Annotated in this window: 52 protein-coding genes (1 of these 52 running past the window's edge); 24 read left to right on the top strand and 28 right to left on the bottom strand. The window is 70.4% G+C overall.

Going from position 1 to position 57,671, the window contains the following annotated elements:
• Positions 1 to 269, top strand: the end of a protein-coding gene (locus AB0J24_RS24745; RefSeq protein WP_358685425.1) for a sulfite exporter TauE/SafE family protein. 523 nt of this gene lie to the left of the window's left edge; only the last 269 of its 792 coding nucleotides appear in the window; the start codon falls outside the window, past its left edge; the stop codon is at positions 267 to 269.
• Positions 270 to 813: 544 nt separating this feature from the next.
• Here the strand turns inward: AB0J24_RS24745 and AB0J24_RS24740 are convergent.
• From AB0J24_RS24740 to AB0J24_RS24725, 4 genes are all read right to left on the bottom strand, one after another.
• Complete coding sequence (locus AB0J24_RS24740) at positions 814 to 1,437, bottom strand: DUF4038 domain-containing protein (RefSeq protein ID WP_358685423.1); 624 nt, start codon at positions 1,435 to 1,437, stop codon at positions 814 to 816.
• A gap of 482 nt (positions 1,438 to 1,919) precedes the next feature.
• A complete protein-coding gene (locus AB0J24_RS24735) occupies positions 1,920 to 2,999 on the bottom strand; it encodes a zeta toxin family protein (protein WP_358685421.1) in 1,080 nt (359 codons plus the stop codon).
• A gap of 9 nt (positions 3,000 to 3,008) precedes the next feature.
• A complete protein-coding gene (locus AB0J24_RS24730) occupies positions 3,009 to 3,335 on the bottom strand; it encodes a hypothetical protein (protein WP_358685419.1) in 327 nt (108 codons plus the stop codon).
• Between the two features lie 190 nt (positions 3,336 to 3,525).
• Positions 3,526 to 4,158 (bottom strand): hypothetical protein, encoded by a 633-nt coding sequence (locus AB0J24_RS24725; protein ID WP_358685417.1) that lies wholly within the window; start codon positions 4,156 to 4,158, stop codon positions 3,526 to 3,528.
• A 902-nt stretch (positions 4,159 to 5,060) separates the two neighbouring features.
• Here AB0J24_RS24725 and AB0J24_RS24720 point away from each other — a divergent pair.
• From AB0J24_RS24720 to AB0J24_RS24700, 5 genes are all read left to right on the top strand, one after another.
• Positions 5,061 to 5,789 carry a hypothetical protein gene (locus tag AB0J24_RS24720; RefSeq protein ID WP_358685414.1) on the top strand — a complete coding sequence of 243 codons (729 nt, stop codon included), beginning with the start codon at positions 5,061 to 5,063 and terminating at the stop codon, positions 5,787 to 5,789.
• A 480-nt stretch (positions 5,790 to 6,269) separates the two neighbouring features.
• Positions 6,270 to 7,211 (top strand): MinD/ParA family protein, encoded by a 942-nt coding sequence (locus AB0J24_RS24715; RefSeq protein ID WP_358685411.1) that lies wholly within the window; start codon positions 6,270 to 6,272, stop codon positions 7,209 to 7,211.
• On the top strand, positions 7,205 to 8,383 hold the full coding sequence (locus tag AB0J24_RS24710; RefSeq protein ID WP_358685408.1) for a glycoside hydrolase family 16 protein: 1,179 nt from the start codon (positions 7,205 to 7,207) through the stop codon (positions 8,381 to 8,383). The genes AB0J24_RS24715 and AB0J24_RS24710 overlap by 7 nt, the downstream gene beginning before the upstream one ends.
• Positions 8,384 to 8,457: 74 nt before the next feature.
• Positions 8,458 to 10,818, top strand: a complete 2,361-nt coding sequence (locus AB0J24_RS24705) for a transglycosylase family protein (protein WP_358685406.1) — start codon at positions 8,458 to 8,460, stop codon at positions 10,816 to 10,818.
• Between the two features lie 45 nt (positions 10,819 to 10,863).
• Positions 10,864 to 11,748 (top strand): trypsin-like peptidase domain-containing protein, encoded by an 885-nt coding sequence (locus AB0J24_RS24700; protein ID WP_358685438.1) that lies wholly within the window; start codon positions 10,864 to 10,866, stop codon positions 11,746 to 11,748.
• A 21-nt stretch (positions 11,749 to 11,769) separates the two neighbouring features.
• Here the strand turns inward: AB0J24_RS24700 and AB0J24_RS24695 are convergent, their stop codons facing one another.
• Positions 11,770 to 12,378: a hypothetical protein gene (locus tag AB0J24_RS24695; RefSeq protein ID WP_358685403.1), complete on the bottom strand. Its 609-nt coding sequence runs from the start codon at positions 12,376 to 12,378 to the stop codon at positions 11,770 to 11,772.
• Between the two features lie 102 nt (positions 12,379 to 12,480).
• Here AB0J24_RS24695 and AB0J24_RS24690 point away from each other — a divergent pair, with 102 nt between their 5' ends.
• The 12 genes from AB0J24_RS24690 (at position 12,481) to AB0J24_RS24635 (ending at position 29,725) form a co-directional block, all read left to right on the top strand.
• Positions 12,481 to 12,948 (top strand): hypothetical protein, encoded by a 468-nt coding sequence (locus AB0J24_RS24690; protein ID WP_358685400.1) that lies wholly within the window; start codon positions 12,481 to 12,483, stop codon positions 12,946 to 12,948.
• 33 nt (positions 12,949 to 12,981) lie between these two features.
• Entirely contained in the window at positions 12,982 to 13,290 is a 309-nt protein-coding gene (locus AB0J24_RS24685) for a hypothetical protein (RefSeq protein WP_358685397.1), read from the top strand.
• Positions 13,291 to 13,322: 32 nt separating this feature from the next.
• Positions 13,323 to 14,723: a hypothetical protein gene (locus AB0J24_RS24680; protein ID WP_358685395.1), complete on the top strand. Its 1,401-nt coding sequence runs from the start codon at positions 13,323 to 13,325 to the stop codon at positions 14,721 to 14,723.
• On the top strand, positions 14,720 to 16,186 hold the full coding sequence (locus AB0J24_RS24675; protein ID WP_358685392.1) for an SCO6880 family protein: 1,467 nt from the start codon (positions 14,720 to 14,722) through the stop codon (positions 16,184 to 16,186). Before AB0J24_RS24680 ends, AB0J24_RS24675 begins: the two co-directional genes overlap by 4 nt.
• 36 nt (positions 16,187 to 16,222) lie before the next feature.
• Positions 16,223 to 17,701 carry a hypothetical protein gene (locus AB0J24_RS24670; protein ID WP_358685389.1) on the top strand — a complete coding sequence of 493 codons (1,479 nt, stop codon included), beginning with the start codon at positions 16,223 to 16,225 and terminating at the stop codon, positions 17,699 to 17,701.
• Positions 17,698 to 19,587 carry a TraM recognition domain-containing protein gene (locus tag AB0J24_RS24665; RefSeq protein ID WP_358685386.1) on the top strand — a complete coding sequence of 630 codons (1,890 nt, stop codon included), beginning with the start codon at positions 17,698 to 17,700 and terminating at the stop codon, positions 19,585 to 19,587. Before AB0J24_RS24670 ends, AB0J24_RS24665 begins: the two co-directional genes overlap by 4 nt.
• Before the next feature lie 2 nt (positions 19,588 to 19,589).
• A complete protein-coding gene (locus AB0J24_RS24660) occupies positions 19,590 to 20,243 on the top strand; it encodes a DUF4913 domain-containing protein (protein ID WP_358685383.1) in 654 nt (217 codons plus the stop codon).
• A 210-nt stretch (positions 20,244 to 20,453) separates the two neighbouring features.
• A complete protein-coding gene (locus AB0J24_RS24655; protein WP_358685381.1) occupies positions 20,454 to 20,747 on the top strand; it encodes a hypothetical protein in 294 nt (97 codons plus the stop codon).
• A 68-nt stretch (positions 20,748 to 20,815) separates the two neighbouring features.
• Entirely contained in the window at positions 20,816 to 26,518 is a 5,703-nt protein-coding gene (locus tag AB0J24_RS24650; protein ID WP_358685379.1) for an SNF2-related protein, read from the top strand.
• A gap of 83 nt (positions 26,519 to 26,601) precedes the next feature.
• Positions 26,602 to 26,985, top strand: coding sequence for an Lsr2 family protein (locus AB0J24_RS24645; protein WP_358685377.1), 384 nt, complete (start codon positions 26,602 to 26,604; stop codon positions 26,983 to 26,985).
• A 38-nt stretch (positions 26,986 to 27,023) separates the two neighbouring features.
• Positions 27,024 to 28,070 (top strand): C40 family peptidase, encoded by a 1,047-nt coding sequence (locus tag AB0J24_RS24640; RefSeq protein WP_358685375.1) that lies wholly within the window; start codon positions 27,024 to 27,026, stop codon positions 28,068 to 28,070.
• A gap of 1,010 nt (positions 28,071 to 29,080) precedes the next feature.
• Positions 29,081 to 29,725, top strand: coding sequence for a hypothetical protein (locus AB0J24_RS24635; RefSeq protein WP_358685373.1), 645 nt, complete (start codon positions 29,081 to 29,083; stop codon positions 29,723 to 29,725).
• 336 nt (positions 29,726 to 30,061) lie between these two features.
• Here the strand turns inward: AB0J24_RS24635 and AB0J24_RS24630 are convergent, their stop codons facing one another.
• The 4 genes from AB0J24_RS24630 to AB0J24_RS24615 all read right to left on the bottom strand — a co-directional run bounded on the left by AB0J24_RS24630 (position 30,062) and on the right by AB0J24_RS24615 (position 35,162).
• Positions 30,062 to 30,835: a hypothetical protein gene (locus AB0J24_RS24630; RefSeq protein ID WP_358685371.1), complete on the bottom strand. Its 774-nt coding sequence runs from the start codon at positions 30,833 to 30,835 to the stop codon at positions 30,062 to 30,064.
• 279 nt (positions 30,836 to 31,114) lie between these two features.
• Positions 31,115 to 33,196, bottom strand: coding sequence for a hypothetical protein (locus AB0J24_RS24625; RefSeq protein ID WP_358685369.1), 2,082 nt, complete (start codon positions 33,194 to 33,196; stop codon positions 31,115 to 31,117).
• Positions 33,193 to 34,755, bottom strand: coding sequence for a hypothetical protein (locus AB0J24_RS24620; protein WP_358685367.1), 1,563 nt, complete (start codon positions 34,753 to 34,755; stop codon positions 33,193 to 33,195). The genes AB0J24_RS24625 and AB0J24_RS24620 overlap by 4 nt, the downstream gene beginning before the upstream one ends.
• Entirely contained in the window at positions 34,752 to 35,162 is a 411-nt protein-coding gene (locus AB0J24_RS24615; protein ID WP_358685365.1) for a hypothetical protein, read from the bottom strand. The genes AB0J24_RS24620 and AB0J24_RS24615 overlap by 4 nt, the downstream gene beginning before the upstream one ends.
• Positions 35,163 to 35,542: 380 nt before the next feature.
• Here AB0J24_RS24615 and AB0J24_RS24610 point away from each other — a divergent pair, with 380 nt between their 5' ends.
• Complete coding sequence (locus AB0J24_RS24610; protein ID WP_358685363.1) at positions 35,543 to 35,959, top strand: hypothetical protein; 417 nt, start codon at positions 35,543 to 35,545, stop codon at positions 35,957 to 35,959.
• A 188-nt stretch (positions 35,960 to 36,147) separates the two neighbouring features.
• On the opposite strand, the gene AB0J24_RS24605 is transcribed toward AB0J24_RS24610, so the two are convergent.
• From AB0J24_RS24605 to AB0J24_RS24590, 4 genes are all read right to left on the bottom strand, one after another.
• The gene (locus tag AB0J24_RS24605) at positions 36,148 to 36,792 is read right to left on the bottom strand and encodes a hypothetical protein (protein ID WP_358685361.1); all 645 of its coding nucleotides are present in this window, start codon (positions 36,790 to 36,792) and stop codon (positions 36,148 to 36,150) included.
• Between the two features lie 118 nt (positions 36,793 to 36,910).
• Complete coding sequence (locus AB0J24_RS24600; protein ID WP_358685359.1) at positions 36,911 to 37,924, bottom strand: bifunctional DNA primase/polymerase; 1,014 nt, start codon at positions 37,922 to 37,924, stop codon at positions 36,911 to 36,913.
• Positions 37,925 to 38,365: 441 nt separating this feature from the next.
• Entirely contained in the window at positions 38,366 to 38,665 is a 300-nt protein-coding gene (locus tag AB0J24_RS24595) for a hypothetical protein (RefSeq protein WP_358685356.1), read from the bottom strand.
• Positions 38,666 to 38,865: 200 nt separating this feature from the next.
• A complete protein-coding gene (locus AB0J24_RS24590) occupies positions 38,866 to 40,692 on the bottom strand; it encodes a DNA cytosine methyltransferase (RefSeq protein ID WP_358685353.1) in 1,827 nt (608 codons plus the stop codon).
• A gap of 363 nt (positions 40,693 to 41,055) precedes the next feature.
• Here AB0J24_RS24590 and AB0J24_RS24585 point away from each other — a divergent pair, with 363 nt between their 5' ends.
• Together AB0J24_RS24585 and AB0J24_RS24580 are read left to right on the top strand one after the other, a co-directional pair.
• Positions 41,056 to 41,709 (top strand): hypothetical protein, encoded by a 654-nt coding sequence (locus AB0J24_RS24585; protein ID WP_358685350.1) that lies wholly within the window; start codon positions 41,056 to 41,058, stop codon positions 41,707 to 41,709.
• Between the two features lie 30 nt (positions 41,710 to 41,739).
• A complete protein-coding gene (locus AB0J24_RS24580) occupies positions 41,740 to 42,054 on the top strand; it encodes a hypothetical protein (protein WP_358685348.1) in 315 nt (104 codons plus the stop codon).
• A 60-nt stretch (positions 42,055 to 42,114) separates the two neighbouring features.
• On the opposite strand, the gene AB0J24_RS24575 is transcribed toward AB0J24_RS24580, so the two are convergent.
• The 15 genes from AB0J24_RS24575 to AB0J24_RS24505 all read right to left on the bottom strand — a co-directional run bounded on the left by AB0J24_RS24575 (position 42,115) and on the right by AB0J24_RS24505 (position 53,222).
• Positions 42,115 to 42,642: a hypothetical protein gene (locus AB0J24_RS24575; RefSeq protein WP_358685345.1), complete on the bottom strand. Its 528-nt coding sequence runs from the start codon at positions 42,640 to 42,642 to the stop codon at positions 42,115 to 42,117.
• Between the two features lie 269 nt (positions 42,643 to 42,911).
• Positions 42,912 to 43,298: a hypothetical protein gene (locus AB0J24_RS24570; RefSeq protein ID WP_358685343.1), complete on the bottom strand. Its 387-nt coding sequence runs from the start codon at positions 43,296 to 43,298 to the stop codon at positions 42,912 to 42,914.
• Positions 43,299 to 43,869: 571 nt separating this feature from the next.
• Positions 43,870 to 44,232 carry an SsgA family sporulation/cell division regulator gene (locus AB0J24_RS24565; protein ID WP_358685340.1) on the bottom strand — a complete coding sequence of 121 codons (363 nt, stop codon included), beginning with the start codon at positions 44,230 to 44,232 and terminating at the stop codon, positions 43,870 to 43,872.
• 122 nt (positions 44,233 to 44,354) lie between these two features.
• Positions 44,355 to 44,636, bottom strand: a complete 282-nt coding sequence (locus AB0J24_RS24560; protein ID WP_358685435.1) for a WhiB family transcriptional regulator — start codon at positions 44,634 to 44,636, stop codon at positions 44,355 to 44,357.
• A gap of 272 nt (positions 44,637 to 44,908) precedes the next feature.
• Positions 44,909 to 47,110, bottom strand: coding sequence for an ATP-binding protein (locus AB0J24_RS24555; RefSeq protein ID WP_358685337.1), 2,202 nt, complete (start codon positions 47,108 to 47,110; stop codon positions 44,909 to 44,911).
• A gap of 111 nt (positions 47,111 to 47,221) precedes the next feature.
• Complete coding sequence (locus AB0J24_RS24550; RefSeq protein ID WP_358685335.1) at positions 47,222 to 47,800, bottom strand: hypothetical protein; 579 nt, start codon at positions 47,798 to 47,800, stop codon at positions 47,222 to 47,224.
• Between the two features lie 462 nt (positions 47,801 to 48,262).
• Positions 48,263 to 48,709, bottom strand: coding sequence for a hypothetical protein (locus tag AB0J24_RS24545; protein WP_358685333.1), 447 nt, complete (start codon positions 48,707 to 48,709; stop codon positions 48,263 to 48,265).
• Positions 48,706 to 49,251, bottom strand: a complete 546-nt coding sequence (locus AB0J24_RS24540; RefSeq protein ID WP_358685330.1) for a hypothetical protein — start codon at positions 49,249 to 49,251, stop codon at positions 48,706 to 48,708. Before AB0J24_RS24540 ends, AB0J24_RS24545 begins: the two co-directional genes overlap by 4 nt.
• Positions 49,248 to 49,553, bottom strand: coding sequence for a hypothetical protein (locus AB0J24_RS24535; RefSeq protein WP_358685328.1), 306 nt, complete (start codon positions 49,551 to 49,553; stop codon positions 49,248 to 49,250). The genes AB0J24_RS24540 and AB0J24_RS24535 overlap by 4 nt, the downstream gene beginning before the upstream one ends.
• Complete coding sequence (locus AB0J24_RS24530) at positions 49,553 to 49,762, bottom strand: hypothetical protein (RefSeq protein WP_358685326.1); 210 nt, start codon at positions 49,760 to 49,762, stop codon at positions 49,553 to 49,555. The genes AB0J24_RS24535 and AB0J24_RS24530 overlap by 1 nt, the downstream gene beginning before the upstream one ends.
• Before the next feature lie 136 nt (positions 49,763 to 49,898).
• Positions 49,899 to 50,912 (bottom strand): hypothetical protein, encoded by a 1,014-nt coding sequence (locus AB0J24_RS24525; protein ID WP_358685323.1) that lies wholly within the window; start codon positions 50,910 to 50,912, stop codon positions 49,899 to 49,901.
• Complete coding sequence (locus AB0J24_RS24520) at positions 50,909 to 51,154, bottom strand: WhiB family transcriptional regulator (RefSeq protein ID WP_358685433.1); 246 nt, start codon at positions 51,152 to 51,154, stop codon at positions 50,909 to 50,911. Before AB0J24_RS24520 ends, AB0J24_RS24525 begins: the two co-directional genes overlap by 4 nt.
• Positions 51,155 to 51,420: 266 nt before the next feature.
• Positions 51,421 to 52,302: a DUF5753 domain-containing protein gene (locus AB0J24_RS24515; protein WP_358685320.1), complete on the bottom strand. Its 882-nt coding sequence runs from the start codon at positions 52,300 to 52,302 to the stop codon at positions 51,421 to 51,423.
• Positions 52,303 to 52,308: 6 nt separating this feature from the next.
• Positions 52,309 to 52,869: a DUF6879 family protein gene (locus AB0J24_RS24510; protein WP_358685317.1), complete on the bottom strand. Its 561-nt coding sequence runs from the start codon at positions 52,867 to 52,869 to the stop codon at positions 52,309 to 52,311.
• Positions 52,866 to 53,222, bottom strand: a complete 357-nt coding sequence (locus AB0J24_RS24505; protein ID WP_358685314.1) for a hypothetical protein — start codon at positions 53,220 to 53,222, stop codon at positions 52,866 to 52,868. Before AB0J24_RS24505 ends, AB0J24_RS24510 begins: the two co-directional genes overlap by 4 nt.
• Positions 53,223 to 55,070: 1,848 nt before the next feature.
• On the opposite strand from AB0J24_RS24505, the gene AB0J24_RS24500 reads away from it, so the two are divergent.
• The 3 genes from AB0J24_RS24500 to AB0J24_RS24490 are packed head-to-tail and all read left to right on the top strand — an operon-like array spanning position 55,071 to position 57,374.
• A complete protein-coding gene (locus AB0J24_RS24500; RefSeq protein ID WP_358685311.1) occupies positions 55,071 to 55,367 on the top strand; it encodes a hypothetical protein in 297 nt (98 codons plus the stop codon).
• Positions 55,368 to 55,380: 13 nt separating this feature from the next.
• Positions 55,381 to 56,319, top strand: a complete 939-nt coding sequence (locus AB0J24_RS24495; RefSeq protein ID WP_358685308.1) for a ParA family protein — start codon at positions 55,381 to 55,383, stop codon at positions 56,317 to 56,319.
• 2 nt (positions 56,320 to 56,321) lie between these two features.
• A complete protein-coding gene (locus tag AB0J24_RS24490; protein WP_358685305.1) occupies positions 56,322 to 57,374 on the top strand; it encodes a ParB/RepB/Spo0J family partition protein in 1,053 nt (350 codons plus the stop codon).
• The last annotated feature ends 297 nt before the right edge of the window (positions 57,375 to 57,671 follow it).

Raw genomic sequence — 57,671 nt, 5'->3', positions numbered from 1 at the left:
TGGCGGTCGTGGCCCCGGCCGCGCTGACCGCGACGTTCCTGACCTCGGTGGCCGGAGTACTCACCTACGCCGTGCTCTCGCTGATCACGGCCAGCCCGGTCAGCCCGGAGTGGGCGATCGGGCTGCTCTGTGGGGCCGGAGGACTGATCGGTGGCTATGTCGGAGCACAGCTCCAGCCCTCGATCCCGGAACGAGCGCTACGGACCCTGCTCGGCATCCTCGCGCTCGGGCTAGCGACGACGTACATGGTTCAGGCACTCATGGCATGATCACGCCACCTCCGACGCCAGACTCGGGATCACGCGGTCACGAGCCCCTGTCTCGCCCCAGACCCGACCAAGGTGGGGATCACGGTCGGTTCGATCGCCGTTCTGCAACGGGTCCGGGCATAGACCGCGCTGATCCTCGTTGCCTCGACTGGGACATCGACGATCTCCAAGCCGCTGGCCAGAAGCCAGCTCACCAGGCCGGGTTGGCCGATCTACCTCGCATTCGCCGCCGGCTTCACCGCGGCCGCCATACCTGCACCCCTGTTCTGGTCGTTCACGCCGCGCGCCGCACCGCGCATCCTCAACCTCCGGCTGATCGTGCGGAGTTCGCGCCCCCGGTGACACCGGCAACATCGGCCAGGGCGCAGGAAGGCCTCCCACCGGCCAGACGCTGGGCGATCCCCACCGTGCGGGGAGTGTCGGGCGGCGAGCGCACCTGCACTCGACGACGGCTCCTGGGTCATTGTCCGACCAAGGGGGTGCGGCGCGGTCCTCCCGGGTCATAGACATGTCCACAGCGGAAAAGGGCAGGTCAAAGGCGCCCTCAGACCCTCACGATCGAGGTAAACTCCGCGCCGGCGAACCAGGTCGCCGAGGTCTGGTCGCCGCGCGGGTGGTAGGTCGTGAGCTGGGTGCCGCCGGTCGAGTCGAGCCCCTCGGCCAGCTCGGTCCACAGCTGTTCTTCCCCGTCGGCGGGGTGGTCACCGCCGAGGGTCCAGGTGATGTTGTCGTAGGCACCGAAGCGGTCCCCGAGGAACTCCCCGTAGTCGCGGGCGGTGTCGGCGGTGATCACCGACCCGGTCTGCTTGTCACCCCACACGGGGTGGATCGCCAGATACATGCCCCGCTCGGCGGCCGCCTCGACGGCGAACTGCACCCGCTCCCAGAAGGCGTCGTTGTCGGCGGCGGCGGTGACGGTGTCGGCGGGGGACTCGGCGCCGGCCTGGGGGAACATCGCCACCGTCTGCACCACGGTGAAGCCCTGCTCGGCGCGGACGTCGAGGTAGTCGACGATCTCGTCCTCACCGAGTTTGCCCAGCATCGCCCACGCGGTGTCACCCAGCCAGAAGAACGGCTCCCCACCGGCGGTGAAGTACCGGCCACTGTCGTCGACCTGCAGGTAGGGCGGTATCTCGAGGTTCTGTTGCTGGGCGGCGGTGTTGACCACGGCGGGTTGTGCTGACCCGAGAAGGACAGCGACGGCGCAGAGCGCTGCCGCGGCCCGTAGCGGCGTGTGCAGCTGTGACCTCTGGGGTGTCCGGGGGACGGAGCCGTGAGGTCGTCGCCGGGTTCGTGCGCCTCTCGCGGCCATCCCGCTCATGAGCTGCAGACCCTACCGGTTCGTATCATTTCCACACATGTCTCTGATACACACTGCTGCTTGGGAGGGGCTCGGCCCGGTGGGTCGTCGACGGTGTCTCGGCTGGCCGAGCGGGCGTGGCTCCCCTCGGGGGTGCTGTCGCGGGGCATCTCGCGTGGTGCGGCGGTGAGCACCGTGTATGACGTCGTGCCACCTGGTTCTGATCATGGTGGCGGCGGTGGTCGGGGTCGCGTAGGTTCGCGTCCGCGGTCGGGGACCCGTCGAGCACCGCTCCGGCACCCCGACCGTCCAGGCCTGGCTCGCCGATCCGCACGGCGCCCGGAGGAGGTTCAGCGTGTCGGCCCGTGCCCGTGCCCGCGCCGCTGGCGGGGGTGCGTGTCGGGCGACGGTGGCGCGCTCGGCGCGGCTCCCGGTCGGGAGGTGTGCTCGGGTGCGGGTGCGCGGTGGATCCTGCGTACGGCGAGGGCGGGGTGTTCCCTCCCGCGGTGGTCCTGCCTGGCCATCTCGGGTGTCTGGTAGGCGGCGCGCCGCTGCGCTGACGGTGTGAGGACCTCGGCGGCGAGGTCGTCGACCTGCTGCAGGCGCGGTCGTAGCTCGTCGGGGACAGTCGCGCGAAGCTGGGTCTGCACGGACTCGTAGTTGGCGATCTCGGCGGCGTCGAGGGGTCGGTCGCGCTCGATCTCGATGGCGCGGGCGAATCGTGGGGGGTGGCGCCACCTGCCGTGCTCGTCGAGCTCGTTGATGTAGGCGGGGCCGTGCTCGTCGATGGTGCGGCGGTAGACCGCGACGAGGTCGGCGGCTCGTCGCTGGTCGATCAGGTGCGCGGTGTCGAGAATTCCGCGGTAGGAGCGGTCGGCGGATTCGGCGACGGTGAGCCTGCCGGATCCGCGTTCTGCGACCTGTTCCTGGTAGCGGTGCAGTACGCCCTGCAGGCTCTGGCTCTCATGGACTCCGAGGGCCATGACGGCGATGCGGTAGCCGGCGTCGCGGTAGGCGGCCAGGGTGTCGAGGGATTCTCTCGGGTCCTGTGCGGTCTCGTGGAAGACGGCGTTGAGCCGGTGGCGTCGCACGTAGTCCTGGGCCTGGGCCATCCAGGCGCGGCCGTCGGCGCGGGTCGCGGCGGCCATCTTCTGGTCGTCGGTGGCCATCAGCTCGTGGTAGTCGGGGTGGAAGGGCTTGTAGAGGTCGCTGTCGATCTCGACGACCCCGCCCTGGGAGGCTAGCTCGGTGCGGATGCGCCCGGCGTGGGCGGACTTCCCGGCACCGGGTTGTGCCATGAGCACGATCAGCAGGGGCTGGTCCTGCGGCTCGAAGCGCGCCAGTCGAAGCGGGACGATCTCGTCGCGGAAGATGCGTTCGTTCTCCTCGACCGGCAGTCGGTAGCCGGCCAGGTCGTCGTCAGCGCTCACCGAGGTCCGTCAGCGCTCACTGAGCTCAGCGCGCAACTGCTGCAGCCGCGGCCGGTAGGAGGCCCGTAGGGCCTCGATCCCCGCAGCGTCGTCGGGGTCGAGTGTTCGCTGGGCCTGGTCGCAGGCCGCGATCTGCTCGCGGATGTGCCGGATCTGCTCCGGGGCGGGCCGGGGGCGTCGACGTTCCCGGTTGAGCAGTGCCACGTAGCACCCGATCACGTCGTTGACCAGTTCCTGGGTGGCCTCGTAGGCCACGGCCGTGGTGCTGTCCCATGTGCGCGGCGGAAGCTTCTTGATAATCGTCTCCGCGTCGGCCGTTCGAATGGCCCTTGCCATATCGCCCTCCCCTCTCACCTGGTCGGTCGTTGAATCCCAACTGTATCCGTAACGCACCCTCACCCGGCCCTTATCCGGAAGGATGTCGCCCGTGGCAGGCGAACCGGGTCGCGGCCGTGATACCGCTCGCCCCCACGGTCAGCGGCGTCGATGGGGGTTCAGCGGGTGCCGGGATGCTGCTCGTCTGTGCTCAGCTCGGGTCGTTGTCGCGGGCCAGGGTGGTCATCAGCTGGCGCACCGCCTGCTGCTGGAGCGCAGTGAGGCGGCCGTAGAGCTGCTGGAGCTCGGCGCTGCCGGGGTCGCGGAGCATGATGACCGCGTTCTGGTACTGGCCGTCGATCTCGGGTGGGTCCTCGTCGTAGAAGAAGCTGAGCCCGACGCCGAAGAACTTCCCGATCCACTGCAGGTAGACCGACTTCGGCCGCTCGCCGCGCTCCCCGCTGATCAGCTTCAGCAGGTAGACGTTGGTGATCTGACCACCGTTGGCGTTGATCCACCGAGCGACGTAGCTGGCCGTGTAGGGGCGGCCGTCGGCCTGGACGACGACGGTGAACAGGTAGTACACCCGCTGCGGGATCGTGCCGCGCCGGTAGCTGGACAACCGCTGCTCGATCAGACGGGCCTGCAGCCCGCCGTCGAGTTCCGGCGGCACCGGGTCCAGAAAATAGGTGGAAGGGACCCGAAAGAACTCGGCGATCTTCACCACGTCGTCGGAGTCGGCCCGCACATCGGCGCCGGCCCCTTTTCGGAGCTCGTTGATGCGCTCTCCGGTCGTGGAACCGCCACCGGCAGCGGAATTGATCCACCGCACGACTTCGGTCACCGGATATTCGCTGCCGTCCGCGCGCCGCACAACCGAGAACAGGCGATTGATCCGGTCGGCGATTTCCTGCCCGGACATCGAGGGAACCGCGGCGCCGTCGTGCTCGCCGGGGACGAGGTCCCGACCTGACCGAGGGGCCGGGGCCGTACTCCCGGACACCGCGTCAGCGCTGGTCGCGCCGTCTTCGTCGGTCATGTTCTCGTCGTTCCTCGCCGCTCGCCGACCCCTCACGCGATGACCCCTGCCAGGAGTGCCCACACCCGCAGGAGCATGTCCGGTGCACCCTACCCACCGGTTGCCGCGCGAACCGCGTTCAGTGCGGCCAGGCGATTCGACCGCTCCAGCGCCGTCGTACAGCGGTGAGTAAACCCATCCAAGACTGTATAAATCGGGATTCTCGATGTAGTACAGTCTGCGGTTGTCAGCGGCACTGCTGGGCGGACCTCCGACCGGGCGCTGACCAGGAGCGACTGGTCGGTGTGTCTGCAGTCGACGTGCGGAGAGGGAGATCGACGTTGCAGCTCGGCCGGCGTACCCGGGCGACTCCCCCGCCTCGACCACCGTGGTTCGACGCAGCCTCACCCGCGGCGCGGGACCGGGGGCCTCGCCGACCGGACAACCCTCCCGAGCCCCCTCCTCCACCGGCGCCGGGGCCGGGGCTGGGGCCGGCGGCCGACCCCGTCGACGACCTTCCTGCTGATCTGGATGCGACGGCGGCGCACTACTTCTTCGACGACGGCGCCGAGCCTCACGCGGCCGCGGGTCCCTCCACGCCGGTCGGCACCGATGTACCCGAGACAGCCGAGCAGCGCCGGTGGGCACCACCGTCGCCGTCTTCGCCACCGAGCCGGAACGGCCACGCTTCCCGTTCCTCGGGTTCTGTGGCGGAGGGCACCTCGGTCATGTCCGCTCCGATCTCGACGGAGTTGCCGCACCATCCCCTCCCCAGCGGCCGGTGGGTCTCGGCTGACGGGGGCGGTCAGGATCTGTACCTGCCGTCCTCTCGCGCCGCCGACGACGACCAGCGGGCCCGCACCACCGTCGACCGCCCGGTCGAGGCGCTGCGTCCGGTCGCCCCGGAGGAGGCGCGTCAGCTGGCCGAGTGCTTCGCCCTGGACTACCTGTCCTGCGACGAGGACGACCCCGACCTGCGCAGGTTGGCGTTGGAGCCCTACCTCGCGCGCCGCTGCGATGCGCTGCTCGGCTGGCCTGCCGACACCCAGGACAGGGGGCGCTGGCGGGCTGTGCACGCACGTGCCGGCGAGGTGCTGCCCTACAGCCACGGTCTCACCGTCGACGTGAAGGTGCTCGTGGAGGTCTTCGAACGCACCGCGTACCTCGAGGGCTCCGCGGACCGGCCCGGGCGCGACGCCGGTGAGGGCGCTGGTGACGGTGCTGGTGACAGCGGCGCCGCCACGACTCCCGGCGTCGACGGAACCGATGATCGGCCACCGCGGTCGCGGCCGGCGCTTCCCCTGGGTGCGCGCTGGTCGGCGGTTCCTTCCGCGCACGCGCCGGGCTGGACCCAGGTGATGACCATCTGGCAACGCCTCGGGGTCCCGGTGCGCCGACACGACCACGGCCACCTGGTCGTCGAGCTGTTCGCCCTTCCGGCGTCGGAAGGCGGATGACCCATCTCAGGTTCGTGAGATATCCGGCCCACACCCTGCGCACACACCTGGAACGTCATGAACAACAACGCACCTGCTCAGGAGTCGATGCCCCCGACGCCGTCGCTGCGTCTCGGCTGGGACGCACCGCCGCCGTCACCGGAGGAGGCCCCATCGTCGTCGCCCGATCCGGCCCACAGTGAGTCGCCCTCACCGACCGCGATCGACCGGCGCCGCGCCAGGCTGCGCTCGACTCCGGCGCCGTGGATGTCCCCAGACACCTCACCGGAGGCAGACGACGGGCCGTGGCCCGCAGCTGCCGGCCCCGAGCCCTCGACCGGCTCACCGGTGCCCCCGTCGCACCATGCTGAGAACGACCAGGGCGAGTACCCGGACGCGGGTGGGACGCCGCGGGGATCCCGCCCGGAGCCATCGGCGACTGGCCCTGTCAGTGCTCCCGGCCCGTCCGCCGAGGTCAGCTCGGAGCCGTTCGTCAACGCTGTGCGCGCCAAGGGCACCGCGCCCAAGCTGGGCTGGCGTGCGGCTTTCTACCGGTTGACCGGGGTCAACCCCGGGGTCTCGACCGTCGAGCAGCGCCTGCTGCGCCAGCAGAGCTCGATCCGCACGCGCATGGACGGTGCGCACTCGGTGATGGTGAGTTCGATGAAGGGCGGCGTCGGCAAGACGACGGTCTCGGCGCTGCTCGGGCTCCTGCTCGCCGAGGAACGCGGCGAGCGGGTCGTTGCAGTGGATGCCAACCCCGATGCCGGAACGCTGGCCGACCGGCTGGTGGGCGAGAAGATCGCCGCGCAGATCACGGTGCGCAAACTCCTCAACCACCTCGACGAGGTCCACACCTTCAGCGACCTGTCGCACTACGTGCACCTGGTGAACCGCCTGCAGGTCGTGGCTTCCGAGCAGGAGCCCGAGGCCTCCGAAGCGTTCTCCCAGAGCGACTACGAGGCAGTGATCGACCTGCTCAGCCGCTTCTGCCAGGTGTTGGTCACCGACTCCGGCACGGGGATCACGCACTCGGCGATGCAGGGCGGGCTCGCGCGGGCCGATTCCCTGGTGATCGTGGGTTCGCTGACCCAGGACGCGGCGTCGCGAGCGGCGCGAACGTTGAATTGGCTGGCCGCCCGGCGGTGGGCCAGCCTGGCCGAGCGGGCGGTGGTGGTCTTCTCCCAGGACCGGGAGAGTTCCTCGATCGATGAGCGCCCGATCCTCGAGCACTTCCAGAGCCGCTGCCGGGCGGTTCTGACCTTGCCCTCCGATCCGCACCTCAAGGCGGGCGGCCCGATCGACCTGGACGCTCTGCGCCCGGCGACCCGCGACGCGGCGCGCGAGATCGCGGCGACCGTGGCCGAGGGCTTCTACCCCTGCCCGACCTCGCTCGGCCGGCCTCGCACTGCCGAGGGCCGCCGAGCTGATCGGTCGTGGTGACCGGTAGGGCCTGGTGGGTTCGCGCCGGCTCGGCCCTGGGGTTGTCGGCGGCACTCACCAGCACGGTGCTCTCACCCGCGCAACCGGCCTCGGACGAGGTCGACTGCGGGTTCCGGATCACCGCCGTACACATCCTGGCCGAACTGACCGGTGACGACTCCGCTCGTGCTGATGCGCTGCGTGACCTGCTGGTGGAGGCGGGGGCGAACGAACCGGGGTTCGTCCCGGCGTCGTGCTATTCCCCCGAATCCGGCGACACCGATCCGGGCCGGGCCGAGCCGGGATCCGACCGGCCCGGGAGCGGTCCCGACTCGCCTTCCGGGTCCGGCGACGACCGCGACAGCCGCTCCGATGACCGGGCCGACGAGAGTCCCGCCGAACCTGCCGACGACACCGGGTCCGGGTCGACGGCCTCGGGCAGTGGCCCCGCGGGTGGTCTCCCGACCGCAGCAGAGGCGTTCGGCTGGGGGGAGCCGGACTTCGTCGACGAGTTCGACGGCAACCAGCTCGAGGGCTGGAACGCCTATGACGGACCCGGGCACGCGGGCAACGGGATCCGTTCCCCCGACGCGGTCACCGTCGCCGACGGCGTCCTGACCATCGACGGGTCCGCAGAGGGCACCACCGCGGGGCTGGCGTGGGGCCACTCGCAGCAGTACGGGCGGTGGGAGGTCGCGATGCGCGCCCCGGTCGGGGACCCCGCCTACAACGCGTTGGCGTTGCTGTGGCCGACGGCGGAGAACTTCCCGGTGGGCGGTGAGATCGACTTCGCCGAGATCATGGACCCCTCCCGGGAGAAGGTGGAGCTGTTCCTGCACTACGGCGCCGACAACTCCCAGGTCCACGGTGAGGTCGAGGTCGACGCGACCGAGTGGCAGGTCTATGCGGTGGAGTGGACCCCGCAGGGGGTCACCGCGTTCGTCAACGGCGAGGAGTGGTGGAAGACCACCGACACCTCGATCCTGCCGCCCGGCCCGATGCATCTGTGTCTGCAGCTGGACTGGTTCCCCGACAACGGCGGCGGTGGGACCGGGCAGGTCCAGTACGACTACGTCAAACAGTGGGCCCTTGCTGAGGGCGACGGCCCCTCGACCGACTCCGAGGCCAGCGAGGGATCCACGGACGCGGATTCCAGCACGACGATCACCGACGAGAAGAACAGGGGCGAGTGATGCCGGCTCGTCTGCGCCGGAGCGAACGCGCACCAGCTCCGGTGGCCCCTCCCCAGCAGCGATGGAGTTGTGAGATGCGCAGGTCGTTCCAGAACCGCTATGGCGTGGTGCCCTTCGCCCAGTCTCGCCCGGCCCCACGGCGATCTCCCGTCGCGGTGCTCACCGCGTCCGCTCTGCTGATGGCCGGCGTCGCGTTCGCGGCCAGCCCGCTGCCCACCGAGATCGGTTTGGTGCGGGAATCGTGCACCGAGGGCAAGGCGATGCGCCAGCTCGACGCGGCCCGCGAGACCCGCACCCAGACGCGCGCGCTGCTGGCCGGTCTGGCGGTGAGCACCGATCCACAGCATCAGGACCTGGCGCGGGAGCTGGCGGGGTTGGGGTTCACTCCGGCCACGCAACCGGCCGGGTGGCGGCAGAAGGCGGTCGATGTCTCCGACCGGCTCAACGGCACCACCGACCCGCAGTTGAGGGAGGTCTCGGTGCGCCTGGCCAAGGCCGGGTTCGGTCCCACTCCGGCCGATCTGTTGCCTCGGGAGAGCGGCTCGGATGCCGGGCCGCCGATCGACGCCATCGGGGACACCCTGCGCGGCGCCGGGGACTCGGCCGCCGGGGTGGTCGAGTCCGCAGGTACGGCAGTGCAGCAGGTCACCGCGCCTGCCTCGTCGGGTGAGTCGTCCACGCGAGGACCGGCGGCGGTGAACCCTGACCGTCGGGCCGAGCCGCCGCCCCCGCCGACCTGCCTCGACGAGCAACCCGCCGCCACCGTCGCTCCCGCGGCGTCGGCGCCCTCGGCCGCGCCCGCGGTGCCTGCGCCGGTGGCGGCACCCCCGCCGGACGCGGCGGAGGAACCGTCGCAGCCCGCTGAACCGGGTGGGGATGACGAACCGGCAGACGACGCGACCGCGGAGCAGCCGGGCCGTGACGACGGTGCGGGATCTGACCCCGGTGCCGACGAGGGCACCGCCGCCGGTGACGACGGCGACGGCGACGCGCTCGGCGACAGTGAGGAGGCGGACTCGTCGGTGTCGCGGGACTCGGGGTCGACCGGCGGCGGCACCCCCGCCTCGGGGGGTGATGCCGACCGCACCACGCGCTCGGGTTCTGACGACGAGCAGCCCGCCGGTGACGACACCTCGCAGACGTCAGACTCCGCCAGCAGCCCCCGGGAGGAGGACTCGCCGTCACCGCGGCGGGACTCGTCCTCGGCGGACTCGAACTCGGCGGAGCCGTCGTCGGCGGACGTGGAGAAGGCCCGGGCTGCGATCGAGCTGCTGGGTGAGCTGATGCAGGCGTTGGGAGCGAGCCCCGACACCGAGGCCGGTCACCTGCAGATCTCGGTGATGGAGGTGCTCGACCGCGACCAGCTCGCCGAGCTCGGCGCGGACCCGACCGCACTGGACCAGCTCGACGAGCTGGTCGACTCCGGCGATGCCGGATCCGGGTCAGGCGATGCGAGCACCGCCGACGGTCCCGGCGCCGACCGCAGCTCGCGATCCGACGACACCTCGGACGGTGACCGTGACTCGGACTCGGCCTCGGACGAACCCGCCGGTTCGTCCGGTGATCCGGAGGACACGGCATCTGACCGGTCGGGACCGTCGCTGACTCCGGACACCGGTGGGGATGTGGACTCCATGCTGGACTCGCTCACCGAACAGGTCAGCGAGGCTGCCGACACCGATCCGGTCGCCGAGCAGATCGCGGACAAGCTCGCCGCGATCGACCGCGAGGACTCCGGTGGCGACGACCCGACGGCCCCCGACTCCGAGGGGCCCGGTGAGAACCCGCGCGTCGACCGATCCGACCGCAGTGCGACCGATCAGGACGACGACCAGGACAGCTCCCGGGAGACACCGGAGGCCGACTCCGGTGACGAGTCGGGCGCCAACAGCGCCGCTGATGAGCAGACCGGCTCGACCGAGCCGATCTCACGCGGCGGGGGCGGTGAGGGCGATCGCCCCTCGGTGGACCGTGACGGTGGCGGAGCTGCCGATGCAGGCGGGTCTGTTCCCTCCGGCGGTGACCGCTCCGCCGGTGAGGACGCCGACGCTGCCCCACCCGCCGCGGGCGGTGACGGCCCGGTGGAGCAGGCACCGCCTGCCCCGGAGCCCGCGGCCGAGGAGGAGGGTGAGCAGCCCCGCGATCCGGAGCCAGCTCCGACCGCTCCGCCGGCCGAGGACCCGGCTGCAGGGGCTGACACCGCCACCTGGGACCGGCTCGCCGAGTGCGAGTCGGGGGGTGACTGGGGAATCGACACGAACAACGGTTACTCCGGTGGGCTGCAGTTCGCGCCCGCCACCTGGCAGGCCTTCGGCGGGCAGGGCGAGGCGCACGAGGCCAGCCGGGAGGAGCAGATCGCGGTGGCCGAACGTGTCCAGGCCGAGCAGGGCTGGCAGGCCTGGCCGGCCTGTTCCGCGGAGCTCGGGCTCAGGTAGCGACCGGTTGTTGAGGATGCGCTCGTGACACGTCGAGGGATCTCGATGGCGGCGGCAGCGATCGCGGCTGCGGCGGTGGCCGTGGTTCTCACCGTCGCCGACGACCCGGCAACAGGGCAGGTGGCCGGACTCGGGTCGGTCGCAGGGCAGGCGACCGCCCCGAGTCCGCCGCGTGAGGACGGACCCCTGCTTCGTGGCCAGGCGGGCCCGGTTGTCGGAGGCTTGTCCGCGTCCTCGGTCGGGGTCCTGGTCGTCGACGGGGGCCGGCATCAGTGCTCGGCCGCTGTGGTGGCTTCGCGGTCGCGGCGGCTGCTGGTCACCGCGGCACACTGCGTCTGGCTCGACGGTGCCTGGCGGGTCGACGGCGCGTACTTCGTGCCCGGGTGGGCCTCGGGCGAGGAGCCCTACGGCCGGTGGACGGTGGACACCGCCTATGTGCCACCGGCATGGCCGCAGGCCAACTCCCCGATCGAGGACGTCGCCGCGCACGTCGACTACGCCTTCGTCTCGCTGCTCCCCCGCGACGGGGTGCTGCCCGAGCAGGTGCTGGGGGCTCAGGGGATCCGGTGGTCGACCACCGACTCCGTCGAGGTCGCAGCGCTCGGCTATCCCGCGGTCGGTGGTTACGACGGGCAGTCGCTGCGCGGATGCTCGGGTCCTGCCGTTGTCGAGCCGTTCAGCCACCGCTCCGCGACCGAGCCCGGTGAGGTGCTGGCGTTGAGCTGCGACATGACTCAGGGCGCCTCGGGCGGCCCGTGGCTGGTCGGCCCGGACGCCGCCGCGGGACGCGGCCAGGTCGTGGGCGTGGTGTCGGGTGGTGACGACACCGCGACGCTGGTCAGCCCACGGTTCGGGCCCGCAGCGAAGACGATCTATGACGCCGCCGACTCCGCCGCCGAGCAGTTCGGCCCCGCCCCCGCGACGGGCTGAGATCGGCCCGCGGGATGGTGGCTAGTAGAGCCGCTCGCGCACCAGCCACCGGCCGTCGATCTCGACCACCTCCACGGTGGCCGCACTGCGTTCGGCCGGGATCGGCGGCCCGTCCGGGCTGTCGCAACCGGTCTCGACGGTACCGGTGACCTGCACGTAGACCTGCTGATCGGTGTGGGGCGCCTCCGGTGGGATGACCGCGTCGATGTCGCTGACCACGGTGCGACAGCGCCCCTGCACGAGCTGTTCCCAGCCGGCACCTGCCGCCCCGGCATCAGCGAGAGCCGAGTTCTCCGCCGCAGCGCGGCCGGTGAGCAGCGGACCCACCCGCTCGGTCCAGCTCGTCGCGCTCGAGTCCTCGTAGCTGACTGTGCGGGAGGCCACCAACCACCGCTGAGCGGTGACCAGCGGGTCACCGTCCGGTGCAGCGGCCGGTGTCGGCGACGCAGGCGGCTGCGACGTCGCGGCCGGTGCGGTCTCGGCCGCGGGCGGGTCCGGTTCAGCGGGCGAGCTCCAGACCGCGTAGACGCCGGCCCCGACTGCCAGGCCTGCGACGACGAGGACGGCCCGGCGCAACAGCCCGCGACCGGGGCCGCGGGGGTCCTCGGGCCCCGACTCGATCAGTGCCACGCGGTTCACCTCATCGAAAATCGTATGATCCTGTTCCTAGAAATCATACGCACTGTAGTATCTCGGACGGCATAAATCTCCGGCTTCAGGACGGTGACAGACGTGATCGACCCTCCGATCGTGGCGGGAGTTCAGGGTGGCGTCGGCACGACCTTGCTGGCTCGCGCCCTCCACGGGTACGACGCTCGGATCTACCGCCCGTGGAGTCCGGTGGACGTGCTCGTGTGCCGGTCCACGGCCCACTCGGTTTACGCAGCTCAGCACGCCTTGCAGCACACCCGCGACAAGCCGGTGCTGGCCGTCGTCGACGACGCCCCCGGCGCCTCGTGGGGCCAGAACACCGCGAACAAGATCCGTCTCACCGAGCCGTACGTGCAGTCCTGGGTGCGCATCCCGATGGTGTCGGACTGGCGCGAACTGGAGTCACCCAGTTCCTTTGTCGCCACGATTCTCGAGACCGCCGAACAGGACCTCCCGAAGAGCGCCCGCCAGTTCGCCCGCGCACTTTTGGAGCTGGTGGACGAAATCGTGCGTCTCGACTCCGTTGACGACCAGTTCCGTAGCGCCTGACCCGTCCAGTACGACGCCTCTCGGAGGCCACGCATGTCACACCTCGCCATCGTGTTCGATCTCTACATTCAGCAGGACCCGCCACCTCTTATTCCAGATGCTGGACCCGGTGAGCTACCCGGTCGACTCGGTGAGAACGTCACGACGTTCATCGCCTCGATCAAAGCAGTGCTCATCGCGATCGCAGTCGTGATGGGCCTGGTCGGGTCCGGCCTGATCATGGTGGGTCAGCGCAGCCCCCGCAGCGGCTCATCCTTCGGCGGTATCGAAAAGCTCGGGATGGTCATCCTCGGCCTCGCCGTGATGGGTTCCATAACCAGCATTATCGGACTGTTTCTGTGACCCGTCGTCGACGATAGGACGAGGACCCGCCCATGTGGATGTTCAACCCGCTCATCGACGGGTTCGGCGAGGCGGCCGGTTACCTCCTGCAGGCGATGATGACCTGGTGGTTGCGCACGCCGTCGCCGATCGACCAGGTCGCCCAGAATCCGGATACGGCCCGGATCGTGGGTTATGTCGCCGTGTCGATCCTGACGATCTCGATGCTGTGGCAGATCGGGCGCATCATGATCTCGGGGCGGCGCGAGCCGATCGTCGACGTCGCGCTCGGCCTGATGAAGTTCGCCGTCATCAACGCCGCCGCCTACATGCTGCTCTTCCTCGCTATCGACACTGCGGACGCACTGTCCAACGAGTTTCTTGGAGGGCCTGGCACACAGTTCGCCGAACGGATGCAAGCGGCATTCGAGGCCACCCAGACCCCGGACTTCGTGCGACTCACTCTAGCCTTTTCCGTCACCGGTTTCGCTGGTCTGCAGTGGCTGCTGTTGATTTTTCGCCAGGCCGGGATCCTCGTGCTGGCTGCGATGCTTCCGATGGCTGCGGCCGGAGTTCTGAGCAACGGCACACGACGGTGGTTTCCGACCATGACGTCGTGGCTGATCGGATTGGTGGTGTACAAACCGGCTGCGGCGTTGATCTATGCGATCGGGATGGGTCTGTTCGCCGAGGCCGACGACGTCGTGACGCTCCTGACCGGGATCGTGGTCCTGCTCTTGGCGGTGGTCGCGCTTCCGGCCACGTTGAAGTTCTTCAACTGGGCGCAGATGGGGACCGGTGGGGGCGGGTCGATCGGCGGTGGGCTCGCTGCCGCGGCGACCGGTGCCGTGTCGCTGGGGGCGATGGCCGGGTCGCGGCGTCAGGAGATGACCGGCCCGGCCAGCGCGCCGAGTTGGACAGCCAACACCGCCGCCCCAGCCGGCAGTACCGGACAGCTCGCGCTACCGCCCGGGGGTGGCGGCCGCGGCGCCGCCCCGCCCGGGGGTGGTGCGCCGCCGGGTGGTGGCAGCGGGGGGCCGTCCGGGGGCAGCGGTGGTTCCGCCTCCGGCACCGGCGCATCGGGGGCGTCGGGTGGCCGAGCGACGAGTCCGGGGCCCGGCAGCACGCACGGCGCTCCGGCCGCCGCAGGCGTCTCCCCGAGCGGGGGGGCTGCGGCCGGCGCGCGGGGCGTCCCGAGCGGGGGTGCGGCCGGGGCCGGGGCCGGTGGCACCGCGGGCGGTGCTGCGGCCGCCGGAAGCGGCGGTGCAGCGGCGGCTGGTGGCGCGGCCGCAGGTCCGGCCGGTGCCGCGGCCGCGGCCGCGGTACGGGGAGCGGCCCGGATGGGGCGTAGCGCTGCGGAGAACTTCACTGAACCACCGGACAACGGCGGAGCCCAACCGAGTAAGGGCCCGGACGGGGCCGGGCCGGCGCCTGGAGGAGGGCCCCAGCGATGACCACTCCGCGTACCTACGGCAACTGGCGGCCGCCGCGCGGCTTCGGTATCGGGCAGCTGTCGACGAGCCAGACGATGACGGTGTTCGGTGCGGTGGTCGTGCCGGTGGTGGTGTTGAACTTCGACGCGCAGGCCGGGTTCGTGGCCTTGGTTCTCGGGGCGCTCGTCGCCGCCGCTGTCGTCCTGCGCATCGGCGGGACGTCGCTGGCTGACGTCGTGACCCGGCGGGTCCGCTTCGCGCGCAGCAAGTCGGCCGGTTGGACCGAGCTCACCGGGGGGATGATCTCCGACCATCCTCGCCGTCACGATCTTCCCGGTCCGATGGGGCCGGTGGTGCCGCTGTCGACCGACGACGGCCGGGGCGGTAAGCAGGGGCTGCTGTGGGATCGCCGGACCGGTTGGCTGACCGCGGTGCTGCGGGTATCCCCGGTAGGGCTCGAACTCGCTGACCGGCAGGAGGCCGACGGCTGGGTCGCCAGCTGGGGGGCGTTCCTTGCCGACCTGGGTTATCAGCCGATGATCCAGCACGTCGCGGTCACCATCGACACCTCGCCCAGCGGTGGGACGACCCTGCGTGACTACGTCAACGATCGGATCGATCCCCGGGCTCCGGCCTCGGCCCGGGCTGTGCTCGGCGAGCTCGCCGCCAGCGCCCCGGCATCGAGCGCCGAGGTCGACACCCGGGTGTCGGTGACCTTCGATCCGAACCAGGCGACTCCGCGGCCCCCGGACCTCGCCGCCGGGGTCGCCGAGGTGACGCGTTGGCTGCCCGGGTTGGAGTCGCACCTGGCGATGGCCGGGGTGGCGGTCCGGCGGCGGGCGACGGCAGCGTGGCTGATCGGTCGCCTACGGGTCGCCTACGACCCGGCGAGCCGCTCGGACCTGACCGACTACGACGACTCCGGTGAGGAGCTGCTGCACTGGTCGGACGCCGGGCCGGTCAGCGCGCAGGAGCCCTGGGACCGCTGGCGGCACGACTCGGGGGTCTCGGTGTCGTGGGCGATGGTCGAGGCGCCTCGCCAGGCGATCATGGACCGGGTTCTGGTGCCGCTGCTGGCACCGGGCCCGTTCCCTCGGCGGACCACGTTGCTCTACGAGCCGTTCTCGGCGGGTGCGGCAGCCAACGAGGTCGAGCGGGAGATCACCAACACCCAGGTGCGACGAGCCTGGGCCCGCAAGACCAAGCGCGATGAGACCCAGCGCGACCGCGACGACCTCGCCCGTGCGGTGCAGAGCGCGCGGGAGGAGGCCGAGGGCGCCGGTGTCGGCCGCTTCACCCTCTACGTGACCACCACGGTGACCGACGAGTCACTGCTGCCCGCAGCGACCGCGGATGTCGAGCAGCGAGCCGGGCAGGCCAAGGTCCGCCTCCGCCGTCTGCGCGGATCGCAGGTCACCGGGTTCGCGGCCTCGCTGGGGATGGGGATCAACCCCGCCGAGCTCGACCGCCGCCCGCGCCGCTGAGCGCACTGACGCCGCTGACTTCGGAGGAGCATCTCTGTGACGACCACAGCCCCTGGGCCGCTCCGGTCGAACGACCCGGGATCGCCGTACCGCGGCCGCCCGGTCCCCCGCGCGCTGGGCTGGGCGGTCCCCGGTGGCGGCCGGGCCGCGAACGCCGAGCCCGGCGTGATGTGGCAGGGCACCACCACGCAGGTGTGTGGGTTGTATCCCTTCGCGGTCAGCTCGGGCGCTGCGCCACCGGGGGTCCCGATCGGGCACCACATGCACACTGCCGAGCCGATCGGGCTCGACCCGGCCGAGTGGCTCCGCCAGGGGCTGGTGTCCAACACCGGCATGTGGATCCAGGGCCAGCCCGGGATCGGCAAGTCCACGATCGTCAAGCGGCTGATGACCGGGCTGGTGGCCTTCGGGTTCACCGCGGTCGTCCCCGGTGACGTCAAGGGCGAGTACACCCGCCTGGTCGAACATCTCGAGGGGCGGGTGTGGCGGATCGGGCGCGGCCTGCACTCGCTCAACCCGCTCGACGCGGGTCCGCTGCGCGCCGCGCTGGCCCAGTCCAGTGGGCAGGACTACGTCCGGTTGGAGGAGACCATCCGGGCCCGGCGGCTGTCGCTGCTCGAAGCGCTGGTCGTCATCGTGCGCCGCGCCGAGATCACCGTGACCGAACGCCGGCTGCTCGGCGTCGCTCTCGATCTCACCGTGGAGGGCACCAGCCAGGCCGACGAACCGACGATCCCCGACGTCGTGCGGGTGCTGACCAACCCGCCCGGTCAGCTGCTCGACATCGCCGCCTGCGACAACAAGCTCAGTTTCCGCCGGGATGTGCGCGACCTGGTCAACACCCTGGAGCTGCTGTGTGCCGGCGCGATCCGCGGGTTGTTCGACCGGCCCTCGTCGATCTCGGCCGATCTCGACACCCCCGCGCTGTCGCTCGACATCTCCGCCCTCGACAACGACGAGGACGAGGTGGTCGCCGCCGCGATGCTCTCGTCGTGGGCCTGGGCGGCTGCGGTGATCGACGGCTCGTCGGCGTTGGGTCGGCGCCGCAACATCTTCCGGGTCCAGGACGAGCTGTGGCGCGCCCTGCGCGTCGCTCCAGGCCTGGTCGAGCGGTCGGACCGGGTGACTCGCCTGGGGCGCCATCGCGGCGAGATCTCCGCTCAGGTCACCCATTCCCTCGACGACCTCGAAGCGCTGCCCACCGAGGCCGACCGGGCGAAGGCACGCGGCATGGCCCAACGCAACGGGGTGATGGTCCTGGGCGGCATGGCCGACAAGGAGCTCGCCGCGGTCAACCAGATCAGTCCCTTGACCGCGTCCGAGGCCGCGATGGTGCGCGCCTGGGCCGCTCCCCCGACCTGGGTCACCGGCAGCGCCCATCCCGGCCGCGGCCGCTACCTGATCAAGTCCGGTGAGCGGACCGGGCTGCCGGTCGCGTTGTCGCTGATGCCCAGCGAACGCGACCTCTACAACACCGATCTGGCCTGGCAGGACCACACCGGGCAGCGGCGATGAGCACCGCTGGTCCACCGCTGGCCTGGCAGCAGATGGCCGTCCCGCTGGTCGGTCTCGGGGTCCTCGGGGCCGGTTTCGTCTCGATGGCGTGCTGCTGGGTCGCCGCGGCGGTTGCCGCCGAGCCCGCACCGCCCGCGTTCGGCGGTGCCACGCTGCGGGCGCTGGTCACCGCGGGCGGGGCTGGGACCCTCGACCCGCTGATCGGTGCAGACGGGTCGCGGCCGCTGTTCTGGGGTGTCCTGGCTCTGGTCGTGGTTCCTGTGCTGGTCACGGTCGTGGCAGCCGCTGTCTGGGTGTCATCGCGCTCGGCGTCGCGCGGTGTCCCCCGGTCGGTGATGGCCCGCGGCCGCGAGACCCGCGACATGCGCGGTCGCGCGGCCCGGGCCCGGGCCCAGCAGCTGCGGCCGGCGCTGCGCGAGCAGCGCACCGTGCAGGCGCGTGACCTCGGGCTGTGTCTGGGCCGCCGCCTCGGTGGGGCCGGGCAGTCACGGCTGCTCTACGCCTCCGAGGAAGACGTCGTGCTGCAGATCGCCGGGCCGCGCTCGAACAAGACCTCCGCCCTGGTGGTGCCCGCGATCCTGTCCGCCCCCGGCCCGGTGATCGCGACCAGCAACAAGGGCGACATCTACACCTTGACCGTCGGCGTGCGCTCCGAGCTGGGACGGGTGTTCGTCGCCGACCCGCAGCGCATCGCTGGTGTCGAGCAGGACTGGTGGTGGAACCCGCTTCGTCACATCCGGGATCTCGCCGACGCGGCCCAGCTGGTCACTCATTTCTCGCGGACGGTCGGTTCGGGCAGCGACCGCAGCGACCCGTTCTTCACCAAGGGTGCGGAGCGTCTGCTCGGCCAGCTGGTGCTGGCAGCCTCCTGTTCTCCGGATACGAGCTTGCGGGATGTCCGCAGGTGGTTGGCCACCCAGGCCACCGAACCGGTCACCCTGCTCGAGCACGGCGGCTACAGCGAGGTCGCGGTGGGCTTGCAGGGCCTGCTCGAAGCACCGGTCGAGACGCGCGGGGGACTGTTCGAGACCGCGTTGACCGCGCTGGGCGCCCTGGAGTCCGAGGCGGTCGCCCGGCTGGTCACCCCACCGTCGACCTGGAAGCTCCCGCCCCGGGTCCCGGTGACCGAGTTCGATCCGTGGCGGTTCCTGGTCGGCTATCACACCGGTTCCTCCGGGGCTGCGGTGCCGCGGGACACGATGTATCTGCTCACCCGCGAAGGCGCCGGCAGTGGTGCTCCGGTGATCGCCGCGCTGGTCGATGACCTCCTGCGCGTCGCCACGCAGGCCGCGACCGCCGAGGGCGGGCGGCTCAGTACGCCGTTGCGACCGGTGCTCGACGAGGCCGCCAACGTCTGCCCCATCGCGAACCTGCCCGATCTGTACTCCTACTTCGGGTCGATGAGCATCCAGGTGATGACCTTCCTGCAGTCCTACCAGCAAGGCGTCGCGATCTGGGGCCGGTCGGGGATGCACAAGATGTGGTCGGCGTCCACGATCAAGCTCGTCGGCGCCGGGGTGCAGGACCCCGAGTTCGCCCGCTGGGTCAGCGACCTCATCGGACCGGTGGAGGTCCCGACCTACTCCCAGCAGTACGGCCGCGGCGGAGGATCGACCTCGACGTCGTGGAAGGAAAAGCCGGTGATGACCGTGGCCGACGTGGCCGCGCTCGACAAGCGCAACGCCATCCTCCTCTCGGCCGGCCGTCGCCCGGTCCTGCTGGAGCTGATGCCGTGGTACCGCGAGCGTGACGCCGAAGCCATCACCGCCTACGCCGCCGAGGCCACCGCACAGGTCCAGCAGTCGGCCGTGGCAGCGCTGGGCGCACGCAACCCGCTGGCCCAACGCCTGTCCGCCGGCGGCCACGCTACGGGCGACCGGCTATGACCGTGCCCGGCCCCGAAGACGCAGACGGCTCGGTCGACTGGCGGGCGTTGCAGACCGAGATCACCGAGCTGCAGGCCGACCGGGCGGCGCTGTCCGCGCGGGTCGCTGCCCTCGACGAGCGCGTCGAGGAGCTCGCCGGTGCCCTCGACATCATCGAAGACGTCATCGAGGACGCCGCCGAGACCCTCCGCTCCCCCGCCGCTGCTACCGAACCGGTGCCGGTGGCCGACACCGACGCCGGGCAGCAGACGCCCTCCGCTGCCCCGCCGGCGCCGGACCCGGGGGCCGCGCCCCTGGACATGCGGGTGCTGATCCCGTGGGTGCGCGACCACATCGCGTTGCTGCTTGAACGCAAGATTCCGCAGAGCCAGGGCCGGCTGCGCTGGTGCCGGAGCTGGTGGCTGCATCCCGAGGCGATCGCCCGCTTCGATGCGCTGCATCGCTCATGGTGCGAAGCCGTCGCGTCCCAGGGCAGCGCGCTGGTCGTCTACTACGAGCACCTCGACCGCCAGCTCGCGACCGTGATGGACGAGCACGGCCCGTTCAGTGCGTGCACCGGCGGTGAGCACGGCAGTGACCGGACGGTGCGACGCCTCGGCCAGCTCGACCCCCCGCCCGCCTACTTCGTCGAACTCGACCAGCTCGACGCGATGTGACCGCCTGACTCCGGTGGCCACGCCCGCCGTGTCTACCGCTGCACCCGCACGAGCAGGGAGGACAATCAGTGCCTGGACGGAGCCGACGCCCCGACCCATCCCAGCTGTCCCTGGACTTCCTGTTCGGGGGCGCCACCGACGAGCCGACCGAGGCCACGACACCGGACCCGCTACCCGCCGACCACCTGGCCGCGCCGCAGGAGGGCCACCATGAACCACTACGGGATTCGGGCGATGCGCCACTGGCAGACCTTCCTGCCCAACCGCTACGCCCAGCTCACCGATCCCCACAGCTACTTCACCGAGCTGGGCAGACAGGTCGAAGCCGAGATCACGGAGCTGGCAGCGGCCCGGGCGGCCGAGGAGGAGCAGGCCCCGACCTACCTCGAGCAGGTGGGCCTGCTGACCCGGATCCGCGCACAGGCGGAGGAGCAGATCCTGACCGAGCAGGTGCTGCTGCCCTCGGAGGCGGACCTGCCCGGCCAGAGCCGGCCCCAGCACTAGAACCGTCCCCGGGGGCTGCCTCCCCCGAGCCGAGGGTCCCGGACCTCGCTGCTGCCGAGGAGCTCTCCGTGCGCGCCCGCGAGGCGTTCGACGCCGGACGGTTCCACGACGCCCGCGAGATGCTCGACCACGCCGCGGAGCTGGACCCGGATCGGATCGAGTACTGGGACCGGGCCCGCCGATGGGTCGACGACGCCGCGACCCGGGCACCTGCCTCGCCGCGGTCCGCGCGAGCCGCCCACCCCGAGTCCGAGGTGCGCGTGGTCGCGCGGGCTCGTGGGGATGTGGTGATGCGCCGCGACCCCGACGGGCGCGTGTGGGTCCAGACCAGCGAGGCCGACACGTGGCGGGTGGCCGGGCCCGGGGAGACCACCGCGTTCGATGTCGAGACCCCGCAGTGGCGACACGAGCGCCGCCGCACCGCCGCGCAGCGGGCCGAGCGCCGGCAGGCGCGCCGCGAGCGCACCGGTGCCGACGAGCCGGTCACCCCGCAGACCCCCTCCACGGCCGGGCCGGTCGGCGCAGCTGCGCAACCGGTGCAGCCCCCGGTGCCCCCGGTGCCCCTCAACGAGGGTCCGATGCCCGTCGCCGGGGGCAGCGAGACCGTCGAGCCCGCGGCCGCCACCCGGTTCCGGCCCGGCTCGGTACGGCCACCGACCGGGTCGAAGGCCCGGATCGAGGCGAACCTCGCCGCGCTGCGCACCCTCGCCCAGATCGGCGACCGCCCGGCTACCGCGGCCGAGCAGCACAGCCTGGCCCGCTGGTCGGGATGGGGTTCGGTCCCGGAGGTCTTCGACCAGTTACGCCCGGACCTGCAGTGGGCCCGCGACCAGCTCGCCGAGCTGCTCGACCACCGCGGTATGGCCCGAGCGCGGTCGAGCATGCTCAACGCCCACTACACCGATCCCGATCTGGCCGAGCAGGTCTGGGCCGCGGTCGGCGAGCTGGGATTCCGGCGTGGCCGGGTACTCGAACCCGGCTGCGGAACCGGAACCTACATCGGGCTGGCCCCCGACGAGGCCGACGTGGTCGGGGTGGAGGTGGAATCGACCACCGCTGCGATCGCCCGGGCGCTGTACCCTCGGGCCGAGATCCGCGACGAGTCCTTCGCCGACACCCGCGCCCCGAACGGCTCGTTCGCCCTGGTCATCGGGAATGTGCCGTTCGGCAAGGTCGTGCTCAACGACAAGGTGCACAACACCGGGCGGCACTCGATCCACAACCACTTCATCGTCAAGGGGCTGCACCTGACCGCCCCCGGCGGGCTGCTGGCGGTGATCACCTCACGCTACACCCTCGACGCGCAGAACCCGGCCGCCCGCCGGGAGATGGCCGAGCTCGCCGACCTGGTCGGCGCGATCCGGTTGCCGCAGGCCGCACACCAGCGCACGGCCGGCACCGACGTGGTCACCGACCTGCTCGTGCTCCGCCGACGGGAACCGGGCCGGGAGCCACAGCCCTTCGACTGGGAGCTGACCCGCACCGTGGAACTCGACGGCGTCGCGGTCCGGATGAACGCCTGGTTCCTCGATCGCCCCGAGATGCTCTGCGGGACCCTGACCGCTTCCTCCGGCCAGTACGGTGCCGGTGAGCTGCGGGTGGTCGCCGACCGTCCGGCCGCCGAACTGCTCGCCGAGCGCCTGGCGCAGGTCGTCGACCATGCCCGCCTCCACGACCTGGTCCACGCCCCCACACTGCCCGAGCTACCCGCACCGGCGGCGCTTCCCGGACCGGCGATGGCAGCCGAGGACGGCCACATCTTCCTCGCCGAGGACGGTCAGTTCCGGCAGGTCGCGCACGGTGCGTCGATTCCGTTCGCGGTTCCCAAGAGCCGCCAGGTGGAGCTACGTGCCCTGCTCGGGCTGCGCGACACCGCGTACTCCCTGCTCGAAGCCGAGGCCGCCACCTTCGAGCACTCGGACAAGGTCGAGGAGCTGCGCGCGGAGCTGAACCGCCGCTACGACGCCTACCTCGACCGGTACGGGCCGATCAACCGGTTCACGTGGCGACGCACCGGGCGGGTCGACGACAACGGCGAGCAGGTGCACGCCCGCATCGTCGACAAGCTCGGTGGGTTCCGGGCCGACCCGCGCGCGCCGATCGTGCTCGCACTGGAGATGTTCGACCCGAGCACCGGCACCGCGACCAAGGCCGACGTGTTCACCGACCGGGTCATCACCCCGCGGGTTCCGCGGCGCGGCGCGGAGACTCCCGCCGACGCGCTGGCGATCTGCATGGACACCCACGGGCAGGCCAGCCTGCCCGAGATCGCGCGGCTGCTCGGCGTCGACGAGGACGAGGCCCGCTCCGCCCTCGGGGAGCTGGTCTTCGCCGATCCCGAACGCGACGGCGCGCTCGTCCCGGCCGCGGAGTACCTGTCGGGCAACATCCGCCGGCGGCTGCAGCGTGCCCTCGACGCCGCCGAGACCGACCCCGACACCTACACCGTGAACATCACCGCGCTGCGGGCAGCGGTCCCGCCCGACATCGCCCCGGAAGACATCGTGGCCCGCCTCGGGGCGCCGTGGATCGAGGCCCGCTACGTGCAGCAGTTCCTGCGCGAGACCCTCGAGGACCCGCGGCTGAGCGTCGAGAACCCCTACAGCACGCACTGGACGGTCAAGGGCGACGACATGTCGGTCGCGGCGACCAGCACCTGGGGCACCGACCGCTACCCCGCCCCCCGCCTGGCCGAGGCGTTGCTGGCCCAGCGTTCGATCGTCGTCCGCGACGAGGTCGACGCCGTCACCGCCGGCGGGTCCGCGACCACACGCCGGGTGCTCAACCCGGCCGCGACCACCGCCGCCCAGGCCAAGGCCGACGAACTGGCGCAGCGGTTCAGCGACTGGCTCTGGGAGGACCCGCAGCGGGCCACCGAGCTCGCGCGCGTCTACAACGACCGCTTCAACTCCGTGGTGCTGCGCACCTACGACGACGTGCAGCTCTCGCTGCCAGGACTGGCGCGGACCTTCTCCCCGAACCCGCACCAGGTCGCCGCGGTCGCGCGGATGATCTCCGAGCCGGCCGTGGGGCTCTACCACGAGGTCGGGGCCGGCAAGACCGCCGAGATGGCCATCGGCGTGATGGAGCTTCGCCGACTGGGGATGGTCCGCAAGCCCTGCATCGTGATCCCCAACCACATGATCGAGCAGTGGTCACGGGAGTTCCAGCAGCTCTACCCCCGGGCCCGGCTCCTGGCCGCGTCCTCGGCGGAGCTGGGCAAAGACGCCCGGCGGACGTTCGTCGCCCGGGTCGCGACCGGCGACTGGGACGCAGTGATCATGACCCGCGGGGCGTTCGAGCGGATCCCGATGCGCCCCGAGGCCCAGGAGGCCTACCTCGACGCCGAGCTGGACACCCTGCGCGAGGCCCTGGAACGCGGCCGCGGCGAGGGACGCAACGAGCGCACGATGAAGCAGATCGAGAAGAAGCTCCTGACCAGTGAAGAGCGGATGAAAGAGCGGATCGCCCGCGACCACGACCCTGCGGTCACGTTCGAGGCCACCGGGATCGACTACGTCGTCGTCGACGAGGCGCACGACTACAAGAACCTGCGCACGGCCAGCAACATCGCCGGTGCCTCGATCGAGGGCTCGCAGCGCGCGCAGGACCTGGACATGAAGCTGCACTACCTGCGCTCCCGACACGGGCACCGGGTGGTCACCCTGGCCACGGCCACCCCGATCGCGAACTCGATCACCGAAGCCCACGTGATGCAGCGCTACCTGCGCCCCGACCTGCTCTCCGACGCCGGCGTGTTGGACTTCGACGCGTGGGCGGCGACATTCGCCGCCACGGTCACCGACGTCGAACTGTCCCCCGACGGGTCGAGCTTCCGGATGAAGGGACGGTTCGCGCGGTTCCACAACGTGCCCGAGCTGCTGCGCATGTGGTGGGTCTCCGGCGACGTCAAGACCGCCGAGGACCTGAACCTGCCGCGCCCGGAACTGGTGGCCCGCCCCGAGGACGGCCAGCGCGGACCGCGCACCGTCCTGATCCCGCCCAGCGAGGGTCAGAAGGAGCTGCTCGGCGAACTCGGCACGCGGGCCGAGATGGTCCAGCGCCGCGGGGTGCCACCGGAGATCGACAACATGCTCAAGATCTCCAGCGACGGGCGGGCCGGCGCGCTGGACCTGCGGTTGCTGGGACGCGACATGCCACCCGGCGAGTCGAAGATCGACGTCGCGGCCGAGGAGATCGCGCGGATCTATCACGCGCACAAGGGCGACCGCTTCGTCGACGCCGACGGTGAGCCGCACCCGCGGCCCGGCGGCTTCCAACTGGTGTTCTGTGACCTCGGCACTCCCGGCGACGGGGCACGGCGAGCCGGGTGGAACGTCTACACCGAACTGCGCGATCAGCTCGTGGAGCGCGGACTGCCCCGCGGCCAGGTCCGGTTCATCCACGAGGCACCTAACGACCAGAAGAAGGCCGAGCTGTTCGAGGCCTGCCGCTCAGGTGAGGTCTCGGTACTCATCGGCAGCACCTCGAAGATGGGGGTGGGCACCAACGCGCAACGCCGCGCGGTCGCCCTGCACCACCTCGACTGCCCCTGGCGGCCCGCGGACCTGGCCCAACGGGACGGCCGGGCGCTGCGGCGGGGCAACCAGTACACCGAGATCCACCTCAACCGCTACGTCGTGGAGGGCACGTTCGACGCCTACATGTGGCAGGCCCTCGCCCGCAAAGCCGCGTTCATCTCCCAGCTGATGAACGGTCGACTCGACGTCCGCGAGCTCGAGGGCGACATCGGTGACACCGCACTGAACTACAGCGAGGTCAAGGCGCTGGCCGCCGGCAACCCGCTGCTGTTGGACAAGGCCAGGGCCGATGCCGAGCTGACGAAGCTGGAACGGCTCGAACGCGCACACGTCCACGCCCGCTCCCGGTTGCGCTACACGATCTCGCACAACGAGCAGACCGCTCCACGCATCAGCGAGGACATCGCGGCCCTGCGCCGCGCACTCGACCGGCGCCTCGACACCCGAGGGGAGCGCTTCGCGATCACCGTCGACGGGCGCCGGCTCACCGACCGCACCGAGGCCGGAGCGGTTCTGCTGGCCGCGTTGCAAGCACCTGCGCGCGGCCCGCACAGCACCCGCCCCACCGAGTTGGCCGGTGTCGTCGAGCTCGGCGGCCAGGTCTTCGACGCGCGCGTGTGGTCAGGAGGGCCGCACCCGGGATACGAGCTGGCGATCACCGACGTGGGTGCAGTGGCCGGCGTGGTGAACGGGTCGACCGAGCAGCTGCTCAGCCTCGCCGAGAGCGACAAGCCCAGCTCGCTGATCGTGCGGCTGGAGAACCGCGTCGCCGCACTGGACACACGCCTGCAGCGCGCGCAGGAGGACCTTCAGCACCTGCTCGAGGAGACCGAGCGGGCCACGGCGCAGCTGCAGCGCCCGTTCGCCAAGACCTCCGAGCTCGAACAGGCCCAGAAGCGGGTCCGCGAACTCGACGACCAGCTCGCCGACCTCACCCGTCCCGACGAACCCGCCGACGCCGACGGCGCTCCGGGCACCGAACCCGACCCCACCGAACCGGCACCGCCAACAGCGCCCGGCCCGGACTCTGCGGCGTCACCCCCCGAGCCCGCCGAGATCGAGCTCGCCACCAGCGCGGCGCGCACCGCCGCCGCCGCCCACCGGCCCCCGACCGACTCGGCGCCATCACCAAGCCACCCCGCGGAGCGGGCGGCCCCCGGCCCGGACCGGCGAACGACCGCACCGGCCACCCAGCCCGACACCGGACTGCACCTACGACGGCGGCACTGAATCTGCCAGCGACCCCGGGCCTCGCACGCCGCCGCGTGCGCGACCGACGACCACATCCGACACCACGACGAGGGGATGATGACGTGGCCAAGGTGACCACGATGCGGCTGGTCGACGACCTCGACGGCAGCCGCGCTGACGAGACGGTCGAGTTCGGCCTCGACGGCCGCCGGTACGAGATCGACCTCACCCGCGACCACGCGCAGGCCCTGCGCGCGGCGCTGACCGGTTACGTCCACGCAGGCCGCCTCGTCCCCGCAGCGGGGAACCGACCAGACAACCGCCGCGACACCGACGGCGCCGACCTGGGCGGGGACCGCAGCCGCAACCAGGCCATCCGCGCCTGGGCCCGCCGCCACGGCATCCCGGTGTCCGGTCGCGGCCGCATCTCCCACGAGGTCCTCGCGGCGTTCCACACCGCGGTGGCCTCACGGCCCGCTCACTCCGACAGCCAAGCCCACCAGTAACGTATAGATTCGACAATCTGGAATGATACGTTCTGGTCGTGCGTTCACTCGTCGTCGCAGGGGCCCTTGCGACGGGAATGGCCCTCTTCCTGATCATTCTCGTGCTGGTCGTCATCGGCGGCAGCGGCTCAGGCCGGCCGACCCCCGGGGTCCCCGGCGTGGTGTGCGCACCACCGGGGATCGACGCCTCCGAGCTGGTCGAAGGCTTCGGCCCCGAGCAGGTCAGCAACGCCGGGCTGATCGTGGCCACCGGCGCGGAGATGGGTGTCCCATCCCGGGGGATGGTCATCGCCGTGGCCACCGCCATGCAGGAGTCGGTGCTGAAGAACTACGCCAACTCCACCGTCCCGGAGTCACTGCAGCACCCGCACGAGGCCGTGGGCAGCGACCACGACTCCGTCGGACTGTTTCAGCAGCGCGAAGCCGGATGGGGCGACGTCGCGACCCGGATGGATCCGCGTCAGTCCGCGCGGTTGTTCTACGACGCGCTGCTCGAGGTCCCCGGTTGGGAGACGATGCCTCTCACCCGGGCCGCCCAGCTGGTGCAGGTCAGCGCCTTCCCCGACGCCTACGCGAAATGGGAACAGCCCGCCGCCACCCTCGTCGGCGCGCTCGAGGGCGTCATCTGCGGGCCGGGCACCGGCGGTGGGAACCTGCCCCCCGCCGACCCGCAGATCCAGCGGGTCATCGACCGCGCGATGGCCCAGCAGGGCCAGCCCTACGTCTGGGCCGGCGGCGACGCCAACGGCCCGACCCTGGGCGGCTTCGACTGCTCCGGGCTGATGGTCTACGCCTTCGCCGGAATCGGGGTCGGAGTGCCGCACCAGACCCAGGCAATCTGGGCGGCCTTCCAACCCGCGATCACCGACCCGGCCGCGCTGGCGCCCGGCGATATGGTGCTGTTCTCCTCCAACGGACAGGCCGGGGGCATCCACCACGTCGGCCTCTACCTAGGCAACGGACAGATGCTCCACGCCCCACAGACCGGGGACGTGGTCAAGGTCGAACCCGACATCTGGTCCAACCCCTACTACTCGGCCGGATTCATCGGAGCCGTCCGCGCGACCAACCCCACAGCCGCCTGACGCCCACTCAGGGGGGCAGAAGCGAAGCTGAAGTGGGTCGCCAGGTCGACCAGGCCCAGCGCAGTGCCTGGGTGAGCGCGGTGGAGCCGCTGTTGCGGGCTCGTCCACCGTGGGACGACCCAGGGGCTCCACTGCCCACCACGCTGGCGGCTTCGCGCCGAGTCCAATTGAACGGCACCGAGGGCGCGTAGCAACTCCCCGGTCCCGTGGCGTTCGAGCAAGCTCTTGTAACGACTGACGAGCGATCTGCGACTACTGGGCGACTAGCCATCAGAACAGGCAGAAGGGCCATCCTTCCGCTGTGAGGAGAGAACGCGAATAGTGGCGGCTCCGTCATACCCACTGGGACAGCTTATCTGTGCCGCGGACAGACAAGCTGGATTGTTCGTTGACGCTACTCGATGGTAGGACGCTTACGCAAGTAACCTAATCAGCAACCTGCCCTTCGAGCGATGCATCGCCATCCCGGACAAGTTTCTATTACTCTCGCGGAGACAAATGTCGCCGCGGACTCCACGATGCAGGCGGGTCGAACGAGCCTGCTCGACGCGGCGATCGAACTTGGATACGCTGTTACACCTCGTCGCGACGCAACGCGCGAAACCTAAGAACGATCCCGAATTGATCGACTGCAGCAGTCGCGACAGGACGAGCATCCTGTCGATCCGAGATCACCTCGCCGCCGTTACGGAAGATCGAGGTTTGCCGATGTTTGTGGATCAGAATCTTCTACGGATGTAATGTGCTGGCGAGTACGATCCTTGAGCAAGCAAGAGAGGGACCCGATGTCAAACAGCGCCGACGCTGAGAACTCGCGTTACCGGCAACTCGAATCAAACTTTCGATCAGGACTACCGGGCGATTTTTCTCCGAGTCTTGACGAATTCCACCTGCGTCAGGATTCTGCGCGAAGCCTTATCAGTCTAGTACGGTCTCTATTCGACGAGTCTGAGCTGCGCGAGCAACTGCTGGATGACCTCAAATATCTGGCTTTCGAAGAGAGATTGCCGATGGAGCAGCGGAAGCATCGGATTACAAGCCTCCGAGGCTTGATAGAACGCCTCTTGGACACCGATGCCGCGACGGAGGAATTTCAATATCGTGCAAGGATTCTAATAACCGATCTCGAGTCGATGGTAGCGGACGACACGCCTACGACCCCACGCGCAGTGGCAATAATATATACCGATGGCGATGAAGGCGACGGGCGCGCCCTCGAAGAGGCAGTGCTAGCTTTTGCGAGGCAGCACGACGTTGAGCTAATTTCGGCCGACGATCCGATCGAGGGGTCTTGGTACCACCGTCTATGGCTCCGCACTCGCATAATCTTTGGAAGTGTAGAGGCTCATGGCGTATACGAACAAATGTACGGGTCCATAATTGCGCACCTCGAAGAGAAGTCCGCTCAGGTCGACTCTCTGAAGTCGGAGTCTGCAGCGAAACTCATTGAAGCGGTCCGGGCGCAGGAGCAAGCTGTAGTGCTTCTCGGACGACTTCTGATAGTAAAATTCGGATCACGACTAATCGTCACCAACATCAGCGTTGCGCATGCCGAAAAGCTGAAGACCGACCCAATGTTCGGTGAGCCAGCAGAGGTGCTGAAGCTCCTCTTCGAGGCAACTGAGTCCGTGCCTAAGCTCCAACTAGAAAACTGAGACAGTTCTCGGTAGGTCTGGAGTGGAAAGCGGTAGCGCGGCACGATTGGCAGGCAGGCGTCCAGCTCACCAATCGAGTGAAACAGCCCGCGGGACCGTTCTTCGTGGAGTTTAGGCGCACCCAGTAACAGCCCTTCGCGTATGGACTGTGCATCGGAACGCCTAGTTCTAGAGTAGTAGCGCTGAGCCTTGATGGGCTCTTCCGCTGACCTCACTCAGCACCCGTGGGGTGCTGTTCACTGGCACCGGCCCCTGGCGGACCTGCAGTTGCATGCTGCCCCCGACCCGCGTACGACCTCCGCCGGAAGTTGGTCCCGCTGCGCTGAGGTGATGGACTCACACCCGAAGCGGTGCTTCGAGCGCCTCACGGACCTGCTCGGCGAGGTCGGTCTCGTCACCGACCAGCCTCGTGGGCTCCTCGGTGGTGTTCGGGGTGATCGTCACCCCGGCGGTGAACTCGTCGCCGTCGAGCAGCACCGGGTCCGCGATCGCATGGGAGAGGTCGACGTGCCCACCGAACAGCGCCGCACGGTCGATGCCTCGCAACCGCAGGGTGCCGCCGACCAGATGGCGCAGGCTGGTGCGCTCGGCGACCTCGCTGGCGGAGAGGTCCAGCTCGCCGAAGACCGCGGAGGCCGACAGATCCAGGGACCCGTCGATCGTCGCCGCGCGCAGCGACAGCCGCCGTTCCACCGAGACATCGCCGGCCAGGACGTCCCCGCCGAAGTAGGCCTCGGTGGCATCGAGGCCACCCCACGACTGCAGGGACAGGCGCGTGGTGCCGGTCAGCCGGGCCCGGACCAGGCTCAGCTCACCGATCGTGATCCCGTCGAGGTCCAGGTTGTGCAGCTGGGTGTCGCTCAGGTCGATCGCCGTCGTGGCTCGGCCCCGAACCAGGCCGGGCCGCGCGACCCGCTTCAGATGCGCACACAGCCGGTGCTGCACCGCCCGCGCGACGCGTTCGTCGCGCAGGGCCGGGTCGCGCCTGAGGTGGTCGCACCACACTGCGATGACTGCATCCGAGCTGGCCCGGTCGCGGCGCGCGATCGTGGCGAGCTCCTCGACCGCGCCCAGGGCGCTCACCAGATCCGGGCCCTCGAGTCGCGCCACGCACTCATCGACCCCGCTTCGCGCGAGCGCCGCAACCCCGGTGTCACCGGCGCGCGCCACCACTTGCGGCGGGCTGGTCGGGCGCACGCGGGGACGCAGCGCGACGAACCCTGCGATCGCGATGGCCACCGCCGTGGCCCCGATCGCAGGGAACAGCCACAGGCCCGGACTGGCGAACCCGGCCACCACACCGATCCCCCCCACCTCCGCCTCCCTCCTGCTCCGCCGCCCTGCTACGTCCGATCGGCCGCCGCCTGTGGCCCGATCCGACTCGCCAGCTCAGCGGGTCGGTCGTGGCCCCCGCGGCAGCTGCTGCGCCTCCGGCACCGGTGGCGCCGAGCCCACCGCCCCCGGACGCGGCCGGGACTGCGCAGAGGGCTCCGCGGCCGCCACCGGCGGCCGGTGCGCGAGCTCGGCACGCAGTGCGGCCGCGGTCGGCGCCCCGGTCTCCTCGGCGTGGGCCAGCGCGCGATCCCCGACGGCGCGTCGCTGCTCGGCTCCGGCCTCGACCTGACCGATGAGATCCTCTCGCGGGCGGGTGCCCGGGTCGTCGAGCGTCTGTGCATCCACCGCGGCCTGTTTCTCGGCCTGCTCGGCACGGCCCCGCGCCTGGCCGGCCCGGTGGAACCGCATCCAGACCTCCCCCGGGTCCGGGGCGGCGAGGATCTGCTCGATGTAGTCGTCGTCCTCGACCGTGCCCGCCCCGCGGGACATCTCCAGCGCGGCACGATCGACGGCGTTGGTCGGATCAAGCTGATAGATGTCGAAGGGCGGCTCGGGCACGCCATCGCGCATCGCCTCGGTGATCACACCGCCCGGCGCCGCCACGAACACCCTGGTGGCGTCCCGAACCCGCGTGGTGTGCTCGGCGTCGCGGCGCGACCTCTCAGACTCGCCCATCTGCTGGGCCTGGTTCTCGCGGAACTCTATTCCCCTCCGCAGGACGGTCTTCAGATACGCGGCTGGAGTCGCTCTCGACGGGAGACGCGCATCGACCGACTGAGCAGTCTGGGTCAGCTCCTCCACGATCGGGGCACCCTGCGCCTTCCACGCGAGCAGCTGCTTGGCCAGCCCGGGCCATGCCTGGCAACCGATCACCGAGTCCGCGGCCTCCGGCGAGAAGTGCCGACGGATCATCCGCTCGGCCGACCCCAGGTCCGGCCCGGACTTGCCGATCCCGGTCGCGGCCTCCCCCGCCGCCCGTCCCGGCTCGTAGGAACTCGTCGCGTCCGTCGGAGCCGAGCGCACCCGCCTCTCCAACACCGACCGCAGATACGCCGCGGGATGGTCGGCTTGGTTGATCTTCTCCGCCGGGAGGTCGACCAGCAGGGCATCGAGATCATGGCCGTCGGAGCGCAGATCGGTCAGCTGGGCCCGTAGATGACCGAAGTACTTGCTCCGCAACACCCCCTCGCGGTCCACGCCCGCGTCCCTCAGTCCCTTGTCCAGCGCCTCATCGACCTCCCTGGACACGATCGGGTCGACCGGGTCAGCGTCGACGACGTGCAGCTTGTCGGCCGTTCGTTGCACCATCTGGTCCACGAAGTCAGCCAGGCGATGCCGCTCCACGGCCTCGTACTGCTGGCGAATCGCACCGAGATCGAGTCGCCTCAAGACATCGGTCATCGAGTACCCGCGGTCCTCCAACCCTCGCAGTCTCACAGCCAACCTGTTGATCGCCTCGTACTGCTCGTCGGGGTCCTCCCAATTCCAGTACGGGTTGGGCTTCATCGCCGCCGCAGCCAGATCGAAGTCATTCGGCCAGGCCTCACGCAGGTTCTCCCACACCCGCTGACGCAGCTGCCAGGGTTCTTCGCGGACCTCGGTGCGGGCGTGCTCGGCCCGCATGTGTCCGTAGGTGCCCAGCTCGCCGAGGTCTTTGAGGGTGCGCTGCTCTCCCTCAGTGACCTCGTCGCGCAGCCGCAGAGCGGTCTCCTTGTCCGCGACCACGAACACCGACAACGACTTCTCGCCGTACGCACCGTGCGCCCACAGGCCCCACGCACCGTGCATCCCCGACGGGGAATCCTCCGGCATCGGCCCCGTCGACGTGTGCACCGTCCAGCCGAACTGCGGTTCACGGCTGGACTTGTCTTCGAACCCCGCCGGGTCCCGCTGCCGCGCGGCCCGGAACGCGGCCTCGTCGGCCGCGGCCATCGCCCGCACCCGCGGATCGAGATCGTTCGCGTAGCGCTGAGTCGCCCGAGCTGCCGCCCGCTCCTGACTCCACGCCGTCCGCTCCTGGTTGACCCGGTGCTGCCGTACCGCGCCCGCAGCGACCAGCATGAACTGCATCCACGCCTGGACCTGGTCGCGACCGAGACCCAGCAGCGGAACGTCCTGATCGACCGGACCTGTCATCGCCCTCTCCCTCGCCCCTGGCTCTCCTGATGCGCCGGCTGGTGAGGACTCCACGCCCCCTGCGGACCCGCCGAGGGAGACTGCGGGCGCTGCCCGGCCGACCTCTGAGCACTCCGACGTCCCGGCCCGCTCGACGCCGCGCGCGGTCCGCTCCTGGGCACCGAGGCACGCAGCACCCCGCAGCTGCGCTGCGCTGCGCGGGCCTGCGCCAACCGCGACTGCGCTTCCCGCAGCGCCGCGACCTCGGCGACCAACGTCGCCAGTGCCAGCACCAACCGTGCCCCGTCGCCCTCACCATGACGGCCCACGGTCCGCACCGACGCCAACCGCCACGCCGACTGCCGCAGCGTCTGGGCCACCGGGGACCACCGCGCCGGCAGCACCTGCTGCGGCACCCGCACCGCCCGGTCGAACTGGTCACCCGCCTCCCGACGGACCCGTTCGCCCGCGTCCTGCCGACCGGTCACCACCCCGACCGCGGACAACATGTCCCCGGCCGCATGGGCGATACCGTCAGCACTCACCCCGGTCTCACCCGACGCCAACGTCGCCGTGGCGTGCTCCATCGCCGACACCGCCTCGTCGATCACGGCCACCCGCTCCTGCGGAGCGACCGAGGCCCGATGCCTGCGCCCGGCAGCAGGAGCAACGGGCGCCGGTGGCGGGGCCGAACCCCACCGCCGGACCAGATTCGGCAGCGACAGGTCACGGGCCAACGTCCGCCCGGAGAACCACACCGGCTGCCCGGTCGCGGTCACGTCCCCCGGCGCCGCCACCGAGTAGCCCACCATCGCCGCGCGCTCCCCCGCCTGCCCCTCGGGGCCGCGACGGGCACGCACCAGCACACCGAGGTCCTTCAACGCGGCCACGAACCCCTCCGGGTCGCGGGCCTGCACCGCCGCGACCCGCGACATCCGTCGCAGCCACTCCCGCGAGGTCTCCTCCACACCCCGGCGCAGCGCCTTCTCCTGCTCGGCCTGCGTCGGCCCGGTCACCGAGCTGCGATCCGCGGCCGCTGTGGGCGCCAACCCCAGCTTCCGCTCCCAGTCCCGGCACGTCTCGCGCGCCCGGACGAAATCCCGGAACGGGTGCACCCGCTTCCCGGACTCCTGCCGGACCAGCACCGCCGCGACGTGCACGTGGTCGTCGGCGTGCCGGATCGCGACCCAACGGCACCCGTCGAGGTCGCCCCGCAGCGCGATCCCGGTGCGGTCCATCAGGTCCTCGACCACCTCGGCCCACTGCGCGTCCGACAGCACCGGGTCCCCCGGCGCGTTGCGCAGCGAGCAGTGCCACACCGGCCCCCGCGGCACCCGGCCGGCCTCGGCACTCGGCTCCCGCAACCCGACCCCCGCCGCGACCGCCGGAGCGCTGACCGCCCCGACGAGACCACGCAGATCCCACGAACCGTCCACGTCCTGCGCCGGCTGATGCTTCTCCGGTGCCCCGTCCCAGCTCGCGACGACCCGCTGTCCGGTGTGCTCGTTGAACCGTCCCGGCCCCATCAGATAGCGGATCAACCCCTCGGCCCGCCAGCCACGGCTCACCTTCGCGATCACCGTCGACTCCCCGACCGCCGCACCTGCGTCGCCGCACCGTTCACCTGCCGGTCCACCTCGGCCACGGTCCGGTCGATCCGCTCCACTGACCGCGCCACCATCGCCAAGACCTGACCCGCTGTCGACTCCAGCGTGCCGTCGGTGTTCGCCACCCGAGCGACGTCGTTGAGGTTTCCGCCGATGTTGCGCAGTACCCGCCGGTCCTCCATCAGCTCCGCGCGCAACCCCATCAACCGCTGCATCCGCGATCCAACCGCCCCGGCCGACGCACGGGAGCCCTGGCCACCCCCCGATTCGGGGAGCTCGGCCGCCCGCGCCGCCGCATCGGCCACCCACGCGCCCGGGGCCATCGCCGCCCGCGCCGCCGCCGCCTCGATCGCCGCCCACTCCAACTCCGAGAACGACACCGTCGCCGAGTGCGGCCGGCCCCCCTCCGCACGAGCACGCCGAGTGCGAGCCATCGAGACCCCTCCCCCGCTTCCGTGCGCCACCGGGTGATCTGCGGGCTCCTCCGAGCGCGCGGCTCACCTGAACCTGGCACTCACGATCTCACGCCTCCCGCTCGGCCCGGTGTTTTCCTTAGGAAAACACCTAACTTGCTCCGCCTAAAACGGCGGACAGCCGGTCGCCGGCGCCGCGCCCGGCCGGCTGCGATCACCACCTGCCCGCTCCCGTTCCGATCCCACCGTCCCCCACCCGCCGCTCGATGAGCACAGGCGCCGCCACGGCACCGAGGTGTATAAGTCATCGTCGCCTGTTCGATACACATGGCGGTACAGTCCGCCGCATGAACACGCGTGGGGCGACGACGTCGAAGGCCAAGACGCAGGCGCGCAAAGCTGCCCAGGACCTCCTCCAGGCTCGGATGCGTCCGATCACCCGACTCGCTGAGCTCGGAGTCGAGGTGGAGGCGGCGCGCACCGAGATCGAGGCCGCCCGTGAACGGTTCCGCACCACGCAGGAGGCCTACGCCGAGGGCTACCGGGCGGCGCGCGAGGCCGGGTGGAGTCCTGGCGAGCTGGAGGAGATCGGGTGCGGTGCGCAGCCGGCCGGTGCTGCGCTGCGCTCCCCGTCGCGCCGCACCGAGCCCAGCGACGATCCGACAGCGGCGGACGACGACGACGCGAACGAGTCGATCCCCGCGCTGCAACCCACCGATCTCGACGCCGCGCACTCGGCACCGTCATCGGCCACGGCCGAGTAGGCCGCCGGCGCCCGGGCCGGGGTCGTGTGTGTCCACGCCGCGAGGCACCGCAGCGACCACACGGGTTCAGTGGCAAGTGATCACGCAGCGCCAGCGGAGTGATCACGCGGCAGCCCGGGGGTCCCCAGCGACCCGTCGGGGTCGTCACCGCCGGCTCGCAGCACCAGGCCGGTGCGACGGACCCGGGATCAGCCCGTCGCGCGGGCGTGCCCGGCCCGGCCCGGCCGGCGACGCCGGTCGCCGAACCCCCACAGGGCCCGGCGACGCCAGTGCACCCGCCCGGCGGGATCGGTGTACTCCGGGGACGGAAAGTAGTCCCCGTTGCGCGAGCGGAAGCTGCGGATCGTCGACTCGGTGCGGTAGCCGAGCACCCGGGTCGCCTCGGCGATGTCGACGAGTTCGTCCGGATCACCACTGCGGTCGAGCGGGGTGAGCGTGGCGTGCTTGGCCGCCTCACGCGCCGTGTACCACGCCTCGACCGCCTGCAGGTCGAAGTAGAGCCACCGCCCGACCCGGTGCACCGACTCAGGATGACCGCTGGACCGACGCCGGTGATAGAGCACCGACAGCCACTGCGCGTCCAGGCCGTAGCGCTGGGCCATCCCGCGGCGGCTGATCAGGGTGCGGCCCTCGTGCTCGATCGTGGCCGGTGGCGGCTCCCGACGCCGTGCGGCGTCGACGTACTCCCGCATCTGCTCCAGGTCCCACCACAGACGACGACCCTCACGGTGGACGGGTTCGGGGTGCCCGGTCACCGCCCGGTCGCGCCACCATCTCCGCGCCGTGGAGTCGCCGACTCCCAACTCCGCGCAGAACACCGCACGCGTGACCACGACACGACCGTCGCGCTCGAAACGATCGGGCGCACGGACCCCGGGCCGGCGAGCAGGAGGCATCGGGGCGATCCTAGGAGCTGCGCGGCTGCGCCACCGTCGCTGCAGCACCCACAGCTCAACGGCGGTCCCGCAGGTCCGCCTCGGTGATCACGCGCGGGCGCTTCATCCCGTAGTCGAGGCCGTTCTCGACCGTGGTCCGCACCTCGTGTGCAGTGGTGCGGCTACGGATCCGCCCGCTCGTCTGGTCGATGCTCGATCCGACGTGGGTAAGCGCCACCTCCAGCAGACGATCCAGCGCGTCCTCACGGGTCAGGTGCCCGCCCCCGACCAGACTCCCGAGCTTCAACGCGGCATCCAGGCGAGCCTTGTGCCGCTTGCCCACGCCCTTGGGCACCGTCCGCAGCCTGTCCAGCTCGTCCTCGACGATCCGCTTCACATAGGCCTGCACCCGTCGTGTCCCGCACGCCGCCGCCTCCCCCGCCGCACGCGCCACCGGAGGTGATGGTGCCGGCACCTGCGGGCCGGCGGCGAGCAGCGCGGCGAGCAGCCACTGCGGCAGCGCCGCGATCGGGCGGTCGTTCAGCGCGCGGTAGACACCACCTCCGCGGCGCGACGACGTCGCCGCCACGATGTAACCGCCCCCGGCTCGCACGTCGATCAGCGGAGCCACACGCCGCTGCGAGTTCCTGACCTCGACCTCGTCCGGCGCACGGAAATACCAGTGCTGGCCGCCCGAGGGACTAGACACGCGGTAGGTGTCGAGCGGGAGCTTCTCCCCGGCTGCAGCCGCGAGCAGGCGCAGGACCTCCAGCCCGTGCTTGCACCTCTCGTACGGCGCCTCGGGCGGCTCCTGCTCGTCGGGCTTGCGCGGATCCAGGTCGACGACCACCAGCCGTGACGGACGCGTCGCGATACCGATGTTGAAGGGCCGCTCCGCCCACCACCGCGTGATCGTGCCCGGGTCGCGAGTGGCTTCGTTCTCCCAGTCGGGCACCGCGGGCTTCTTCGTGCCCGGCTGCAGCGGGAACACATACATCCCCGCCGCTGCCGCCCGCAACGCCTGCCTGCCGAGCCGGCCAAGAGCAGAGCCTCCACCCGCGGTCGGCTCGGACTGCGCCTCGCTCGCCATCGCCCCACTCCTCCAGCCCGCGCCCCGGTCCCGGAGACCCGCACACGGCGGGCCCGGGGACCGAGGCGACTCACCCGACGTCGACGGCCTGCGACGGACACCACGGTTCGCACGGCTGCCCCGCCCGGGCCCCGCACAGATCCGCTGCCCCCTCACACGATGTCGAGGCGATCACCGCCGCCTTCGCCGCACCGGGCACACCCGCACCGACACCCACGGAGCCGGAAGTCGCGTCGCAGACCGACTCCGCGCCGCCCGGGTCCGACCAGTCCGAGGTCCTCACCATTCCACTCTCCGCTCTTGTCATCTTAGATTTTACAGCACAACGTCGGGTTGAGATAGCCGTTGACCTGGGTGTATGTCCCGACCTACACCGCGGGGCGTGCCCGCCGGTCAACCTAGGGCGGCGGTGTTCTCGCTCGCTGTGCCTTCGGCCGTGCATCAGGTCCTCGGTCGGACACCGGCGACCGGGTAGCCGCGCTCGTCGTGCTCGGTCTGGCGGAAGAACCGCCCGCACTGCGGGCACGCCATCGTCTGATGGTTCTGCCAGCCCCGGGGAGGGGCGTCGAGGCTGTGCGGAGTTCCGTCCTGGTGGGCGAAGCAGAACCCCTCACCGCCACAGACCTCGTTGCCGCACGGGCACTGTGTGTCATCCCCCGCAGGTGCCTCGAAGTAGGCCGGTGGGCCACCGCTGGCCTCGGGTGCCTGGTCGTCCCCGTCGTGGCGAGCTTCGTTCGTCATCGTGGTGCTCCTTCCGTCGTAGCGCTACTGGTGACTTGCCGTTGCAGCGTGTGCGCTCGGTGGTCCGCGGGAGCAGGTGCTCCGCCGCTGTCTCGTCCACCTCGAGCGCCGCGCCGCGCGCAGGGCTGGCACGCACCACCGGTCGATCCCACCGACCGTGCCAGGGGCGGGTGGGATCGGCCGGTGGTGGCGTGGTGCGGCTACCGAGGTGCAGGACCGGTGACGCTGGTCCCGGTCACGGCCTCGACGAGGCACGCGATGAGGTCACGCGAGACCGGCGGGGTGACCGCGTTGCCGCACATCTTGACCTTGTCGCGGGAGCTGGTGCCGAGCAGGACGAACCCGGGCGCGAACGCCATGCCGAGCTTGACCTCCTCGGCGAGCAGCATGCGGAATCGGCAGTCCTCGACGCGGATACCGGTCTCCATCACGGCGTCCCCGTCGACGGCGGTCTGGGTGGGCATCGGGCGGTCGGTGCCGCGCAGCGCCCCGGAGTCGTAGGCGTAGAGCACGTCGGGGTCCCAGCAGACCAGCGACTGGTGTCCGGCCGTGGTGATCGTGCGGGCGGGCTCGTCGAGCGGCGTGCACATCTCCGCACCCCCGGTGTTGTTGCGCATGAGCATGGCCAGCCCGTGGTGATTCCCGCTCGCGGCGAAGGTGTCGAGCGGATCGTGCACGGTCTTGGCGCGGTTGTTGTTGCGCAGTGGGATGACCACCACGGCCTCGGCATCGCGGGTGGTGCGGGTGCGCATCGGTTCGCTGCTCGGGCGGGGGTCGGTGTTCCAGGTGCCCCCGCAGGGAACCAGGAGCGCGTTCTCGTTGCGTGCGGTCTGCACGCGCATCGGCCGGCTGAGCGGCTGAGCGGCCTTGCCCTCACGACCCTCGACCGGGACCACCAGTCCCTCGAGGGCGCCGGTCTGCTGCTCGGGGATCAGCCGCAGCCCGGCGGTGGCCTCCGCGCGCATCAGCGGGGCGTGAGCGATCGCCTTCGACGGGGTGGTGTGCATCGTGCGCAGTGGGTCCTCGATCGGCCATGTGCGCACACCGGGACGGCGTTCGAAGGTGTTCCCGGCGGCCTCCAGCACGATGGGGCGACCGGCGTAGCGGCGCAGACCTGCCTCGATCCGTGCGTAGGTCTTCGGCTTGAGCGGCCGCGCCCGGTCACCGATGCGCTGGCCGGGATTGGACAGGTCGATCGCAGCGGCCGCCGGGAGGACGTAGGGCTGGACGACGTCGTTGCGGCAGCTCACCTGCGGGCAGCGGAACACGTACTGCTGGCCATAGGCACCGTGCGGTCGTCGGGTGTTCTTCGGGGCCCGCATCGCGGTGACGACCTCACCGCAGGTCGGGCACCAGGCACGCGGACGGGTCCAGCGCTCGAAGTCGGGCCTGCGGTAGCGCTCCTGCCAGAACGCGACATAGACGCGGTCGCGAAGCTGCGGGGCGGGCGCGCCGAGCTGGTGTGCGAACGCGCTGTTGAGGGTCAGGACCTCGTGCCGATAGCCCTGTGCCCGCATCCGCGCGATCCACTTGGGGAAGTAGGTCCACTTCAGCAGCGGGAGGACGTTCTCGACCACCACAGCCTTGTACCGGTGGTGCTCGGCGAAGCGCGGCACGTCGTGCATGAGCGCACGGGACCGTTCGCGCGCTTCGTCGGCCAGCGGGGGCTCGTCCTCGGCGTCCTCGGTGCTCGCCAGATCGAACAGCGTCGGCTCGGTCGCCTGCTCGGCGAAGTCCTGACGCTCGCCACGCGCCTGCGACCAGAAGGTGCACGACGGCGATGCCCACAGGCCATCGGTCGTCGGGTACCGCGTGGGGTCGACCTCGGCGATGTCGGCGACGTCGTGATCGACGTGCGGCATGTTGTGGTTGTGGGTCTCGATCGCCAGGTCCCAGTGGTTGCAGGCCATCTGGACGACGTTGCCCGGCACGCTCTCGATGCCGGAGGAGGATCCACCCGCTCCGCAGAACAGGTCGGTCCAGCTGAACATGCCCCACGGACTGCGGGCATGGTTGATCACGTACATGGGATTCCTTCCCCGGGCTCCAGGATTCGACTGCGGGTCGGAAGGGATTTGCCGTTCCCCTCTGACATGTATGATTCTACATCGCCACTCTGGTTGTCAGCAACGTTTTTGGCCGTATTTCTGCTGGTGAGAGTGGGTTTCTCGGACCGAGGAGTCTGGATGGAACCGGGTCAGCAACAGCGGCCGCCCAGCGACGGGGCCGGCCTCTCACGCATGGGTGGGGTCGGTGGCCAGACCCCGCAGGGTCCACCTCCGGCAGCGCCGGGGCGTCGGCAAACAGCCACCGACCCCGCCGACCGGCCCGCAGTCCGGGACGTCTGGAGCCTTCCCGTGTCCGGCCGTGTCGGCTGAGACCTCACCGTAGTGGGGGCCTCGGCCGGTGAGCGACACATTCGTTTCCCGCGCGGTGCAGGTCTTGTCGACTACCCGATGCAGGGGCCAAGCTCGGGGGATGAACGGCCCGGACTCGTCGTGGCCAGACCGGCGCAGCTCCCCCGACAGCGCGGCGCTGGGTTCGGGGTCGTGATCGGACCCGACGGCTCGCAGCCGCTGATGACGATCGACGCATCGCCCGGTGTGTATTCCGCGCCGGGTCAGCGGCGGGCCGTTGCGACCCTGACGCTGGTCCCCCGCCTGCAGGTCCTTACCGGGGACCTCCACGCGGGCGCTGAGATCGTCGACGCCGTGCTGGCCGCGCTGCTCGGTGACGGTTTCGCCCTCGTCGCGGCTCTCAACGCCGATGGCCTGGCCCAGCTTCCGCTGATCCCCGGCCGGGCGGTGTTCAGCCCGCGCGAGGGGGCCCTGCGGATCACCGCGGGCTGCCTCGACTACGACGGCGATATCGGCCCGGCCGCCCCGGCCGGCTGGGCGCGCACCGCCGGGCAACACCGAGCACTGGTCGTGCTCGTCGCCACGGGGATCGACCTGCATGCCCCCGACCGCACCGCGCGCATCGATCAGGCCCGGGCCGGCGGCTGCCTCGTCGGCGGCCGTCTCGGTTTCACGACCGAGGCCTGAATCCCAGCCGACTTGTGTCACTGTGGACCGGTGCAACACGCTGACGCGCGCCGCGGGCAGCTGGTCAAGTTCACCCCGGGGCACCCCAACCCCGCTCCGTTACACCCCGAACATCCGGGCATCATCTCCGATGTCCTTCCCGGTGTCTTCGGCTACGTCATGGTCAGCTGGGTCGACCGGGAGGGAACCGTCGGCGACCAAGCCGTGTACGAGGCAGCCTGGGTGACTCCCATCAGCCGGGACGAGTACGACGCCCTGGCCGCGAGAAGCCGCAAGCTGGACCAACAGCACGGCGTGCCGCCACAGCTTCCGAACCTCCGCCACACGACCCCGGCCGACCAGTAGGCGAAACAAGAACTCGACCGGGAACCACCCCGGGACGCTTCCGGGTCGCCACCCGGTGGTTCACCGAGCGCTGCGTCCGGCGCGGCCGGGTCTGGTGCGGCTCTCGGCGAACTCCCAGAGGGTGCGACGGTGATACAGGCGGTGCCCGTCGGGATCGGTCGCGTCCGCCTCGGGGAAGTACCCCTGATTGCGCGACAGGTAGGCGCGCAGGGTCCCGGCATCGCGGTAGCCGAGCACCCGTGCCGCCTCGGTCAGCCCCACGAGCTCGTCGGGGTCACCGCTGCGGTCGACGGCGGTCAGACTCGCCCGTTGGGCGGCCTGGAACGCCTCCCACCACACGTGGAAGGCCTCTCGGTCGAAGTAGTCGCTGCGGCCGCGGCGCAGCACGGCGTCGGGGTGTCCGCTCTCGGCGCGCTGGCTGTGGAGGCTCTGCAGGTACCTGGAACTGACCCCTGTCTGGCGCGCAAGAGCCCGGCGCGTGCACAGGGTCCGCCCCTCGTGCTCGATCTCGTCCGGCTCGCCGACCGCCTCGATGAACTCGGCCATGGCCTGCTCGTCCCACCACTGGCGGCGACCTTCACGTAGCACGACCGGCGGATGGTGGTTGTGTCCGCGATCTCGCCACCACCGCTCGGCAGTCGACTGGCCGACGTCGAACGTCCGACAGATCTCAGCTCGTGTGAGGACGGTACGGCCGTCGATGACGTGGCGGTCGGGGGTACGCACGCCGAACACAGTAGGACGCGGGTCAGGCCCCCTCCGACGACCACGCGCGGTTCTCGCGTCCCCGCTCGGCCACGACGCGGCCCGGACGGCGCGGTGTCCCGGTCCAGCCGGCCCCGGACCGAGACGCGCACTCACGCCGCGCCCCTCCGCACCGGCGGGTAGGGGATCGCCGGCGAGATCGGCCGGACCGGGCAGTGGCAGCGACGCCGCGCCTCGGCCTGCTGCTGTTCACGAGCCGCGCTGACCGCGTGCGAGGCCTCGACCATCGCGTCCCGGTGGTCCCGCCGCGCCTCCCCGACAGCCAGCCCCGCCTTGGCGCCGACGACGAGCACGTGCTGGCGGGGAAGCACCGACAGCAGCGCCCCCAGCTTCGCGGCCACCCGGTCCACGTCGGCGTCGCGGGTAGCGGCGAGCGCGTCGAGGAGCACCTCGCGCACCGCCGTGAGGTCGTCCACGTCGAGGTGAGTCCGCTCGGCCAGGACGCGGTGCTCGGCGAGGTCCTCACCCATGGTCGCCATCTCGGACTCCTCCTCTCCGGAACTTCCTCATCTATCCCTTCTTATATGTATGATTTTACATCGGTACGGGCGGCCGAGCAACAGGTTCCTGCAGGAAATGTGCCTGTGACCTGGGCGTTTGATGTACCCCCTCTCCGAAGCGAGGCCGGGTCCAGGGCAGCGCCCTGGCCCCCCGGGAGGGGGTCGGCCCGTCAGGGCCGACTGTGCTTTCCGATGACGGGCACACCGGTGCCCCGGAGGGTGGGGGTCTCTCCTCGCGTCGGCGGGACGGCGCCTGCGCGAGGTTCTGCGGAGCGGCCAGGCTCGCCGCAGGCGACCGCGAAGCGGCCGGAGCGCCAGCGGAGGGCCTGGCCGCGGAGCAGGTTCTCGCGCACCGTCCCACCGACGACGCGAGGAGAGACCCCCACCCGGCACCTCACCGGCCCGACGGCCTCCCCCACCACGGCTCGCGCCGGGGGCCCACACGTTCCCAGGCCCAGAGCCCCGATTTCAGACTCAGGCCTGCTCGGGTTCCTGCGCCCCGGTTACCCCGGCGCGCTCGGCTGCGACCTGGCTGCACTCGCTCGTGGCGCTAGACCTCGAACAGCTCGGCCAGGTGCGCGTCGGTGATGAGCTCAGCTTCGGTGCCGGCTGGGACAATGTCCTCGGTACGGGCGACGAACTGGATCAGCTCGTAGGTCGGGAGTCCGATCTCGGCGGTACCGCTCGGCGAACTCAGAGTTAACAGGGTCCAGTCGTGCCAGCGCAGCGCGTGCGTGCCGATCTGGATGTCGGAGACCAGCCGGTCCGCCTCGTAGCTCATCTCGGCTGTCGCCGTGAGTCCGGCGGACAGCGTTTCGCGCCCGATGCACCAGGTCACGGCGAAGTCACCTGCGGAGTTGGGAAAGTCGGCCGTGATCTCGAACGGATTGGTGCGGCGGTAGGTCAGGTTCACGGCGATCGGGGTCTGCCTGACACCGAGCTGCGGCGCCTCGTCGACTGAGTAGACGCACCCGGTGACCCGGGTGCTGATCGTGTGCGGTTCGGAGGGGACGGGACTGGCCTGGGCGTTGGTCATCACCTGGCCCCCGCCCCTCGCAGCGTGCGTTGGAGTCGGCGTCGCTCCTTGCCTGTCGTGCCTCCCCAGATTCCGGATCGCTCGTCGTTTGCCAGGGCGAATGCGAGGCACTCGGCCCGGACTTCACATCTGTGGCAGGTTCGTTTGCCAGGACGTGCCGATCCTCCTTTCTCGGGGAAGAAGGCCTCCGGGTCGGTCTGGCTGCACAGGGCCTGCTCCTGCCAGCTGAGCGCGTCGGCGCGCGGTGACGGGGTGGTGTGGCTGGCGAGGTGCTCGAGCAGCGACTCGCTTCCCTCCTCCCGGAGGTCGAGCAGGTTCGGTGTGCTGTCCCTGAGTACCCGGCGTTCTACGCGCGGCCGCGGTCGAGGGGGCGTGGGGTGAGACACTGGATGCTCCGATCGATGAGGTCGGCGCGGCCCAGGTGCGATCTGTGGAAGGGGAGCACCTGGGTCGCTCTGTACGTGAGCAACGTAGTCGGTACCGTACCAGGTACGGCGATGGTTAGTGCGGGATTCTCGCTGGTCTCTCCTGTCGCGGTGGAGGCTTGGCCGGGTCATCCGGTCTTGTCCGGGGCTGCGGTCGGCTCCCATTGACCGTGGGCGATCTTCTGTGCGAGTCCGAGATCGGCGAGGGCTGCGAGCGCCTTGGACACAGCAGGAGCCTTGAGGGAGGTCGCCTTGACGATCTCGCCGCTTCGGTGGTGCCCGTCGCGCAGCGCCTGCAGTACCGCTTGCTGGGTCGCCGGCAACCCGTCGATGTCCGGTGCGCTGTCCTCGGTGGTCGGGTGCGGTGCTGGCGCCGGGCGGGGACGGAGCGGGATGACGTTCTTTGCACCCAACGCTGCGGGGATCTCCAGGCCCTGCATGAAAGCGGGCAGGCTGGATGCGACGGAGGCCGGTTCGATCGGTGCGCCGGTCTCCTTCTTGCGGCGCCAGGTCTGGAGCTTTTCGATCTGTGCGGAGAAGCGTGCGCTCGGGTTCTGCTCGAACGCGGGGCGGAACTCGCGCATGGCGAGTGCTGTGTTCTCGTCGAGGGGGCAGGTATTGACGGCCGAGGCCCACTCCCCCAGATCGGGAGCCCAGGCGACTCGCCCCATCGACAGGCGACCGCCGGCGATGGCGAAGCAGTAGCCGCCCCCGGCGGGCAGTGAACCGGGGGCGACCGACAAGCCGCCCACGACGGCGTTCTCGCTGCGGTTCTGGTTCCGGAAGGCGAGGAGGTTGCGGGCCATGAGGTAGCCGCGCAGGACTGTGCTGTTCCCGTAGTCGCCTGCGAGCAGCGACTGGGTGCCGACGATGACCGAGACGCCGTACTTGCGGCCGATTCGCACCACACGCTCGACTCGCGGGATGAAGTCCCGCGCGGCGAGCCAGCTGTCGCTGCTGAGCCGCTGTAGCTCGTCGAGGATCCACGCCAGGCCCGGGATGGTGGCACTGGGCAGGAGCTTGCGTACGGGGCTCTGCTGCGTGGGGTCGGTGATCGGGACGGGTCCGTCGGGACTGTCGGTGAGGGTGGACTTCAGCAGGCTGCGGATCTCGAGGGCCGCCTCGATGGCTTCGAGCTGGGCGAGCACCCGGTGTGGGCCGGCCTCGGCCCAGTCGCTGATGTCGTTGAGCACGGGGCTGGACCCTCCGTCGGGGTCTCCGTCGCCGAACAGGACATGCCAGACACCGCTGTGTTTGAGGCCGAGACCGATGGCTTCGAGGCAGGCGGACTTGCCGGAACCGGGTTCCCCGGTGACCAGTCCGTTGCGGACGCCGATCTCTTCGACGGCGTGGAAGACCATGTCTCCCTCGCCGTCGGCGAACGGGCCGAGCGGGATGGCTCCGTTGTCATAGCGGGGGCCGTGGTAGGGGATTCCGCCGGAGAGCAGGTCTCGCACGATCACGGTGAGGTAGGCCCAGGCCTCGTTGTCCGCGTGGGGTTCGAGCATGAGGTTCTTGGCGGAGACGCCGAGCGCTGCGGCGATGCGGTTGCGGCGGCTGAAGACATCGTCGAAGGAGACATCGCCTGCCGGTGTCCGCACCGTCCAGCGGATGGCTCGAGCGAGATCGACCCGGTCGGTGAGCAGCGCGCCGGGGAGCGCCTTGCCCTGGCGGCTGACGTTGTCGGCCCATCGCTGGGCGAGGGTGTCGCCGAGCTCGTGGTCGGTGTCCTCGCTCGGAGCGGGCAGCGGGGTCGCGTTGCGGTCCACGTCGGGGATGGCGTGTTCTTTCATCCAGCTCGCCCAGGTCGCGGCCGCACCTCCGGCGAGCAGCGCGGTCATAGTCCAGCTGGCAGGGCCTACTGCCGATGCAGTGGTGATCCATGCCGCGGCACCAGCTGCTCCGGCGTAGGACTGCCGCCGCCAGAAGGCGGGGACTCGATGGCGCAGCAGTGCACGGGCGCCGGCCAGCGCGCTTGCGGACGCGAGTCCGATACCGGTGACTGCGGCGAGTTCGGCGCCCGGCCCTGCGGCGAGCCCGGCCAGCTCGGTCAGTCCCCATCCGAGGTAGCCGGTGGCGGCGGTGGCGGCGGTGGCCAGGTATGGCGTGCGCCGGGCGGCGCTCTCGGAGCGAAGTCGGTCATGGTGGTCGCTGAGTGCGGCCTGCCGGGGGGTGGCCTTACGCATCACCGTTCCCGGCTGACGGACGGTGACCTCGGAGGACGATGCGACGGTGCCGTCGTGGTCCTCGTCGACGAGGCGCTGCAGAGCACGGGCCAGGGCCTCAGGGCTGAGGTTGGCGCTGGCGGCGGTGCGCTGCTGCCTGGGCATGCTCGTCCTTAGGTCGGTGGTGCAGGGTCTGCTGCTGAGTGCCACCGCTCCGCCGTGACGCGGGTGCCCAGCAGCCGGAGGTCCGGCTCTGGGGGCGGGGCTGTCGATCGGTCAGGTGCGGGTGCCGATGTAGGTGCCGTTGACGGTCCCGGCGAGGGTGTCGTCGCTGAGGACCTGGTCCTGGGTGTTGAGGTGGCGGGCGAAGTGGGTCTTCGCCTCGCCGGCGGAGTTGGCGAACAGGCTTGCGTTCTCCCTCATCTGCTCCAGGAGTCGGATGGGCTCACCCGTCACACCTGCCTGGCTCAGTGAGGAGACCGACTGCTCGATCTCGGTCAGGAGTCGCCCTCCGACGTTCTGCATCTGCTCGCAGAAGTGGTGGGCGCTGCCGGGGTCGAGGGTCTCGCCGCTGGTCAGGTTCGGGTTGGCGCCGGTCATGGGGGTGTCCTTCCGGATGGGGTGGATCGTGGCGGTGGGCTGGGGGTCGGTCTGTGGGTCGGGTCGGTCGGTCGGCTTGTCGGTGGTGTTCTGCTCGGCCTGCGGGTCGTGGTCGGGTTCGTGCTGCTCGGGCTCCTTGACGTCGGTCGGTACGGGCTCTGGCTCGGGCCCGGCGGGCTGGGGCCTGGCCTGGTCCCCGGTGGGGGGATCGGCGCGATCGGTGGGCTGGTCTGGGGTCGGGTCGGCGTCGATCACGACAGGTGACGGTCGCCGGTCGGCCCGGTCGGTAGCGGACCGGCGAGATGGGTGAGGTCGCCCGGTGCTGCCGAATCGCTCACGCATGCGTCGGGCAAGCCGCTGGCGCAGGAGATCGCCCTCGGCGTGGCGGCGGTGCCGGTCGCGGCGGCGCTCACTGGCGTAGCCCCAGGCATCGGACCACCACTCCCCCATCGCCTGGCGTGCGGGACCAGGCGTACGGGCGCCGCGGGGGTGTGCGATCCGGTCGGCGATTCGCTGGGCGATCGCGTCACCGACGGTGGGGCCGGTGCGGCGCTTCTCTCGAGCCATCCGGCGTTCGTGGGCTCGTTCCGCGCGACGCTGACGGTCACGTAACCGGGGTGGTTCGGTGCCGCGGGCTGTGGCGATGAGCTCGGTCCCGGCGTAGCGGGCCAGGCCCCAGGCGATGAGGGAGAGGAGCAGGATCGTTTCCATCGTCGGTTACCCCACGAACCACTGCTGCGCGACGGCTCCCGCGTTTCCCATACCGGTCGCGATCAGGCGGTAGATGCCGAACAGGATCGGCACGCCGCTGGCAAGTGCGATGGTCGGCGCGGCAAGCGCGATCCAGGGGTGTACACGGTTCGGCTTGGCCGTCTTCGGCAGGATGCCCTTGACCACCACTTCGAGGGTCATCAGGACGGCGATCCCGCCGAGGATGGCTGCACCGCCGAATCCGAGCAGTCGTGTGGCCACAGGGGTGGCGTTGGCGGCGACACCGTAGGCCTGGTCGATCAGTGCACCGGCGAGACCTCCGATCCCTGTCCCGGCGAGCCAGAAGCTGAGGATCTGGGTCTTGCGCATGTTGTCGTGGTAGTAGAGCCAGAGCCCGAACAGCAGGGCCAGTGCGGCGATCACGCCCGCACCGGCGGCAAAGAGAGTTGTCATGGCGTGTCTCCTCGGTTGATCCAGTAGAACGGTGGCCAGTAGGGCCAGGTCAGGAACTCGGGAATGAGCAGACCGACCACTGGGACTTGGTCGAGTGCGGTCGCGAGGGTCAGCAGCAGTGGGATGGCCGTCCAGACCCGCCCGGGGGTGCGGGCGGACCAGGCGACCAGGGTTCCCAGGGTCAGCAGGGGCACCTGCAGTCCCCAGAAGTGCGCGACGGCGAGGAAGCGCAGCGGCCCGTTCTCACTCGTGGTCCATGCACCCCGGCGGGCGAGGTCGAAGGCGCCCTTGAGGCTGGCGGGCTGTTCGTGGACGATGCGCAGGTCTGCGGCGGCCGCGCGGGCCAGCTTCAGCGCGTGTTCGCGGCGGCTGGGAAGCGGCGCCCACCCGGTCGGCCGGTCCACCTCGCCGGCCGGTTCGCGGGCCGGGCGCGTGTCGTCAGTGCCGATTGCCATGTCCGGAGTGCGCGTGGCCGGGACGTCGACGTGGTCGACGACGGCCGCGACCGCGTCTCCGGTGCTGGAGGTGCCTTCCTGGCTCATGTGGCGTTCCCCCTCCTGTGGAGCGGCTCGTCGGCCTGCATGCGCAGCAGCTGGTCGCCGGCGGCGATGAGAAGCGCCGTGGTGTGGTTGATGACCTCGCTGGCGGCGTCGGGTCGGGGGTGGCGCCGGTGAGCGGCGCCGCGGAAGTAGTCGAACGCGCAGACCGCCCGCTCGGTGTCGGTGGTGGCCTTGGCGTAGCGGACGGCGAGTTCTGCGCGGCGTCGGTCCGGACGGGACCGGCGCTGAGCGGGCGGAAGCTCGGTGCCCGTGGCTGTCGCGGTGCTTCGGCGGTATCCGCTCATCACAGGCACCTCAGGCTGTAGAGCGACTCACCGGTCTCGGCGAGTGCGATCTTGGCGAGGTAGGACTGGTTGTCGAGCCCGACCCGGGCGGCGTAGTCGAGGACGCGGGCCCATACCTGGTGGGGGTCCTCGGTCGCTGCTTCGACGGCTTCATCGGACACGTGGCGCTCGGCGCTGGTGACCAGGGTGATGGTGATGAGGTCGGACATTGCGGTGGTCTCCTGTGCGGTTCGGATGGTCCTTTCCTCGGCGCCCGGGAGGGGCAGGGCGCCGAGGAAAGGCGCGGCAGCGGTAGCGACCGGTCCCGGGACGTTGGCCGGTGTCCCGGGCTGCGCAGAGGTGGTGCTACCGCGGGTCGAGGGATCGCTGGACCAGTTCGTAGGCGTCACCGGCCAGCTGCGAGCGGACTTTGCCCACGCCGAATGCCTTCCGGATGGCCTCCCGCGACGGGGATCCGGACGTGGAGACGGGGATCTCGTTGGCGGCGATGGCGCGCCGGGTGCGCTCGTAGAGCACGACCGTGTCGGAGGTCTGGTCGCTGAGCCGGGAGGGCTGCAGCTCCTCGTAGAGCTCGGCGAAGATGGGCCGGAACACCGAGTGCAGCAGGTGCTGGACGACGACGGCTGCCACGACCAGGAGCGACGGCAGAAGGTGGGCGATAGTTGAGCCGAGGTCGAAGCCGTAGCGCAGGCCCCAGGGGACGACGACGAGGAACATCGAGGTCAGGGCGAGTCCCGCGTCGAACGCGTAGAGCCCGCGGGGGATCTTGCGGTTGTTCTGGACCGCGGTGAACCCGATGAGCAGGCTGACGACCAGCAGGAGCGAGGCCATCGGCTCCAGGAGGTAGCCCCACCACGGTCCGTCCACGCCGACGACTCCGTCATGGGTGGTGGCGGACATGAACACGACCCCGAAGGCGATCAGGGTGGGCGGGATGGCCGACAGGGCGAGGTATCGGCGGTAGGTGGCTGCCAGACGTCGGTTCGGGTCGAGTAGGCGGTCCTTGCTGGCGCGGGCGCGCTCGATCCACCGGGCGTCTCGTCGCTCCCGGCGGGCACTGGCGATCTCGGCGAGCGCGGTGCGCCGACGCTCGTCTCGGCCGGCGCGGCGGATCTGTTCGCTGACGCGGCGCTCGGCCTTGCGCTCCTGAGCTGACAGCGCCTGTTGCAGTGCAGGGTCGTCCTGCAGCACGACCAGTCCGCGTGCGGTCTCGACCTCATGAGCTAGCGCCGCGACTTCACCGCCGCGGACCAGTGCGGGCTTGGCGTCCTCCTCTGTGGTGACTACCTCGATCGGGTCGGGGTTGATGCCCGCGATTTGCTCGTGCGTGCGGTGTCCGTTGGTGGCGGGGGCGCTCACTTTCCGGTCTCCTTCCGCCGATGCGCTCGGCGGACGATCGCGGCGCGCTCGTCTTCGCTCATCCCGCCGACGACGCCGTGCCGGTGGAGCTCCGGCCGGGTGAGAGCCTCGGTTCGGCAGGGCTCGAGTACCTCGCAGCTACGGCAGATGGCCTTGGCCTGCGCGATCTGCAGCAGCGCCGGGCCGCTGGTGCCGACTGGAAAGAACGTGTTGGCGTCGACGCCCGGACGAGTGCACGCCATCGGAGACGCGGGGTGCACGACCGGGCCGCCGCGCCTGGGTAGGGTTTTCATGGGCGCCTGACTTCCTCACGCAGGGGAATGAATCGGTTGTCCGCTCCGAGGCCTCGGTGGTTGCCGCCACCGGGGCCTCACTGCATCCAAGACTAGTCGAGGACTAGTCGCGAGTCTAGTCCTGGATGGGCCTCACACGGATGAGCGGCCAGGGAAGCATCTCTGACCAGGGGATAGAGGCGTCGTCGAGGCGCCCGGGCGCGACTAAGTCGCGACTAGCGGTGGTCGGTTGCGCTCTGCCGCTGGCGGAGGTCCTCGCGGACGCGTTCGAGCAGCTCCAGGAGGTGGTCGCCGTGCTCGGCGAGCTGCTGCTGCTCGTGCAGGTACTGCTCGTAGAGCCGGACGTCCGCGGGATCGGTGACCTCCTGCTCGGCGGTCAGAGTCTCGATCTCGACCGTCGGCGGCGCATCGGGGTATCGCAGCAGCACGAAGGAGTGCAGAGGGCGGGCCTCGCGCCGCTCCTGGGTATCGCGGGAGACAACCCCTATCCGGATGTTCGGCTGGCCGGCCAGCAGGGCGATCCGGTCGAGCTGAGCGAAGGTGACCGAGGGGGGGCCGGGACGCCAGCGCAGGGCTGTCTCGGTCAGGACCAGGTCAAACTGCTTGTTCTCGTCGAACAGGACTGTCTGGCGGTTCAGGCGTGCCAGCACGGCTGCGGGGATCTCGTCCGCGGGCAGGAGGCTGTGCGCCTCAAGCAGGTGTCGGGCGTAGTCGGGAGTCTGCAGCAGGCCCGGGACGACTTCGGACTGGTAGACCGCGATTGCGCTGGTCTCGGCGTCCCGGTCGCCCCGGGCTTGCTGCTGAGCTGCTCCGTCCGGACGGTCGGAGTGGCGCCACGGACGGACGCGGGTCCCGGTTTCGCGAGCGAGGGTGAGCACCTCGCTGCGCTCGGTGTCATCGGCCTGGACCGCGTCGAGCCAGCGCTCGATGTCGGCGATGACGAGTGCCGAGTGGCCGTTCTCCATCTTGGAGGTCTTGCTCTGTGACCAGCCGAACATCTCCCCCAGGGCAGCAGCCGACAGTCCGGCGGCCTGGCGAAGCTCCTTCAGGCGGGATGCCAGGCGCTGGTGCTGAGGGTGGATCTCGGCGTTCGTCAATGCTCGTTAGCTCGCTGCACGTTCAGTGGTCTCGGCACCTGCTCGAGGAGCCGGGATCAACCGGTACTGGTCGAAGGGCACGGACAGGTCCACCGCGCGGCGGCGGATCGCGACGTAGGGGGCCGGGTCCGGGGCCTGGGATACGCCGAGGAAGTGGCCCTCGTCGTCGAAGTGCTGCAGGACGACGATGCGTTCGTCGAACATCCAGAAGTCCTGGTGGGTCCAGTCGTCGTCACCGGCTGGTAGCCAGTGGCGATCCAGTATCCGGACCTCCTCACCTGCGGTGAGGTTCTCCCGCGGGTAGCAGAGCAGCTGGAAGCGGGTGTAGTCGGTGACAGGGTGCCCGAGTAGCCGGACTCGGCCGAAGTACTTGCCGCGGCTGACCTGGGCCCGGACGTTGGCCAGCCACTCGTCGTCGTCGGCGGTCCGCGCGGGGAAGGCTCGTCCGGCGAGGAAGGCGTCGAAGTCGGGGTCCTCCCCCGGGATCGCGTAGACGTCGCGGCACTCGAGCCGGAACGCCGACTCCTGGTAGGTCCGGTACAGCTCGTTGAGGTCTTCGGGCGTCATACAGCGGCCTCCCTCGTCGACTCGTTGGCCGCGGCCCACACCGCGTGGGCCGGCACCTCGTGGGCGCGCTCGCCGTCCGGGCACTGCAGGGGCGTGGGTGTGCCGGCGACCATGAACCACTCCCCGGAGGCGCGAACCTCGGACGCCCGAGGTGCTGGCACAACGGTGGTCACAGGGATCTCCTGCATTTCGAGTTCGCGCGCTGCGCGCTCGATCAGGTCGCGGGGAACCCGGACGAGCCGGGCATCCACGACGTAGCCCTGCACCATCACGGTGCCCTGCTCGGTCAGCCATGCCGTCGGACAGTTGCCGTTGCGGCACTCCATCGTCTCGGCGAGCAGCGTCATGTCCATCAGGTTCTGCCTTCCTCCAGACCGCGACCCTATCCCCTCGAAGACTAAGCGCGACTAGTCGGGGTGACAACAGCCGGCCTTGGGGCGTGCTCGGCAGGCTGCGGGCTGCCCTTCGCTGTGCCGTGGGCGAGGTAGCGGTCTCGGGTGCCTCACGTGTCCAGGAATCGCTCCGGGCCGCAGTGCGGTCTGCCTCTCGGTCGACGCGAAATTTCTAGCCTCGCGCGCGTACGCGTACGTCGCGTGTGGGCACCGATCGACGCCCTCAGGACAGCCCCGGAAATTTCCGCCGACGGAGACCCGGGCTGGCGGTACTGCGGCCGCCGGAAGCGGTTGTGCAGCGGCCCAGGGCCGGCGCGAACCGGGGTCTGACGGATCACGCGAGAGTCGGTGGTGGGGCGTGTCGTCACGCAGCCGCTGGCCAGGGCGGGCGCCGCGAGCAGAACCTGGCCATTCCTGACCGCTCCGGTCTCCCGTGGTGGTGCCTGGGGCGAGCTCTGTCGCGATAGCTCGGCGAGCCAAGAGCGGACGACGAGCAGGAGAGGCGTCCCGATCTCGGTGCAGATGGCGCGCTGCCCACACAAGGGAGCCGTGGCTGCTGCACCCATCGGGCCATGCCGACCACGACTTCAGCTCCGGGGACCGCCTCGCGGGAACTACTGGCTCGACGGTCGGGGTACTCCGGCGGCACCGACTGAGCTCGGGACGCGGCAGGAACTTCCCGTCCCGGAGGACACGCGCAGATGCCACACGGGCATGCGCGTACGCCGGCGCGGACACTCGCTCTCCTGGCTCCCCCGTGCGCCGCTCACTCGCGCCCACAGTCGATGCGGCAGGGACCCGCCCGATGACCGCTGGCCCCTGGACAACCCAAGTCCGGGCGGCCGGACGGGCGCGCCCGGAGCTCGGGCGGGCAGTAGCGGGAGTGCACCGCACGGGCCCGTCCGGCAACGTCGCGACGAGCACCCTGTTGGGCGTACACCCGGTTTACAGGCCCCCGCTCGGGACGCGATCTCGCCAGCGTGATGCAGGACCAGGATTGGCAGCAGCGTTCTCGGGATCCCCCCAGTAGCCACTTGTGTGTTCCAACCAGGGCGGACCTGTGCCCGTCGGGGCGATCAGGCGGGGCCGCGTCGGCCTGGAGAAGCGGGGGCCCCTGGTGTGGTTAGCGAGCCGCCTCTAGGTAGAGCGAAGCGGGTCGAGACGGGAAGTGATGAGGCCGTTCACGGGCGCATCCAGGTTGAGGGGAGGGCGGAGAGAACTGGCTGGTCGGGAAGGGTTTCGCCCCCTCTGACTACCCTCCACAGGCAATTCAGGGTTCGAACCACCCTCACAGCCCTCGCGCTGAGGACATTCACCCTGGTCGCAGTACTTGCGATCAGTCAACGCATATATCTGAACCGCGAGTTCGGTCAGTCCGCTGGGTGGGGCACTGCCAACCGGGTCGACGAGGGCTTCAGTGTCCTGCTCCCCCAGGTCTCGGTGCCGTCCCCGGGGTGGACTCGGCACCTCCCGACCCGAAGGCAGCCCAGCCGGCCTGCCCGCCGGGCCCGTCGAGACCCCGCTTTTCCTCCTCGTCGGTTACCACGTCACCGAAACCGCTGGTCCCGGCCAGTCTCCGGTCTCCCTCACACCGTCTCGATGGGGCCTTTACCGCAACGGGGATGCGTCCCGGTGTAAACCGGGTGTACACCCTGCGGTGGGCCGTGAAGGACACTTCCGCAGCGATGGCCCTTTGCTGGTCTGCGATCGCCGAACCCCGAGACACGCCCAGCGCGCCAAGTGCCAGTCGTCTGCTCGTTCTCGGTACAGTTCTCAGATCCGAGTCGACAACCAGGAGCGCGAGGTTCTATGCGCGAGAGTTCACTGGTCGCGCGGTCCAACGAGCACGGCCAAGAGGTGCTGGTCACTTACCGGCCAGTGCAGTTCACCCTCGAGCAGACAGCGCGGGCGATGCACGCCGTCATCGACCCTCATCTGCGTAGGATCAACACTCGATCGAGGGTCGGCCGTAGCCGGGTGCGGGAAGTGCTCCGCCAGATCGTCACCGACGGCTGGCCGCCCGACTTCCAGCCTGACCCTGAGCGGGTTGCTCACTGGCGCGCCTGGCTCATCACCAACGGCATCTTCACCGACGACACGCAGTGAGGTCGATCCTGTCGTGACTCCCAAGACCGCCCCCGCGCATGCGGCCGTCACACTGCCGCGCATCACAGCGATCCTCAATCAGAAGGGCGGCGTCGGGAAGACCGGGCTGACCGCAGGCACCGGTGGCGCGCTCTCCGAGCGGGGCCGGCGCACCCTGCTGGTGGACCTCGACCCGCAGGGCCATCTGACCACCGAGGCGCTTGGGTTGGAGGAAGCGGACTCCACCGCACCGAACCTGGCCGCAGCATTAACTGGTGAGTTCACAGGACCGACCAGCGATCTCGTGGTTCGCCACTCGCAGTCGAGTGCTGGTGGTTGCCTGGACGTACTACCGCACTGCGTCTCGATGTTCCTGGTCGTCCGTAAGCTGCACGCCGCCCGGTCTCCCGAGCATCGCCTGACTCGTGTGCTGCGACAGCTCGACGGCCTGTACGACCACGTGCTCATCGACTGCCCTCCCTCCCTCGATGTCCTCACCGACACGGCTCTCGTCGCGGCGGACGGTCTTCTGATACCGGTCCAGCCGAGCAACACCTCGCTGCGGGCTCTCCGTCTTCTCATCGAGCAGGTGGCTGTCATCGAGGAAGAACTGCAGATCCCCCGGCGTGATCTGCACGGGCTGGTCCCAGGGGTGTATCGCCGGCCGCTGTCGGGGATCGCGCGCTACAAGATGCAGGAGCTGGAGGCCTACGGCGTCGGCGATGGAGAGGTGCCAGCGTTGCCGATCTTGGCGCATCTGCCACTCGCGGCAGCGGTCGAGGAAGCCTGGCTCAGCGGTCGGACCTTGACCGACTACCAACCCGCCGCTCCGATCGCGGATGCCTATCGTCGGATCGCGCTGCACCTTGATGTCGCTGCAGGGCTGGCGTCCCCGATCGAGTTGGACGGCCTACCCGCTCTGGAAACGGTCTCTCCCAGCGCCGTTGCGGGCTCTACTGAGGAAGTGAAGTAGCCGTGGCGAAGAAGAAGGACTTCGGCGCAATGGAACGAGGGCGCCCGGCCGGGACCGGTGCCGAGCGGGCGCGGGATGCGCTGCGGACGCGGCTGGCAGCCCCGCCGAGCAAGCTGCCCCTGGAGCAGCTGCAGCCCAATCCGTTGAACCCGCGCGATCCCGATGACGACGAGGACCTCAAGGAACTGGCGGCGACCATGCGTCAGCACGGTCAGCTGCAGCAGGCGCAGGTCATCGCGCGCGAGGACTTCCTCGCGGCGTTCCCTGACACCGCCGACCAGCTCTCTGACGCACCATGGGTTGTCTTCATCGGGAACCGTCGTCTGCGCGCTGCGCGGCTGGCAGGTCTCGCGATGCTTGACGTCAAGGCACCCGAGGGAGTGGCCTCGCCTGAAGAGATCGAGAGCCGGGTGCTGATCGAGAATCTGCAGCGCAGTGATCTGCCTCTGCTCAAGGAGGCGGAGTTTCTACAGCGGCAGCTGAGCCGGGACGGGCAGTCGTTGCGGACTGTGGCTGCGGCCATCGGGAAGTCGTTCATGTACGTGCAGCAGCGAGTCGCGCTGCTCAAGCTCATCCCCGAGCTGCAGGATCAGCTGCGTCACGGGACGTTGACGTTCAAGACAGCCCGAACCCTGTGCAGTCTCAGTCCCGACGAGCAGGCTGCGGTGTACAGCGCTGGCCCGCCGTGGTCGGTGAAGGCCCAGGCCCCGCCACGGGGCCCTGCCGTTCTGTCGTCCGCCCGGACCTCCTCTGGATCGGGCGATGAGGCGGGTTCTGCTGAGGAGCACGAGGTTCCGTCCCCGGCCTCCGCCGATGTCGCCACAGCGGCCGGCCAATCATCGGTGTCGCACCGCGCAGCGGAGATGCGACCGGCTACGGCGCAGCCTGTGGTGGGCAAGGCACTGGTCGCTCCGCTCGTCGGAAGCGTCAGCACTGTGCTTGAAGAGATCCGCCGCTCGCAGGTTGAGGCGGGACCTGATGCGCCGGAAGCGGACGTGCTTGATGAGGCGGCTCGGCAGGTTGAAGCGGCGCTGGCGACTCTGAGGAAGGTGTAAACCGGGTATACAGCGCGGCATCCCTCTCCCGCCGCCGGGTTGAACGTGCTTGCGTGCGAGGCCTGTACACCCGGTTTACATCCCGGCGGGAGCTGACATAGCGGGCTGCGGGGGCGGCACACATGGCGTGGTGCGCGCAGCACCCAGCTCGGCCCAAGGGGGCAGAGGCATCGAGCCCGCCAGCACACCTGTCGCCCGTCGTTCGCTCAGCCGTGTGCGAGGTCGGAGAAGCGGCTGTAGTGCAGCTGGTGCGCCACGGTGATCGTGGTGGTCGGGCCGTTACGGTGCTTGGCCAGG

It is taken from the genome of Pseudonocardia sp. NPDC049635 (assembly GCF_040659795.1).
Lineage (GTDB): Bacteria > Actinomycetota > Actinomycetes > Mycobacteriales > Pseudonocardiaceae > Pseudonocardia.
The sequence above is the reverse complement of the archived record's forward strand: the minus strand, read 5'-3'. Positions and strand labels throughout refer to the sequence as shown.

Bases quoted from the DNA above. Each gene is read 5' to 3' on its own strand.
- AB0J24_RS24730 (WP_358685419.1), bottom strand. From the start codon at position 3,335: ATGGCAAGGGCCATTCGAACGGCCGACGCGGAGACGATTATCAAGAAG.
- AB0J24_RS24720 (WP_358685414.1), top strand. From the start codon at position 5,061: ATGTCCGCTCCGATCTCGACGGAGTTGCCGCACCATCCCCTCCCCAGC.
- AB0J24_RS24705 (WP_358685406.1), top strand. From the start codon at position 8,458: ATGCGCAGGTCGTTCCAGAACCGCTATGGCGTGGTGCCCTTCGCCCAG.
- AB0J24_RS24700 (WP_358685438.1), top strand. From the start codon at position 10,864: ATGGCGGCGGCAGCGATCGCGGCTGCGGCGGTGGCCGTGGTTCTCACC.
- AB0J24_RS24685 (WP_358685397.1), top strand. From the start codon at position 12,982: ATGTCACACCTCGCCATCGTGTTCGATCTCTACATTCAGCAGGACCCG.
- AB0J24_RS24680 (WP_358685395.1), top strand. From the start codon at position 13,323: ATGTGGATGTTCAACCCGCTCATCGACGGGTTCGGCGAGGCGGCCGGT.
- AB0J24_RS24675 (WP_358685392.1), top strand. From the start codon at position 14,720: ATGACCACTCCGCGTACCTACGGCAACTGGCGGCCGCCGCGCGGCTTC.
- AB0J24_RS24665 (WP_358685386.1), top strand. From the start codon at position 17,698: ATGAGCACCGCTGGTCCACCGCTGGCCTGGCAGCAGATGGCCGTCCCG.
- AB0J24_RS24655 (WP_358685381.1), top strand. From the start codon at position 20,454: ATGAACCACTACGGGATTCGGGCGATGCGCCACTGGCAGACCTTCCTG.
- AB0J24_RS24635 (WP_358685373.1), top strand. From the start codon at position 29,081: ATGGAGCAGCGGAAGCATCGGATTACAAGCCTCCGAGGCTTGATAGAA.
- AB0J24_RS24625 (WP_358685369.1), bottom strand. From the start codon at position 33,196: ATGACAGGTCCGGTCGATCAGGACGTTCCGCTGCTGGGTCTCGGTCGC.
- AB0J24_RS24610 (WP_358685363.1), top strand. From the start codon at position 35,543: ATGAACACGCGTGGGGCGACGACGTCGAAGGCCAAGACGCAGGCGCGC.
- AB0J24_RS24600 (WP_358685359.1), bottom strand. From the start codon at position 37,924: ATGGCGAGCGAGGCGCAGTCCGAGCCGACCGCGGGTGGAGGCTCTGCT.
- AB0J24_RS24595 (WP_358685356.1), bottom strand. From the start codon at position 38,665: ATGACGAACGAAGCTCGCCACGACGGGGACGACCAGGCACCCGAGGCC.
- AB0J24_RS24590 (WP_358685353.1), bottom strand. From the start codon at position 40,692: ATGTACGTGATCAACCATGCCCGCAGTCCGTGGGGCATGTTCAGCTGG.
- AB0J24_RS24570 (WP_358685343.1), bottom strand. From the start codon at position 43,298: ATGGCGACCATGGGTGAGGACCTCGCCGAGCACCGCGTCCTGGCCGAG.
- AB0J24_RS24555 (WP_358685337.1), bottom strand. From the start codon at position 47,110: ATGCCCAGGCAGCAGCGCACCGCCGCCAGCGCCAACCTCAGCCCTGAG.
- AB0J24_RS24545 (WP_358685333.1), bottom strand. From the start codon at position 48,709: ATGACAACTCTCTTTGCCGCCGGTGCGGGCGTGATCGCCGCACTGGCC.
- AB0J24_RS24540 (WP_358685330.1), bottom strand. From the start codon at position 49,251: ATGAGCCAGGAAGGCACCTCCAGCACCGGAGACGCGGTCGCGGCCGTC.
- AB0J24_RS24535 (WP_358685328.1), bottom strand. From the start codon at position 49,553: ATGAGCGGATACCGCCGAAGCACCGCGACAGCCACGGGCACCGAGCTT.
- AB0J24_RS24530 (WP_358685326.1), bottom strand. From the start codon at position 49,762: ATGTCCGACCTCATCACCATCACCCTGGTCACCAGCGCCGAGCGCCAC.
- AB0J24_RS24520 (WP_358685433.1), bottom strand. From the start codon at position 51,154: ATGGCGTGCACTCGTCCGGGCGTCGACGCCAACACGTTCTTTCCAGTC.
- AB0J24_RS24510 (WP_358685317.1), bottom strand. From the start codon at position 52,869: ATGACGCCCGAAGACCTCAACGAGCTGTACCGGACCTACCAGGAGTCG.
- AB0J24_RS24505 (WP_358685314.1), bottom strand. From the start codon at position 53,222: ATGGACATGACGCTGCTCGCCGAGACGATGGAGTGCCGCAACGGCAAC.
- AB0J24_RS24500 (WP_358685311.1), top strand. From the start codon at position 55,071: ATGCGCGAGAGTTCACTGGTCGCGCGGTCCAACGAGCACGGCCAAGAG.